The sequence below is a fragment of the Streptomyces sp. NPDC001890 genome, from assembly GCF_042891445.1.
Taxonomy (GTDB): Bacteria; Actinomycetota; Actinomycetes; order Streptomycetales; family Streptomycetaceae; genus Streptomyces.
Map to the genome: position 1 here is coordinate 1 of NZ_JBIATE010000037.1, position 56,833 is coordinate 56,833.

The 56,833-nt window shown below is 70.2% G+C and carries 46 protein-coding genes and 1 pseudogene; 18 read left to right on the forward strand and 29 right to left on the reverse strand.

All coding sequences use genetic code 11. The features are described 5' to 3' along the window. Nucleotides 1–281: 281 nt before the first annotated feature. From ACFYY1_RS39235 to thyX, 3 genes are all read right to left on the reverse strand, one after another. Complete coding sequence (locus ACFYY1_RS39235) at nucleotides 282–1,967, reverse strand: ribonuclease J (RefSeq protein ID WP_266729349.1); 1,686 nt, start codon at nucleotides 1,965–1,967, stop codon at nucleotides 282–284. A 129-nt stretch (nucleotides 1,968–2,096) separates the two neighbouring features. Beyond that, nucleotides 2,097–2,996 carry a 4-hydroxy-tetrahydrodipicolinate synthase gene (gene dapA, locus ACFYY1_RS39240; RefSeq protein WP_388594466.1) on the reverse strand — a complete coding sequence of 300 codons (900 nt, stop codon included), beginning with the start codon at nucleotides 2,994–2,996 and terminating at the stop codon, nucleotides 2,097–2,099. 152 nt (nucleotides 2,997–3,148) lie between these two features. Then, on the reverse strand, nucleotides 3,149–3,886 hold the full coding sequence (gene thyX, locus ACFYY1_RS39245; RefSeq protein ID WP_388594468.1) for an FAD-dependent thymidylate synthase: 738 nt from the start codon (nucleotides 3,884–3,886) through the stop codon (nucleotides 3,149–3,151). Between the two features lie 185 nt (nucleotides 3,887–4,071). Here thyX and ACFYY1_RS39250 point away from each other — a divergent pair, with 185 nt between their 5' ends. Both ACFYY1_RS39250 and ACFYY1_RS39255 read left to right on the forward strand, forming a co-directional pair. After that, the gene (locus ACFYY1_RS39250; RefSeq protein ID WP_388594471.1) at nucleotides 4,072–4,311 is read left to right on the forward strand and encodes a hypothetical protein; all 240 of its coding nucleotides are present in this window, start codon (nucleotides 4,072–4,074) and stop codon (nucleotides 4,309–4,311) included. A gap of 93 nt (nucleotides 4,312–4,404) precedes the next feature. After that, the gene (locus tag ACFYY1_RS39255) at nucleotides 4,405–4,956 is read left to right on the forward strand and encodes a hypothetical protein (RefSeq protein WP_388594472.1); all 552 of its coding nucleotides are present in this window, start codon (nucleotides 4,405–4,407) and stop codon (nucleotides 4,954–4,956) included. Between the two features lie 39 nt (nucleotides 4,957–4,995). Here ACFYY1_RS39255 and ACFYY1_RS39260 read toward each other — a convergent pair whose 3' ends face one another. From ACFYY1_RS39260 to eccD, 6 genes are all read right to left on the reverse strand, one after another. Further along, a complete protein-coding gene (locus ACFYY1_RS39260) occupies nucleotides 4,996–5,454 on the reverse strand; it encodes a hypothetical protein (RefSeq protein ID WP_388594475.1) in 459 nt (152 codons plus the stop codon). 12 nt (nucleotides 5,455–5,466) lie between these two features. Beyond that, nucleotides 5,467–6,219 carry a 4-hydroxy-tetrahydrodipicolinate reductase gene (gene dapB, locus ACFYY1_RS39265; protein WP_388594478.1) on the reverse strand — a complete coding sequence of 251 codons (753 nt, stop codon included), beginning with the start codon at nucleotides 6,217–6,219 and terminating at the stop codon, nucleotides 5,467–5,469. A 24-nt stretch (nucleotides 6,220–6,243) separates the two neighbouring features. After that, nucleotides 6,244–7,623, reverse strand: coding sequence for a pitrilysin family protein (locus ACFYY1_RS39270; RefSeq protein ID WP_351264879.1), 1,380 nt, complete (start codon nucleotides 7,621–7,623; stop codon nucleotides 6,244–6,246). Next, on the reverse strand, nucleotides 7,620–9,833 hold the full coding sequence (locus ACFYY1_RS39275; protein ID WP_329813688.1) for a polyribonucleotide nucleotidyltransferase: 2,214 nt from the start codon (nucleotides 9,831–9,833) through the stop codon (nucleotides 7,620–7,622). Before ACFYY1_RS39275 ends, ACFYY1_RS39270 begins: the two co-directional genes overlap by 4 nt. 336 nt (nucleotides 9,834–10,169) lie before the next feature. Next, entirely contained in the window at nucleotides 10,170–10,460 is a 291-nt protein-coding gene (gene rpsO / locus ACFYY1_RS39280) for a 30S ribosomal protein S15 (protein WP_014048684.1), read from the reverse strand. A 188-nt stretch (nucleotides 10,461–10,648) separates the two neighbouring features. Further along, nucleotides 10,649–12,151, reverse strand: coding sequence for a type VII secretion integral membrane protein EccD (eccD, locus tag ACFYY1_RS39285; RefSeq protein ID WP_388594481.1), 1,503 nt, complete (start codon nucleotides 12,149–12,151; stop codon nucleotides 10,649–10,651). Nucleotides 12,152–12,547: 396 nt separating this feature from the next. Here eccD and eccCa point away from each other — a divergent pair, with 396 nt between their 5' ends. From eccCa to ACFYY1_RS39305, 4 genes are all read left to right on the forward strand, one after another. Beyond that, on the forward strand, nucleotides 12,548–16,522 hold the full coding sequence (eccCa, locus tag ACFYY1_RS39290) for a type VII secretion protein EccCa (protein ID WP_388594484.1): 3,975 nt from the start codon (nucleotides 12,548–12,550) through the stop codon (nucleotides 16,520–16,522). A 407-nt stretch (nucleotides 16,523–16,929) separates the two neighbouring features. Continuing rightward, nucleotides 16,930–17,397, forward strand: coding sequence for a hypothetical protein (locus ACFYY1_RS39295; RefSeq protein ID WP_388594487.1), 468 nt, complete (start codon nucleotides 16,930–16,932; stop codon nucleotides 17,395–17,397). A 9-nt stretch (nucleotides 17,398–17,406) separates the two neighbouring features. Continuing rightward, complete coding sequence (locus ACFYY1_RS39300) at nucleotides 17,407–19,218, forward strand: alpha/beta hydrolase (RefSeq protein WP_388594490.1); 1,812 nt, start codon at nucleotides 17,407–17,409, stop codon at nucleotides 19,216–19,218. A gap of 156 nt (nucleotides 19,219–19,374) precedes the next feature. Continuing rightward, nucleotides 19,375–19,839 (forward strand): hypothetical protein, encoded by a 465-nt coding sequence (locus tag ACFYY1_RS39305; protein ID WP_388594491.1) that lies wholly within the window; start codon nucleotides 19,375–19,377, stop codon nucleotides 19,837–19,839. A gap of 131 nt (nucleotides 19,840–19,970) precedes the next feature. Here ACFYY1_RS39305 and ACFYY1_RS39310 read toward each other — a convergent pair whose 3' ends face one another. From ACFYY1_RS39310 to eccB, 7 genes are all read right to left on the reverse strand, one after another. Beyond that, nucleotides 19,971–20,273 (reverse strand): WXG100 family type VII secretion target, encoded by a 303-nt coding sequence (locus tag ACFYY1_RS39310; protein WP_388594494.1) that lies wholly within the window; start codon nucleotides 20,271–20,273, stop codon nucleotides 19,971–19,973. 64 nt (nucleotides 20,274–20,337) lie between these two features. Continuing rightward, complete coding sequence (locus tag ACFYY1_RS39315) at nucleotides 20,338–20,697, reverse strand: WXG100 family type VII secretion target (RefSeq protein ID WP_388594497.1); 360 nt, start codon at nucleotides 20,695–20,697, stop codon at nucleotides 20,338–20,340. A gap of 88 nt (nucleotides 20,698–20,785) precedes the next feature. Further along, on the reverse strand, nucleotides 20,786–22,045 hold the full coding sequence (locus ACFYY1_RS39320; RefSeq protein WP_388594500.1) for a S8 family serine peptidase: 1,260 nt from the start codon (nucleotides 22,043–22,045) through the stop codon (nucleotides 20,786–20,788). 25 nt (nucleotides 22,046–22,070) lie between these two features. Beyond that, complete coding sequence (locus ACFYY1_RS39325; protein ID WP_388594502.1) at nucleotides 22,071–23,768, reverse strand: hypothetical protein; 1,698 nt, start codon at nucleotides 23,766–23,768, stop codon at nucleotides 22,071–22,073. Beyond that, a complete protein-coding gene (locus ACFYY1_RS39330; protein WP_388594559.1) occupies nucleotides 23,768–24,211 on the reverse strand; it encodes a hypothetical protein in 444 nt (147 codons plus the stop codon). Before ACFYY1_RS39330 ends, ACFYY1_RS39325 begins: the two co-directional genes overlap by 1 nt. A gap of 125 nt (nucleotides 24,212–24,336) precedes the next feature. Further along, a complete protein-coding gene (gene mycP, locus ACFYY1_RS39335) occupies nucleotides 24,337–25,605 on the reverse strand; it encodes a type VII secretion-associated serine protease mycosin (RefSeq protein WP_388594505.1) in 1,269 nt (422 codons plus the stop codon). Between the two features lie 13 nt (nucleotides 25,606–25,618). Further along, complete coding sequence (gene eccB, locus ACFYY1_RS39340) at nucleotides 25,619–27,151, reverse strand: type VII secretion protein EccB (RefSeq protein ID WP_388594507.1); 1,533 nt, start codon at nucleotides 27,149–27,151, stop codon at nucleotides 25,619–25,621. A 183-nt stretch (nucleotides 27,152–27,334) separates the two neighbouring features. On the opposite strand from eccB, the gene eccE reads away from it, so the two are divergent. From eccE to ACFYY1_RS39385, 9 genes are all read left to right on the forward strand, one after another. After that, a complete protein-coding gene (gene eccE, locus ACFYY1_RS39345; RefSeq protein ID WP_388594509.1) occupies nucleotides 27,335–28,675 on the forward strand; it encodes a type VII secretion protein EccE in 1,341 nt (446 codons plus the stop codon). Continuing rightward, nucleotides 28,672–29,382: a hypothetical protein gene (locus ACFYY1_RS39350; RefSeq protein WP_388594511.1), complete on the forward strand. Its 711-nt coding sequence runs from the start codon at nucleotides 28,672–28,674 to the stop codon at nucleotides 29,380–29,382. Before eccE ends, ACFYY1_RS39350 begins: the two co-directional genes overlap by 4 nt. A gap of 145 nt (nucleotides 29,383–29,527) precedes the next feature. Then, the gene (locus ACFYY1_RS39355) at nucleotides 29,528–29,761 is read left to right on the forward strand and encodes a DUF397 domain-containing protein (protein WP_388594514.1); all 234 of its coding nucleotides are present in this window, start codon (nucleotides 29,528–29,530) and stop codon (nucleotides 29,759–29,761) included. A 326-nt stretch (nucleotides 29,762–30,087) separates the two neighbouring features. Beyond that, entirely contained in the window at nucleotides 30,088–32,811 is a 2,724-nt protein-coding gene (locus ACFYY1_RS39360; protein ID WP_388594516.1) for an SCO5717 family growth-regulating ATPase, read from the forward strand. A gap of 197 nt (nucleotides 32,812–33,008) precedes the next feature. After that, complete coding sequence (locus ACFYY1_RS39365; RefSeq protein WP_388594519.1) at nucleotides 33,009–34,892, forward strand: ABC transporter substrate-binding protein; 1,884 nt, start codon at nucleotides 33,009–33,011, stop codon at nucleotides 34,890–34,892. A gap of 97 nt (nucleotides 34,893–34,989) precedes the next feature. Then, nucleotides 34,990–36,072, forward strand: coding sequence for an ABC transporter permease (locus ACFYY1_RS39370; protein WP_388594521.1), 1,083 nt, complete (start codon nucleotides 34,990–34,992; stop codon nucleotides 36,070–36,072). Further along, on the forward strand, nucleotides 36,069–37,010 hold the full coding sequence (locus tag ACFYY1_RS39375) for an ABC transporter permease (protein WP_388594522.1): 942 nt from the start codon (nucleotides 36,069–36,071) through the stop codon (nucleotides 37,008–37,010). Before ACFYY1_RS39370 ends, ACFYY1_RS39375 begins: the two co-directional genes overlap by 4 nt. Next, nucleotides 37,007–38,035, forward strand: a complete 1,029-nt coding sequence (locus ACFYY1_RS39380; RefSeq protein WP_388594524.1) for an ABC transporter ATP-binding protein — start codon at nucleotides 37,007–37,009, stop codon at nucleotides 38,033–38,035. The genes ACFYY1_RS39375 and ACFYY1_RS39380 overlap by 4 nt, the downstream gene beginning before the upstream one ends. Beyond that, nucleotides 38,032–39,027, forward strand: a complete 996-nt coding sequence (locus ACFYY1_RS39385; RefSeq protein ID WP_388594527.1) for an ABC transporter ATP-binding protein — start codon at nucleotides 38,032–38,034, stop codon at nucleotides 39,025–39,027. The genes ACFYY1_RS39380 and ACFYY1_RS39385 overlap by 4 nt, the downstream gene beginning before the upstream one ends. 92 nt (nucleotides 39,028–39,119) lie before the next feature. On the opposite strand, the gene ACFYY1_RS39390 is transcribed toward ACFYY1_RS39385, so the two are convergent. The 9 genes from ACFYY1_RS39390 to rimP all read right to left on the reverse strand — a co-directional run bounded on the left by ACFYY1_RS39390 (nucleotide 39,120) and on the right by rimP (nucleotide 51,027). After that, nucleotides 39,120–40,073 carry a bifunctional riboflavin kinase/FAD synthetase gene (locus tag ACFYY1_RS39390; RefSeq protein ID WP_388594529.1) on the reverse strand — a complete coding sequence of 318 codons (954 nt, stop codon included), beginning with the start codon at nucleotides 40,071–40,073 and terminating at the stop codon, nucleotides 39,120–39,122. A 43-nt stretch (nucleotides 40,074–40,116) separates the two neighbouring features. Further along, the gene (locus ACFYY1_RS39395) at nucleotides 40,117–43,779 is read right to left on the reverse strand and encodes a trypsin-like peptidase domain-containing protein (protein ID WP_388594531.1); all 3,663 of its coding nucleotides are present in this window, start codon (nucleotides 43,777–43,779) and stop codon (nucleotides 40,117–40,119) included. Between the two features lie 199 nt (nucleotides 43,780–43,978). Further along, nucleotides 43,979–44,875 carry a tRNA pseudouridine(55) synthase TruB gene (gene truB / locus ACFYY1_RS39400; protein WP_388594533.1) on the reverse strand — a complete coding sequence of 299 codons (897 nt, stop codon included), beginning with the start codon at nucleotides 44,873–44,875 and terminating at the stop codon, nucleotides 43,979–43,981. Further along, nucleotides 44,872–45,324: a 30S ribosome-binding factor RbfA gene (rbfA, locus tag ACFYY1_RS39405; protein ID WP_124716079.1), complete on the reverse strand. Its 453-nt coding sequence runs from the start codon at nucleotides 45,322–45,324 to the stop codon at nucleotides 44,872–44,874. Before rbfA ends, truB begins: the two co-directional genes overlap by 4 nt. Nucleotides 45,325–45,349: 25 nt before the next feature. Beyond that, nucleotides 45,350–45,646 carry a DUF503 domain-containing protein gene (locus tag ACFYY1_RS39410; protein WP_072489324.1) on the reverse strand — a complete coding sequence of 99 codons (297 nt, stop codon included), beginning with the start codon at nucleotides 45,644–45,646 and terminating at the stop codon, nucleotides 45,350–45,352. Between the two features lie 168 nt (nucleotides 45,647–45,814). Continuing rightward, nucleotides 45,815–48,916, reverse strand: coding sequence for a translation initiation factor IF-2 (infB, locus tag ACFYY1_RS39415; protein WP_388594535.1), 3,102 nt, complete (start codon nucleotides 48,914–48,916; stop codon nucleotides 45,815–45,817). Between the two features lie 147 nt (nucleotides 48,917–49,063). Then, nucleotides 49,064–49,342: a YlxR family protein gene (locus ACFYY1_RS39420; RefSeq protein WP_358952211.1), complete on the reverse strand. Its 279-nt coding sequence runs from the start codon at nucleotides 49,340–49,342 to the stop codon at nucleotides 49,064–49,066. A gap of 144 nt (nucleotides 49,343–49,486) precedes the next feature. Next, a complete protein-coding gene (nusA, locus tag ACFYY1_RS39425) occupies nucleotides 49,487–50,527 on the reverse strand; it encodes a transcription termination factor NusA (RefSeq protein WP_388594537.1) in 1,041 nt (346 codons plus the stop codon). A 2-nt stretch (nucleotides 50,528–50,529) separates the two neighbouring features. After that, nucleotides 50,530–51,027: a ribosome maturation factor RimP gene (gene rimP, locus ACFYY1_RS39430; RefSeq protein ID WP_388594540.1), complete on the reverse strand. Its 498-nt coding sequence runs from the start codon at nucleotides 51,025–51,027 to the stop codon at nucleotides 50,530–50,532. Nucleotides 51,028–51,198: 171 nt separating this feature from the next. Here rimP and ACFYY1_RS39435 point away from each other — a divergent pair, with 171 nt between their 5' ends. Genes ACFYY1_RS39435 through ACFYY1_RS39445 form a run of 3 tightly spaced genes read left to right on the forward strand, consistent with a single transcriptional unit; the run spans nucleotide 51,199 to nucleotide 53,157 of the window. Beyond that, the gene (locus tag ACFYY1_RS39435) at nucleotides 51,199–51,726 is read left to right on the forward strand and encodes a hypothetical protein (RefSeq protein WP_388594543.1); all 528 of its coding nucleotides are present in this window, start codon (nucleotides 51,199–51,201) and stop codon (nucleotides 51,724–51,726) included. Beyond that, nucleotides 51,723–52,223 (forward strand): ferritin-like domain-containing protein, encoded by a 501-nt coding sequence (locus ACFYY1_RS39440; RefSeq protein ID WP_388594545.1) that lies wholly within the window; start codon nucleotides 51,723–51,725, stop codon nucleotides 52,221–52,223. The genes ACFYY1_RS39435 and ACFYY1_RS39440 overlap by 4 nt, the downstream gene beginning before the upstream one ends. 28 nt (nucleotides 52,224–52,251) lie before the next feature. Beyond that, nucleotides 52,252–53,157 carry an aminoglycoside phosphotransferase family protein gene (locus ACFYY1_RS39445; RefSeq protein WP_388594548.1) on the forward strand — a complete coding sequence of 302 codons (906 nt, stop codon included), beginning with the start codon at nucleotides 52,252–52,254 and terminating at the stop codon, nucleotides 53,155–53,157. Nucleotides 53,158–53,237: 80 nt separating this feature from the next. Here ACFYY1_RS39445 and ACFYY1_RS39450 read toward each other — a convergent pair whose 3' ends face one another. From ACFYY1_RS39450 to ACFYY1_RS39465, 4 genes and pseudogenes are all read right to left on the reverse strand, one after another. Then, nucleotides 53,238–54,938: a proline--tRNA ligase gene (locus ACFYY1_RS39450; RefSeq protein ID WP_388594550.1), complete on the reverse strand. Its 1,701-nt coding sequence runs from the start codon at nucleotides 54,936–54,938 to the stop codon at nucleotides 53,238–53,240. An 81-nt stretch (nucleotides 54,939–55,019) separates the two neighbouring features. Further along, nucleotides 55,020–55,589 carry a GNAT family N-acetyltransferase gene (locus tag ACFYY1_RS39455; protein WP_388594553.1) on the reverse strand — a complete coding sequence of 190 codons (570 nt, stop codon included), beginning with the start codon at nucleotides 55,587–55,589 and terminating at the stop codon, nucleotides 55,020–55,022. A gap of 57 nt (nucleotides 55,590–55,646) precedes the next feature. Next, entirely contained in the window at nucleotides 55,647–56,492 is an 846-nt protein-coding gene (locus ACFYY1_RS39460) for a GNAT family N-acetyltransferase (RefSeq protein WP_388594556.1), read from the reverse strand. 170 nt (nucleotides 56,493–56,662) lie between these two features. Further along, nucleotides 56,663–56,833, reverse strand: a pseudogene (locus tag ACFYY1_RS39465) (4-hydroxy-3-methylbut-2-en-1-yl diphosphate synthase); the annotation flags it as partial.

Consider the following 56,833-nt stretch of genomic DNA (forward strand, 5'->3'; position numbering starts at 1 on the left):
TCGCTTTCGCGTTTCCCTTTCCGGCGGTTCCAACCTTACCAGACTCTTTTTCGTTCCGTTTCCGGTCCGAATTTGAATTCCGGTGGCCTTTGGAGTGGCCTTGCCTTTCGGCGGATCCGACTTTATCAGAAGTTCTGAGTCGGAATTCCCGCCCCGTCCTGGGTGCTCAGCGCACACGAGTGTGCCCGGTGCTTCCCGGTCAGGCGGAGCCGTAAACGTACTGGAGCGGGGCGCCCCGATGCAAATCGGGGGCCCCGCTCCGGAGTTCGCGCCTGTCTGCGTCAGACCTCGACGACGACCGGAAGGATCATCGGGCGCCGGCGGTAGGTGTCGGAGACCCACTTGCCCACCGTGCGGCGGACGAGCTGCTGGACCTGGTGCGGCTCCAGCACGCCGTCCTGCGCGGACCTGTTGATCGCTTCCTCGATCTTCGGCACGACCGCGCTGAACGCCGAGTCGTCGATGCCTGAACCGCGGGCGTGGATGTCCGGTCCGCCCGTGATCTTGCCGGAGGAGCTGTCGACCACGATGAAGACGGAGATGATGCCCTCTTCGCCGAGGATCCGGCGGTCCTTGAGCGAGGTCTCGGTGACGTCGCCGACCGAGAGGCCGTCCACGTAGACGTAACCCGCCTGGACCTTGCCGACGATCTTGGCCCGGCCGTCGACGAGGTCGACGACGACGCCGTCCTCGGCGATGACGATGTGGTCCTTGGGTACTCCGGTGAGCGCGCCCAGTTCGGCGTTGGCCCTCAGGTGGCGCCATTCGCCGTGGACCGGCATCAGGTTCTTCGGCTTGCAGATGTTGTAGAAGTACAGCAGCTCGCCGGCCGAGGCGTGGCCCGAGACGTGGACCTTCGCGTTGCCCTTGTGGACGACGTTGGCGCCCCAGCGGGTCAGGCCGTTGATCACGCGGTAGACCGCGTTCTCGTTGCCCGGGATCAGGGACGACGCGAGAATCACCGTGTCGCCCGGGACGATCCGGATCTGGTGGTCGCGGTTGGCCATCCGGGACAGGGCCGCCATCGGCTCGCCCTGGGAGCCCGTGCAGACCAGCACGACCTCGTCGTCCGGCAGGTCGTCGAGGGTCTTGACGTCCACGATCAGGCCGGCGGGGACCCTCAGGTAGCCGAGGTCGCGGGCGATGCCCATGTTGCGGACCATCGAGCGGCCGACGAAGGCGACCCTGCGGCCGTACTCGTGTGCCGCGTCGAGGATCTGCTGGATGCGGTGGACGTGGCTGGCGAAGCTCGCCACGATGATGCGCTTCTGGGCGTTGGCGAAGACCGTGCGCAGGACGTTGGAGATGTCCCGCTCGGGCGGTACGAAGCCCGGGACCTCGGCGTTCGTCGAGTCGGAGAGGAGGAGGTCGATGCCCTCCTCGCTCAGCCGGGCGAAGGCGTGCAGGTCGGTGAGCCGGCCGTCCAGCGGGAGCTGGTCCATCTTGAAGTCGCCGGTCGCGACGGCCATGCCCGCGGGGGTGCGGATGGCGACCGCGAGGGCGTCCGGGATGGAGTGGTTGACCGCGATGAACTCGCAGTCGAACACGCCGATGCGCTCGCGCTGGCCCTCCGCCACTTCGAGGGTGTACGGACGGATGCGGTGCTCCTGGAGCTTCGCCTCGATCAGCGCGAGGGTCAGCTTGGAGCCGATGAGGGGGATGTCCGGCTTCAGGCGCAGCAGATACGGGACACCACCGATGTGGTCCTCGTGGCCGTGCGTGAGGACGATGCCCTCGATGTCGTCGAGACGGTCCCGGATCGTGGTGAAGTCCGGCAGGATCAGGTCGATCCCGGGCTGCTCCTCCTCGGGGAAGAGGACTCCGCAGTCGACGATGAGCAGGCGGCCGCCGTACTCGAAGACCGTCATGTTGCGGCCGATTTCGCCGAGGCCGCCGAGCGGAGTGACCCGGAGGCCGCCCTTCGGGAGCTTCGGCGGGGTGCCGAGTTCGGGATGCGGATGACTCAAAAGACTCTCCTTACCACGCACGCCACGTACCGCTTGGGCACGTGGCGCGCATGTCATTCGTGCACTTGCTGTTGTCTGTGTCTTCGCTCTTGCGAGTGTTCTTCGCGTATTCAGTTGTGAAGTCTGTGGTTACAGCTCTACCCCGCCGGCGGCGAGATCGATCTTGAGCTGGGCCGTTTCCTGCGCGGTGAGCTCCACCAGCGGGAGGCGCAGCGGGCCTGCGGGGAGGCCCTGGAGGGCCAGGGCGGCCTTGGTGGTGATCACGCCCTGGGTGCGGAACATGCCGGTGAAGACCGGCAGGAGCTTCTGGTGGATCTCCGTGGCCTTCTGGACGTCGCCGCCGACGTGGGCCTCGATGAGGGCGCGCAGGTCGGGGGTGACCACGTGGCCGACGACGGAGACGAATCCGACGGCGCCGACCGAGAGCAGCGGGAGGTTGAGCATGTCGTCGCCGGAGTACCAGGCGAGCCCGGAGCGGGCGATGGCCCAGCTCGCCCGGCCGAGGTCGCCCTTGGCGTCCTTGTTGGCGACGATGCGCGGGTGCTCGGCGAGCCGTACCAGCGTCTCCGTGTCGATCGGTACACCGCTGCGGCCGGGGATGTCGTAGAGCATCACCGGCAGGCCGGTGGCGTCGGCGATCGCCGTGAAGTGGCGGAAGAGGCCTTCCTGCGGCGGCTTGTTGTAGTACGGCGTCACGGCGAGGAGGCCGTGGGCGCCGGAGCGTTCGGCCGTACGGGCGAGCTCGATGCTGTGCCGGGTGTCATTGGTGCCGATGCCGGCGACGACGTGGGCCCGGTCTCCCACGGCTTCCAGTACCGCCCTGACGAGCTGGTCTTTCTCCGCGTCGCTGGTGGTCGGGGACTCGCCGGTGGTGCCGTTGACGACCAGGCCGTCGTTGCCTGCGTCCACCAGATGGACGGCGAGCCGCTGGGCACCGTCGAGGTCGAGTGCGCCGTCCGCCGTGAAGGGCGTGACCATAGCGGTGAGGACCCGCCCGAAGGGGGTCTGCGGAGTGGAGATCGGAGCCATGGGTAACACGCTACTCGCTGCTCAGGGCCCAATGCCCCCTCGGGGGGACAAGCGATAGGAGCCCGGCACTGCCTGCTCGGGGGTTCAAGCAGTGCCGGGTCCGTTTGATCAGCCTAGATGAACTTCACGAAACGCCGCAATACGGACACCGCTTACGGGGCTACGCGTCCGTTCTTGTTGAAGGCTGCATGGGTGAGCGGCATGAGGCGGGCCCAGTGCTCCTCCATCTGCTGGCCGACCATCTCGATCTCGCGCTGCGGGAAGGACGGCACCTTCGCCAGTTCGTGCTGGGTGCGCAGGCCGAGGAAGTGCATCAGCGAGCGGGCGTTGCACGTGGCGTACATCGAGGAGAAGAGACCGACGGGGAGGACGGAGCGGGCGACCTCTCGGGCCACTCCCGCGGCGAGCATCTCCTGGTACGCCTCGTACGCCTGGCGGTAGGAGTCCTCCATGACGCGGCCGGTGAGCTCCTGCTGGGCCTGGGTGCCCTCGACGAACTCGTACTTGCCGGGACGGCCCTGCTGGACGAGCTTGCGGGCGGCGTCCGGGACGTAGAAGACCGGCTCCAGCTCCCGGTAGCGGCCCGATTCCTCGTTGTACGACCAGCCGACGCGGTGACGCATGAACTCGCGGAACACGAAGATCGGGGCGCTGATGAAGAAGGTCATCGAGTTGTGCTCGAACGGGCTGCCGTGGCGGTCACGCATCAGGTAGTTGATGAGTCCCTTGGAGCGCTCGGGGTCCTTGGTGACCTCCTCCAGGGACTGCTCACCGGCCGTGGAGACACGGGCCGCGAACAGGACGTCGGAGTCGCCCGCGGCGTGTTTCACCAGCTCAACGGTGACATCGCTGCGGAAGCTGGGCTTTGCGGGCTCGGGGGTCTCGGTCACCGGCGGGGTCCTTCCAGTTGCGTCGCTCGGGCGGCGCCCACTCTACGGGCCACCACTGACAACCGGGCCGGAAGGGCCGTCCAGGGATTTCTTCGACGAATTCGGTGATTCGGGGCACCGATCGGCCCTGTCGAGCGTCTGACTCAATAGCAGCATCCGTAACAGAGTTCAAGGAGACCTTCCTCATGTTCCGCCGGCGTGAATCCGTCCCGTTCTCGTTCGTGGCCGAGAGCGACCGATTCCGCAGTAACGTCACTCCCCCGCCCCGGGAGCGCGCCTCCGTCTCCCAGCTGGCCAGCCGTTCGCTCGTCGGGCTGACCGTGGTCGCCGGTCTCGTCGGCGCGCTGGTCCTCGGCATGCCCGCGCTCAGCCCCGCCCAGAGCCCCGCGCACGCCGAGCAGACCGAGGCCGCCCACGGGCACTGACTCGTACGGCCCCCTGGGGTGGTCGCGTCGGCGACCACCTCGGTAGCCTCACCGGGCACAGCAATCGAGCGTGTTTGTGAGTGAGGATCAGTCGTGCCCCTGCCCTTCCTGACGGCCGACCGCGCGTTTGACGCCAGCGCCGAGGACATCGCGCTGCCGTTCGACGACCACGACAGCTGGCGGCGCCCGTACCGCCCCGGCCCCTGGCGGGTCGCGGCGGCGGCCTTCCTGCTGCTGCTCGCGTCCTTCGTGCTGCTCGCGGGAATGATCATCGCGTTCGCCGGGGCGGTGCCGGGCGCGGCCGTCTGTCTGGGACTCGCCCTCGCGATCATCGTCTGCGCGCTGCGCCTGCTGCGGGTCGGTGCCTGGGTCAGCCGGCACGGCGTACGCCGGGTGGGCTTCTTCACCAGCGTCACCGTGCCGTGGAACCGGGTCACCGCCATCCGTACGGTGCAGCAGCCGGTGAAGTGGCTCGGGTTCCCGCGCACGGTCCAGGGACAGGCGCTGATCCTCGTACGCCAGGGGGGCGAGCCGATTCCGCCGCTGCTCACCGACAACAACGCCGACTTCCTGACGCGGAGCGAGGCGTTCGACCGCGCCGCCGACACGGTGGAGGCGTGGGGGGACGAGTACCGGCAGGTCTGAGGCCCCCGGACAGCATGGCGGGACGCCCGCCCGGCCCCCTCAGGGGGTGCTGGGACGGGCGTCCTTCGTGTGCAGGGCGATGGCGCGCTGCATGGCCTTGCGCGCCCTCGGGGTGTCCCTGGCGTCCTGGTAGGCGACGGCGAGGCGGAACCAGCAGCGCCAGTCGTCCGGGGAGTCCTCGGTCTCCTCGCGTCGGCGGGCGAACACCGCGTCGGCCGAGTCGCGGTCGATCCGGCCGGACGGGGTACGGACCAGTTCGTCGACCGGCAGGCCGCCCTCCGCGTCGAGCTCCGCGGCCAGCGCGTTCGCCCGCGACACGAACTGGGTGTTCTTCCAGAGGAACCAGATGCCGATCACCGGCAGGATCAGCACCGCGACCCCGAAGGCGACCGTCAGCAGCGTGCCGTGCCGGATGAGCAGCACGCCACGGCTGCCGACCAGGGCGAAGTAGAAGACCAGGACGGCAGCGGTGACGAAGTAAGTGATCTTTGCGCGCATGGCAGGGCTCAGTCAGTTCAGGTCGAGGAAGTGTTCCAGGCCGAACGTGAGGCCGGGAGTGGTCACCACGCGGCGCACACCGAGCAGGATGCCCGGCATGAAGCTGCTGTGGTGCAGGGAGTCGTGGCGGATGGTGAGCGTCTCGCCCTCGCCGCCGAGCAGCACTTCCTGGTGCGCGAGGAGGCCGCGGAGCCGGATCGCATGGACGGGGACGCCGTCCACGTCCGCGCCGCGGGCGCCGTCCAGGGCCGTGGCGGTGGCGTCCGGCTGCGGGGCGCAGCCGGCCTTGCGGCGGGCGTCGGCGATCAGCTGGGCGGTGCGGGTGGCGGTGCCCGAAGGGGCGTCGACCTTGTTGGGGTGGTGCAGCTCGACGACCTCGACGGACTCGAAGTAGCGGGCGGCCTGCTCCGCGAACTTCATCGTGAGGACGGCGCCGATGGAGAAGTTCGGCGCGATGAGCACACCGGTCTCCGGGGAGTCGGCCAGCCAGGTGTTCAGCTGCGCGAGCCGTTCGTCGGTCCAGCCGGTCGTACCGACGACGGCGTGGATGCCGTGCCGGACGCAGAAGTCGAGGTTGTCCATCACCGACGCGGGGGTGGTGAGCTCGACGACGGCCTGGGCGCCGGATTCCGTGAGGGCCTCCAGCTTGTCGCCACGGCCCAGCGCGGCCACCAGCTCCATGTCGTCGGCGGCCTCGACGGCTCGTACCGCCTCGGATCCGATACGGCCCTTGGCGCCGAGAACGGCCACGCGCAGCTTGCTCATTGCTCTGGTTCCTTAACGGTGGGGTTAGGAGACCGCTTCTTCGAGGCGGTCGGCCTGCTTGTCCTTGAGCGGACCGATGACGGAGAGGGAGGGGCGGTGTCCGAGGACCTCGCCCGCGACCGCGCGCACGTCGTCGGGGGTGACCTGTGCCATCCGGGCCAGCATGTCGTCGACCGACATCTGGTCGCCCCAGCACAGTTCGCTCTTGCCGATGCGGTTCATCAGCGCGCCGGTGTCCTCCAGGCCGAGGACGGTGGAGCCGGAGAGCTGCCCGATGGCGCGGCCGATCTCCTCGTCGGTCAGTCCGTCGGACGCCACCCGGTCGAGTTCGTCCCGGCAGATCTTGAGGACGTCGTGGACCTGGCTGGGCCGGCAGCCCGCGTACACCCCGAAGAGGCCGCAGTCGGCGAAGCCCGAGGTGTACGAGTACACGCTGTAGGCGAGGCCGCGCTTCTCCCGTACCTCCTGGAAGAGGCGTGAGCTCATGCCGCCGCCGAGGGCCGCGTTGAGGACGCCCAGTGCCCAGCGGCGGTCGTCGGTGCGGGCCAGGCCGGGGACGCCGAGGACGACATGGGCCTGCTCGGTCTTGCGGTTCAGCAGCTCGACCCGGCCCGCGGTGCGCAGGGTGCGGGCGCCCTCGCGCGGCGCGACCGGGACGGCGTCGGTGCGGGACAGGGCGCCGGCCCGCTCGAACGCCTTGCGGACCTGGCGCACGACCGTGGCGTGGTCGATGTTGCCCGCGGCGGCGACGACCAGGTGCGTGGGGTCGTAGTGCTTCTTGTAGAAGCGGGCGATCCGGCCGCGGTCGAGCGCGTTGATGGTGTCGACGGTGCCGAGGACCGGGCGGCCGAGGGGGGTGTCGCCGAGCATGGTGTGCGCGAACAGGTCGTGCACGCAGTCGCCCGGGTCGTCCTCGGTCATCGCGATCTCTTCGAGGATGACGCCGCGCTCGGCGTCGACGTCCTCGGCGGTGATCAGCGAGCCGGTCAGCATGTCGCAGACGATGTCGATGGCCAGCGGCAGGTCGGTGTCGAGGACCCGCGCGTAGTAGCAGGTGTACTCCTTCGCCGTGAAGGCGTTCATCTCGCCGCCGACCGCGTCGATCGCGGCGGAGATGTCCAGGGCGCTGCGCTTGGCGGTGCCCTTGAAGAGGAGGTGTTCGAGGTAGTGCGTCGCGCCGTTCAGCGTGGGGGTCTCGTCGCGTGATCCGACGTTGGCCCAGATGCCGAAGGTGGCGGAGCGTACGGAGGGCAGGGTCTCGGTGACCACCCGAAGACCGCCGGGCAGGACGGTGCGGCGGACCGTACCGATGCCGTTGGTGCCCTTGAGAAGCGTTTGGGTACGGGCGACGGCCCGCGCCTTCGAGGAGGCGCGGGCCGTCGTCACGGAACTACGGGACGTCACTTGGCGGCGTCGTCCTTCTTCTCGTCCTCTTCACCCTCGATGACCGGGATCAGGGAGAGCTTGCCGCGGGAGTCGATCTCGGCGATCTCGACCTGGACCTTGGTGCCGACACCGAGCACGTCCTCGACGTTCTCCACGCGCTTGCCACCGGCGAGCTTGCGGATCTGCGAGATGTGCAGCAGGCCGTCCTTGCCGGGCATGAGGGAGACGAAGGCACCGAAGGTGGTGGTCTTGACGACCGTACCCAGGTAGCGCTCGCCGACCTCCGGCATGGTCGGGTTGGCGATCGAGTTGATCGTGGCGCGGGCGGCCTCGGCGGCCGGTCCGTCGGCGGCACCGATGTAGATGGTGCCGTCGTCCTCGATCGTGATGTCGGCGCCGGTGTCCTCCTGGATCTGGTTGATCATCTTGCCCTTGGGGCCGATGACCTCACCGATCTTGTCCACCGGGATCTTGACGGTGATGATCCGCGGGGCGTTCGGGGACATCTCGTCCGGGACGTCGATGGCCTCGTTCATCACGTCGAGGATGTGGAGGCGGGCGTCGCGGGCCTGCTTCAGCGCGGCGGCCAGGACCGAGGCGGGGATGCCGTCGAGCTTGGTGTCGAGCTGGAGCGCGGTGACGAACTGCTTCGTACCGGCGACCTTGAAGTCCATGTCACCGAAGGCGTCCTCCGCACCGAGGATGTCGGTGAGGGCGACGTAGTGGGTCTTGCCGTCGATCTCCTGGGAGATCAGACCCATGGCGATACCGGCGACGGCGGCCTTGAGGGGCACACCGGCGTTCAGCAGCGACATGGTGGAGGCGCAGACCGAGCCCATGGACGTCGAGCCGTTGGAGCCCAGCGCCTCGGAGACCTGACGGATCGCGTAGGGGAACTCCTCGCGCGTCGGCAGCACCGGCACGATGGCGCGCTCGGCGAGCGCTCCGTGGCCGATCTCGCGGCGCTTGGGCGAGCCCACGCGGCCGGTCTCACCGACGGAGTACGGCGGGAAGTTGTAGTTGTGCATGTAGCGCTTGCGGGTCACCGGGGAGAGGGTGTCCAGCTGCTGCTCCATGCGGAGCATGTTGAGGGTGGTGACGCCCAGGATCTGGGTCTCGCCACGCTCGAACAGGGCCGAGCCGTGCACCCGCGGGATGGCCTCGACCTCGGCGGCGAGCGTACGGATGTCCGTGACGCCGCGGCCGTCGATGCGGACCTTGTCCTTGATGACGCGCTCGCGGACCAGCTTCTTGGTCAGCGCGCGGTACGCGGCGGAGATCTCCTTCTCGCGGCCCTCGAAGGCCGGGAGGAGCTTCTCGGCGGCGATCTCCTTGACGCGGTCCAGCTCGGCCTCGCGGTCCTGCTTGCCGGCGATGGTGAGCGCCTGGGCCAGCTCGGACGTCACGGCGGCGGCGAGCGCCTCGAAGACGTCGTCCTGGTAGTCCAGGAAGACCGGGAAGTCGCCGGTGGGCTTGGCGGCCTTGGCGGCGAGGTCCGACTGGGCCTTGCAGAGGACCTTGATGAAGGGCTTCGCGGCTTCCAGACCGGCGGCGACGACCTCCTCGGTGGGGGCCTCGGCGCCGTCCTTGACGAGCTGGATGGTCTTCTCGGTGGCCTCGGCCTCGACCATCATGATCGCGACGTCGCCGTCCTCCAGGACGCGACCGGCGACGACCATGTCGAAGACGGCGTCCTCAAGCTCGGTGTGCGTTGGGAAGGCGACCCACTGGCCCTTGATCAGGGCGACACGGGTGCCGCCGACCGGGCCGGAGAAGGGCAGGCCGGCCAGCTGCGTGGAGCAGGAGGCGGCGTTGATCGCGACCACGTCGTACAGGTGGTCGGGGTTGAGCGCCATGATCGTCTCGACGATCTGGATCTCGTTGCGCAGGCCCTTCTTGAAGGAGGGCCGCAGCGGGCGGTCGATCAGGCGGCAGGTGAGGATCGCGTCCTCGGAGGGCCGGCCCTCACGACGGAAGAAGGAGCCGGGGATCTTGCCGGCGGCGTACTGCCGCTCCTCGACGTCCACCGTGAGGGGGAAGAAGTCGAGCTGGTCCTTGGGCTTCTTGGAAGCGGTGGTGGCCGACAGCACCATGGTGTCGTCGTCCAGGTACGCGACGGCGGAGCCGGCGGCCTGCTTGGCCAGGCGGCCCGTCTCGAAGCGGATGGTGCGGGTGCCGAAGGTTCCGTTGTCGATAACGGCCTCGGCGTAGTGGGTCTCGTTCTCCACTAGCGTTTTCTCCGATACATATCGTCTTCTCGCCCCCACGCCCGTGTGGCGGGGGACGGTAGCGGAGAAGCCCTCCATCGGCGGGCCGGTCTTCGATCGAAGCACCCGGGTCGATGAGTCCGGGGGCCACTACCGAGGACCGGCGGCGGGGAGGTCTGCTTCTCGCTCGTCTGTCGGTCGTTCTCCGACCAGGTTACTGAGATTCGGTTCTGCTTGGCATTTCCGGCCGTGCGGGGTGCATCGTCACGGCCGGTGGCTGCCCGCGTACGCACAATCGTACGTACAGCAAAGGGAGCGGCCCCCCTCAGTGGTGGGAACCGCTCCCTTCACGGCGAACTACTTGGCGCCGCCGGCCGCACCGCGGCGGATGCCGAGGCGGTCGACCAGGGCACGGAAGCGCTGGATGTCCTTCTTGGCCAGGTACTGAAGGAGGCGGCGACGCTGGCCGACCAGGATCAGCAGACCACGACGGGAGTGGTGGTCGTGCTTGTGCGTCTTGAGGTGCTCCGTCAGGTCCGAGATCCGGCGGGAGAGCATCGCGACCTGGACCTCGGGGGATCCGGTGTCACCCTCCTTCTGGGCGAACTCGGCCATGATCTGCTTCTTCGTAGCGGCGTCGAGCGGCACGCGTACTCCTCTTTGATGTTCGATGCGCCCACGAGTGCCCCTGGTCTTGATCGCAGGGGAGCTTCCATGACTCGGAGGCGAAGGTCCGATGAGCGCAGATCCCAGGATGATCCGGGAGCGCGTACACAAACGGCCGTCACACAGCGTACCAGTCCGGCGCAGCGGGTCGGCCGGGCGGGTGCGCCCGGTCAGCTGGTGAGCGCGCGGATCGACTGGTAGAGGTCGAAAACGGCGAGGCAGAGGGGGATCAGCGTCAGGAGCACGCACGCTTCGGCGATCTCCAGGAAGCGTCCCCAGAACGGGGTCACTCCCTTGCGCGGCACGATCAGCCCGATGGCGGTGATCAGAGCGGCGGCGCCCGCGACGGCCGCGGCGAGCCAGATCGTACGGATGTCGAGCGCCGTGCTGTCGCCCATGGCGGCGTCGCGCAGCATGGCGATCGGCGGGTTGAGGGACAGGCCGAGGCCCAGGAGCACGAGTGCGCCGAGCCCGGCCGCCAGCGCGCAGCCGACCTGGGCCGTGTAACGGAACAGGTGGGAACGCATCAGCATGGCGATCCCGGTGGCGAGCGCCAGCAGCTGGCCCCAGATGTTGTCCGAGAATCCCAGGACGGCGGCGGCTCCCACGGCCACCAGCGCGCATCCGCCGACCAGGCCGACGAGCAGTTCGTGGCCGCGCCGCGCCTGGGCGGCGATGCGGTCGGCGTCGACCGGGCCCTGCGGGGCCGGTTCGGACGTCCCGTAGTCACCGGCAGTGGTGCGGGGCGGCTCGAAGCCGATGGGCAGGCGGGCGAAACGGGTGGAGAGACCCGGCAGGAAGGCGAGCACGCCCACGGAGAGCGGCGCGCACATCGCCGCGGTCTCGGCGGGCTCCAGGCCGGCGATGATCGCGACGAAGGTCACCAGTACGCCGACGGCGGCGGCGAACACGAACGCGACGAAGATTCCGTCCCCGACAGGGGCGGCGATCATGAGAATCACCGCGACCACCAGCACGGCGGCGCAGGCGAGCAGGAACTGGAGCCTGCCGATGCCCTGCCCCTCGCTGAGCGACAGCAGCCCGGCGCCGGAGACCGCGGCGTTGGCGAGCGCGCCGATGCCCAGCGCCGTGGCCGATCCCCGGTCGTCGTAGACGCGGGCACGTACGCAGGCGAGCGCGAGGGAGAGTACGGCGACGATCGCGGCAAGGGCGCCCGGCAGCCCGTGCATGTCGTGCCGGGGGCCGGAGTTCCACAGCACGAAACCGAGCAGGACCAGCAACAGCGACCCCGCGAAGAGCCCGGCACCGCGCATGAGGCTGTCGCCCCAGAGGGTGCGGTCGCGGGCGACGGCGGTGGCGACCGCGTCGGAGACGTCGTCGAAGACCGCGGGGGGCAGCGACTCGGAGAAGGGGCGCAGGGACAGCAGTTCGCCGTCGAGGATGCGCTGACCGGCCAGGGTGCGCCCGCTGTCGAGGACGGTGCCGTCGCGACGTACCAGGTGATAGCCGACCGGTGCGCCCTGGGCGGGGCTCTGTCCCGACAGCCGGAGGATCTCCGGGTACAGGTCGGCGACGGGGATGTCCTCGGGCAGCGCCACGTCGACGCGGCTGTCGGGCGCGACGACCGTGACCCGGCAGAAGCCGGTTCCGTTGCCGGCCGGAACTCCGGGACCGGGCCGCCCTTGTCCGGTGGCCGCCGTTTGGGCCGTCATAGTCACCTGCTGCTCCCCCTCATCGTTCTCCTGAGACGAACCGGGGATCGCGGACCTCGCCGAGGCCGTACCGTGATCCCCTGCGGGCGCGGGACGACAGCCACGGCACCTCGCCGTGTTGCCGGAACACCCGAATACATCCGGTATCGGGCGTCCTTGCGCCTTTGCGATGCACCGCATCCGACGCCGCACACCGATCCGCCAGGGACCACGGGACAGCTCTCGCGCCCCGAACGGCCGTTTCCTCGCGGTAGTTAGCGAATGCTTACACGCGTTGCGACACCCTACCGCTCCCGGTGTCATTCCATACGCCAGTAGGATCCTCCCGCGGATGGAGCCCGTCGCCACGGGGGCGCCGATACGAACAGTTCTGTCCGGCAAGGGAATTGGTGAGCTGTGAGCCAGATTGTCGTCAAGCGCCCACCGCGGGCCCTGCCCTCCGAAGTGCCGGACGAGCAGGTGCAGTTGCAACCTCCGCCCGAGCTTCCTCGTGGTCAGCAGGAGGGGGTGATGATGCAGCTGCTGCCGATGCTCGGCATGGGTGGTTCCGTGGTCTTCTTCTTCATGACCCCGAACCCGATCATGCGGATCATGGGCATGATCATGATCGCCTCGACGGTCGCCATGGCCATCGCGATGATCGTCCGCTTCCGGCGGGGAACCCAGGGACAGCTCGCCGACATGCGGCGGGACTACCTGAAGTACCTGACGCAGACCAGACGTACCGTGCTGAAGACGGCCCGGAAACAGCGCGACGCGCAGTTCTATCTCCACCCGTCCCCGGACCAGTTGTGGGCGCTCGTCGCCGAGGGCAGCCGGGTCTGGGAGCGCCGCGTCGGTGACGCCGACTTCGCGCAGGTGCGCATCGGCCTGGGCACCCAGGAACTCGCCACGCCGCTCATCGCGCCCGACACCGCGCCGGTCGACGAGCTGGAGCCGCTGACCGCCGGGGCGATGCAGCAGTTCCTGACGACCCACAGCACGCTGGACGGCCTGCCCATGGCGGTCTCGCTGCGGGCCTTCTACCACCTGACGATCAGCGGCGAGGCGGAGTCCGTCCGTTCCACGGCCCGTGCGATGGTCGGCGCGCTCGCCTCGCTGCACTCCCCCGAGGACCTGGTCATCGCCGTTGCGACGGACCGGGACGCCGCCCCGCGCTGGGAATGGACGAAGTGGCTTCCGCACGTCCAGGCCCCGGACTTCACCGACGGTGCAGGCGTCCGTCGGCTGATCACCACGAGCACCGGGGAACTGGAGGAGATGCTCGCGTCCCGGCTGGAGGGCCGGCCGCGCTTCCAGCCCGACGGCCAGCCACTCATGGACCAGCCGCATGTCGTCGTCGTGCTCGACGGCCAGTCCGTGTCGCCGGTGTCCGCGCTCGCCGCGGCCGAGGGCCTCCAGGGCGTGACGGTCATCGAGGTCGTACCGGGCGAGGTCAACGGGGCGCGCGGCGGCCTGTCCGTCGTGGTCCGCCCCCAGCTGCTCCAGCTGGAGTCCGGGCACGGACTGGTCTACGAAGGCGTTCCCGACCTGCTCAGCCATGAGGCCGCCGAAGCGCTGGCCCGGCAGCTGGCGCCGCTCCATGTGGCCACGGGCGGGGACGACGACGAGCCGCTTCTCGCCAATCTCGAATTCACCGATCTGCTGAACCTCGGTGATGCCGCCTCGATCGACGTCAGCAGGACCTGGCGGGCCCGCTCCCAGGCGGAACGGCTGCGCGTCCCGATCGGGGTCGGCGAGGACGGCAGCCCCGTGATGCTGGACCTCAAGGAAGCGGCGCAGGAGGGAATGGGGCCGCACGGCCTGTGCGTCGGCGCCACCGGTTCCGGAAAGTCCGAGCTGCTGCGCACGCTCGTGCTCGGCCTCGCCGTCACCCACACCTCGGAGACGCTCAACTTCGTCCTCGCGGACTTCAAGGGCGGTGCCACCTTCGCCGGCATGGCGCAGATGCCCCACGTCGCAGCGGTGATCACCAACCTCGCGGACGATCTGACGCTGGTCGACCGCATGGGCGACTCCATCAGTGGTGAGCTCAACCGCCGTCAGGAGATGCTGCGCGACGCGGGCAACTACGCCAACATCCACGACTACGAGAAGGCGCGTGCCGCGGGCGCCCCGCTGCAGCCCATCCCCTCGCTCGTCCTGGTCATCGACGAGTTCAGCGAACTCCTCACCGCCAAGCCCGACTTCATCGAGATGTTCGTGCAGATCGGGCGCATCGGCCGTTCGCTGGGCGTCCATCTGCTGCTGGCCTCGCAGCGCCTGGAGGAGGGGCGGCTGCGCGGTCTGGAGACCTATCTGTCGTACCGGATCGGTCTGCGCACGTTCTCGGCAGGCGAGTCGCGGGCGGCGCTGGGTGTGCCGGACGCGTACCACCTGCCCAACGTCCCCGGCTCCGGGTACCTGAAGTACGGCACGGACGAGATGGTGCGCTTCAAGGCCGCGTACGTCTCCGGGGTGTACCGCTCGGGCGCCCAGCCGGCCGTGTCCTCCGGCCCCCTGCCGGTGGACCGCAGGCCGGTGGTGTTCACGGCGGCTCCGGTGCCGGTGCAGTACGTGCAGCCGAGCCCGCAGCCCGATGCCCTGGTGCCCGACGCGCGTACGCCGGAGGACGACGCCCTGGCGGACACGGTGCTCGATGTGATCGTGCGCCGGCTGGAGGGCCGCGGGGCCTCCGCCCACCAGGTGTGGCTCCCCCCGCTGGACAACCCGCCGTCGCTGGACGAACTGCTCCCGGGGCTCTCCCCGGTGGAGGGCCGTGGGCTGACCCAGCCCGGGTTCGAGGGCTCGGGGCGCCTCGTCGTACCGCTCGGCGTGGTCGACAAGCCGTACGAGCAGCGGCGCGACACGCTCTACCGGGACTTCTCCGGTGCGGCGGGTCACATGCAGATCATCGGCGGTCCGCAGTCCGGCAAGTCCACGCTGCTGCGCACCCTGATCGCGGGCTTCGCGCTCACCCACACGCCGCAGGAGGTCCAGTTCTACGGACTCGACTTCGGTGGCGGCGGCATGGCCTCCGTGTCCGGCCTGCCGCACGTCGGCGGGATCGCCTCCCGGCTCGACCCCGAGCGGGTGCGGCGTACGGTCTCCGAGGTGTACGGGATCATGGCCCGGCGCGAGGAGTACTTCCGCAGCGCCGGCATCGACTCCATCGCCACCTTCCGCAGGCTGCGGGCGCGCGGCGACATCTCGCCCACGGACCAGCCGTGGGGCGACGTCTTCCTCATCATCGACGGCTGGGGCAGCTTCCGTACGGACTACGAGGCACTGGAACCGGCGGCGTTGGACATCGCGGCGCGCGGTCTCGGGTACGGCATCCACCTGATCGTCACGGCGTCGCGTTCCATGGAGGTCCGGGCCACCCTCAAGGACCACCTGATGAACCGGCTCGAACTGCGGCTCGGCGACGTCATGGACTCCGAACTGGACCGCAAGGCCGCGGTCAACGTGCCCGCAGGGGTGCCGGGCCGTGGTCTCACCCCGGAGAAGCTGCACTTCATGGCGGCGGTACCGCGGATCGACGGCATCAACTCCGACAGCGACCTCTCCGAGGCGACGGCGGCCATGAACCAGGAGGTCGCCCGGCACTGGACCGCGGCGCCCGCCCCGGCGGTCCGGCTGCTGCCCCGCGAGCTCCCGGTGCACGAACTGCCCCCGGGCCACGCGCATCCGGAGCGGGGCGTCGCGTTCGGCATCGACGAGAACAACCTGGAGCCGGTCTTCCTCGACTTCGAGCGCGACCCGTTCTTCCTGGTGTTCGGCGAGAGCGAGTCCGGCAAGTCGAACCTGCTGCGGCTGCTCATCAAGCAGCTGAGCGAGAGGTACGACGGAAGCACCTGCAAGTTCTTCGTCATCGACAACCGCCGAGCACTCCTGGACGTCACCCCCACGACGCACCTGGCGGAGTACGTGCCCATGTCCAACAACATGGAGCACCACGTGGACGCGCTGTACGACCTGATGAAGCGTCGTACGCCGTCGCCCGACGTCACGGCGCAGGAACTGCGCGAACGCAGCTGGTGGAGCGGCCCGACGGTGTACGTGATCGTCGACGACTACGACCTGGTCTCCACGTCCAGCGGAAACCCGCTGGCCAAGCTCACGGAGATGCTGCCGTTCTCACGTGACGTCGGTGTCCGGTTCATCATCGCCCGCAGCACGGCGGGGGCCGGCCGGGCTCTGTACGAGTCGTTCATGCAGCGCATCATGGAGCTGGGCGCGCAGGGCCTGATGCTCTCGGGCGACCCCATCGAGGGCGACGTCCTCGGCAACGTACGACCGCGGCCGATGCCTCCGGGGCGCGGGGTCTTCGTCACCCGGCGGCGCGGGAATCCGCTGGTGCAGACGGGGCTCATGGACGGGTCGCGGTAGGGGCGCGGGCAGGGAACGCAGGCGGGGCACGGCGACGGTCGACACGACCGGCCGTGCCCCGTCTGCGTTCCCTGCCTTCTCGCTTTCGTGCCCGCTCGCTTTCCTGCCTGCTGCCTTTCTGCCGCCCTGCTGCCCTGCTTGCCCTGCGTCCCTGCCGCCGTGCCGACCTGCCGCCCTGCCGCTGGCGCCGGTTCGTGGCCGCCGGTGCGACTGTCACTCGAATGGGGGATATTTGGTGGATATTCGCGGAGTCCGGTAATCGGTGGAACACGGACAACCGGATTGAATTGCGTCAGGCGGCCACCATTTGAATTGATTCCCGGCCATTGATTTCGTTCCTCGGAACCAGAGACCATGGCGGACCGTCCCGGACTGCCCGGGAACGGAACAACGGGGAAGGTTCACCGATGGCGTGGGATGAGTGGGAGCACCTCAAATCCGATGCGGCGGCGCGTGGTTCCGCGCAGATGCAGCTGAATCAGTATCCGGCCGATCAAGGGGGCGGCGCTGCGCCGGGATCAGCCTCGGGCCCGGGCGATCTGAAATCGAACAAGAAGGCATGGGTAAAGGCCGGCGAGGACGTAAAAGGCCTGATGGGCGGCGTCGGCAAGGCGTTGACGAAGCTGAGCGAGGGACAGGCGGGGCTGGGTGAAACCGGCGGGTGCCGGAGTGCGGCGGCACAGAAGGATCTGTACGAATCCTGGCGAAAGTATGTCGGCGATGTGAGCAGTCGCTGCGACGGGTTAGGTGGGCTCTTAGAGGGTGCGGGGCACGATCTTTCGAAGTCCGACCAGACGGTCAGGGAAGAGCTGGACAAGTTGCAGCTCAAGTACCAGGACACCGAAGCCGTCGGCGGCCACACGAAAGAGAAGTGATTCGCGATCATGGATCTTGCGACACTGAAAGCCTTCAAGCCGTCGGAGTACGAGGGCGCCGCGGACGGCTATCGGGCGACCGGCGACATGGCCAGTGCGGCCAAGGACACGATCGACAACCAGATCTGCGCGGGGATCCGCAACCAACTAGAGGGCGAAGCGGCGAGCGCAGCCTCCCGAGAGCTTCGCGAACTGTCGAAGAACTTCCACTACGTGCAGACCGAATGCGGTCTGGTGAGCACCGCGCTCAATGGTTTCGCCTTCGACATGGCAGTGGCCAAGCAGAGGCTGGAGGCGGCGATCGAGGACGCCCGCGCGGGCCACTGCACAGTGAACGCGAACGGCTCGGTCACCTACCCGGCAGGCAAGAAGCCCGGCGACGAGAAGACCGCCGACGGCGGCACGGTGACCGGGAGCACCGGGGGCAGCCCGACGTCCGACGCCTTGGAGCGCCAGGCAGCGAACATCCACCCGAACCCGCACTACGGCAGGGCGATGGCCTGTGCCAACCGGATCGCCGACGCGCTGAAGGAAGCCACGGATGCCGACGAGAAGTGGGCGCCGAAGCTGCGTGCACTGAAGGCCGACGACGACCTGAGGGTCTCCAAGCGGGACTGGGCCGACGCGCAGTCGGACATGGGCGGAGTCCGCGAAGCGGGCAAGAGCTACCTCGACTCGCTGCCGGAGCCTCCGAAGGACGGCAGTCCGAAGGACAACGCATCGTGGTGGAACGGGCTCAGCCCGGAGGAGCGGGCAGCGTGGCTCTCCCTCCGCCCCGACACCGTGGGGGCGCTCGACGGGCTGCCTTCCGCGGTTCGGGACGAGGCGAATCGCGTCGTCCTCTCGGAGAAGCAGGGCGAGCTCCAGCTGGAACTGGATTCCATCCCGAAGCCGCCTGCCAACGAATGGACGTGGATCAAGGCCGGTCCGATTCCGTCCAGGGTGCACACCGACGAGTGGATGGCCTGGCACAACAAGTACGGCGACCGGTACGAGCAGCTCAACAAGTCCCTCAAGGGGATGCGGAGCATCCAGGACCGTTTCGACGCAACCGGTACCAAGGACCTGCCCGAGGCGTACCTGCTCGGATTCGACGCGGAAGGCAACGGCCGGGCGATCGTCGCCAACGGGAACCCGGACACAGCCGATCACCAGGCTGTATATGTGCCGGGTACAACGTCGAACTTGGGCGGCATCAGCGGTGACATCAACCGGATGGTCAACGTCTGGACTGTGGCCAACGACGCGGCCGATGGTGAGTCGGTGTCCACGATTACCTGGCTCGGGTACGACGCCCCGCAGAACATCGTCAAGGACTCGCCGTTCAGCCACTACGCGAACGACGGAGCACCGGCCTTCAACCAGTTCATGGACGGGCTCGACGCGTCGCACACCGGCGACTCGGACCCGCACCGAACCGCGATCGGCCACTCATACGGAACGACCCTGATCGGTTCCGCGGCCCGACAGGGTGACCTGAACGCGGACGACGTGATCCTCGCGGGCAGCCCTGGTGTTCAGGTGCCCAAGGCCGAGCAGCTGGACGTGCCATCGGGGCACGTCTGGAACCAGGAGGCCAATGGAGATCCCGTGCCCGACATCGGTCGCTACGGCCATGGCGGAACCGACTGGGACGGCCCCTGGACCATCCCAAGCGACGAACGCTTCGGCGCCAACCAGATGACCACGGACACCGAGGGCCACAGCGACTACTGGAAAGAGGGGACCGACAGCCTGTGGAACCAGGGCCAAGTCGTGGCGGGCAACAGTGACGCCGTGAAGTTGAAGCCACCGCCGAACTATTGGGCGCATGTGAAGTAGAGGTGCCGACGCCTGCGCGCACCGCCCCTCGAAGCCCCTGACGACACGACCGGCACACACCGGTCCGAAGCATCAAGGCCCCTCAACTTGAAGAGCAAACTGAGCGCCCCGGCGCTCCTCCTGCCCCTCGTCCTCGCGACCCTCACTGGATGCAGCATGGCTGACAGCAATAGTTCCGACGACATCCCGCTTTCGGGCACAAGCACCTCGCTCGCCGCCGCCGATAAGATGGAACAGGTTTCCAGTGGGCTCTACGACCTGATCGGCGTGAAGGGAAAGGCGTCTGACAGCCGTCCCGGAGTCACGGAATGCTCGGGCAGGGACCAGGAGAAGTACTTCCAGATCTTTCACCCCTGGAGCTTCTATCCGGCGTCTGCGAACGATCTTGACGAAGCAATGAAGCAACTCAGGACGGAGCTGCCCAAGCACGGCTGGAAAGTCGTCGGCTACGGGCCGGACACCAGCAAGGACCAGAACATCAACCTCACGGCCGACAATGACAAGAAGAAGTACAGCGTCAAAGTCGTCCAGATGGCCAAGAACGACCCGCCGAAGCTCAGCCTGATGGTCGTCTCCGGCTGCTATCAGGTGCCGGACGGTGAAAAGGTCCAGAGGTTCTGAACGTGCCATCGGCCGAGCTGATCAGGTCGGGTCGCAACCGGACTTGATCAGCTCGGCTCGGTTTGCACGAGACACAGCTCAGGGTGGGCACCTCCCGTGCGTGCCCACCCTGAGCTGTGATCTGCCGAGTTCTACTCGAAGTTGGCCCTCGCCCGCTTGTCGCCAGCGTGGTACGACGTACCGGCTTCGCGCACCTTGCGCGAGATCTCGCTCAGGGCGTTGTGAATCGCCGTGGCGTCGTTGTCCCAGCCCTTCTGAGCGGTGTCGTAGGCGCTCTTGGCCTCACCCACCCAGAGCTCGGACACATTGGCGATCATCCGCTTGATGGCCGCAAGGTCCTCCTGGAGCTGCTTGCTCTGCCGGTCGATGGCGCCGGCTGCGAGGTCCAGGCTCGCGTAAGTGACAACCATCGTGCCGTCGTTGTTGCCCGACATGCGGTCCTCCCGTGTTATCTAGGTTTGGTATGAAGGCCTCGTACGTGGAACGTGCGCGTCGAGGTCAGAAGTTGTTGAGGTTCGAGGTCCTGGCCTCAGCGCCGGCGTCACCCGAGTATCCGCCCACGACGTCGACGCCCTGGAGAGCCGCCTTGATCTCGTCCTCGGTGTTGCCCTTGATGGTGCGCGCTGCCTTGATGGCCTCCTGGAAGTTGAGCAGCCGATGGGCAATGCTGACCATCTTCCGGTTCACCTCTTCCTGCTTCGCGTTGAAGGCGCCGGCACCGATGCCCTTCCAGTGGCCTTCCAGGCTGTCGATCGTCCCCTGGAGCGTCTTCAGCTGGCCCTTCACTGAGTCGAATCGCGTGGAGAGCTCACCCTCCAGCTTGAGGAGTGCGGCATCTGAGAGCTTCTGATCAGCCATGATCTCGGCTTCCTTCCTGGTGCTCTTGTTCGGCCCGGCTTTGCTCGCCGGTGGGTACGGGTGAAGAACGTGGGTTCAGCAAGGTCGGTCAGGCGGTCCGGCGCTTACGGACGAGCACGAAGGCTCCGCCGCCGAGCACGATGACCGCGACCGCTCCGCCGATGATCAGGCCGAGCGGACTGCCGTCGTCCTTCTCCTTGCTGGAGCCTGCCACGACGGCGTCGTCAGCCGTTTCCTTCTTCGGAGGCTGTGACGAACCTGGTGCGGAGGCGGCAGGAGAGGCCGAGGAGCCGGACGTCTTTTCCTTGGTGAGGGGGCTGATGTCCGGGGCGCCGGGGTTTCCCTTGCCCTTGAGGATGTTGACGGCCGGACGGATGATGCCGTGTCCGAGGTAGTTGCTGAGAGTGCCCTTCTCCCAGTCGCCTCGTCCAGCCGTATCGAAGAGGACGTTGAGAACCTGGTTGGCCGTCCAGTCGGGGTGGGCGGACCAGATCAGGGCGGCGGCGGCTGACGTGATGGCAGTGGCTTGGCTGGTCCCGCCGTTAGAGTCGCAGTAGCCCTGAAACTTTGCATCGCACCACTTCGGAATCCCATCTCCCGGGGCGGCGATATCTACAGCGCCCCCATGCTGGGAATATGCGGAAGCCTTGCCGCTGCTGTCAGTTGCAGCAACGCCGACCACCTGCGGGTAAGCAGCCGGGAACTGCTCCTTGTTGCCTTCTTTGGCATTGTTTCCAACTGCCGCAAAGAACAGCTTCCCCTTGCTTTGCGCGTATTCAGCCGCTTCTTTCTCCCGCCGATCCGAAAAATCACTACTAGATGACATGCTGATGATTTGCGCATCACTGTCCGCTGCGGCGCGGATAGCGTCTCCAGTGTCATAGGCATTCACCGAACGCCCATTCTGAAATTCAGTATCAGTGATACGCATCGGGATAATCTTCGCGCCCGGGGCAAGCCCTTGCAGCCCCCCGCCTCTACCCGTTCCGGCGATCAACTCAGCCATGGTTGTGCCATGCCCGCGATAGTCGTCGTATTCATCACCGTCGGCCCCGGTAGCGTCAAACCCCTTCAGAACCTGCCCCTTCAGTGATGGCGTGGATGGGTTGACGCCAGAGTCGATGACAGCAATCTTGATGCCTTCGCCCGTGGTGACCTTCCACATCTCCTCCGCACGCATGGCGCTGAGGTACCACTGCTTCGATTGCACGTCCGCGGCTGCCGCAGAGGGGGTGACCCCCGCAAATCCTGCACTCCAAGCAGCAACCACAGCCATCGTGCCAAGCAGACGCCCTCGCAATCCGACAGACATACGGCGCTTCCGGGTCTGGCCCATTCCTGCTGTCATCCTGACTTCCGAACCTTCCCTGTACCTACTCGATCACCGGTGGTGCAGCTCCACGCCGTCCGGCCTCCCACGTCTCTCTGTCTTCCGTCAGGTAGTCAGGGCGCGGGGTATCGCCGTTCTGATCCTCGTTGTCGGAGTCCCGTCGCCCTGCGGGACCACGTACAAGGCCTGTGCCCCCAGTGGTGAAGCCTCTTGCACCCGAGCCGGATCCAGCAGCATTGCGAGGCGTGCCCACGACGCCCTTCGAGCTGGGAGTCCCCCGCCCGCCGGGTCGAGTCGCAGTGTTCGTTCCGCCCGCTCCGATCACTCCGCGCTGTCCGGTGCCGATAGCCGTTCCGCGCGGAACTCCGCGAGTCCCTCCGGACGAGTCCGTTCCCGGAACGGTGCGCTGTGGGGTCCCCCCTACGATGGCCCGGGCGCGCCCAGTACGCGGGCCAGGGGACTTGGAGGTGTTTGCAGGATTACCCATCATGGGCGGCCTGCCACCGGTCACGCTATTCCGACCAGCGGCGGGTGGCTGGCTCCCGCCTCCACCAGGGCGTCCAGGCGTGCCTGAGCCCGGGCCACCGCCAATGGGAGCCGGACGCCCAACCGGCGGGCCGGAGCGCCCAGTCATCGTAGGTCCGCTGCTCGTGGGGCCACTCTTTCCGGGCTGCGCAATTGTTCTGGGCAGCCCGGTAGGCGGCATGGAACGTCGCGAGCCACCGGCCACAGGGTTCACAAACTCATTCGCCATGGGCGGATTCGGGCCTGTACTCGGGCCCGTGGGATTTGAAGTCGGCGGCGCGGGGGGCGTATCGGGAAGGGTCACGGGGGCTGGCGGGGCCTTCACACTGTCGATCTCCGTCGAAGTGCTTGTGTCCGGCGCGGGTGCAGTTCCGAGTGCCTCGATTGCAGCTCTGTTGCCGGTGCCGTCTGGGGTGCCGGTATCAGCCGTGACAACGCGCTCCGAGTGGCCCTTCGGTGTGTTGCTGCCCAATGTCTCAGAGCTCGTGGACGATCCTCCGCGTCCATCGTTTTCCCTGAAACCATGCGGTTTCGGCATCGCAACATCAAGCTTCTTCTCGAACCGCGGCGGCGCCTGCGCCGCCAGCGTCTCCTCCGACACCGCGTAGTACGACGCCAGCCTGTTCGCCTGGTTGATGGCCTCCTGGCGGTCCTTCTCGACCTTCAGCGCCGCGGCGTACTCCGGGTTGCCCTCGACCCGCTTCGGGGCCTCGATCTTCTCGACGGGCTTCGGGTCCAGGCGGGTGTCGCGCGGCGGCAGGGACTTGCGCACCGAGGCGAGCCCTGTGCCGGCGACCGTGATCTGGATTCCGGCCGTCTCCGCGAAATCGCCCAGCTTCAGGGCGTGGGCGACCAGGCCCGTGCCCCAGTCGCGGAAGGCGGTTCCGGACTCGCCCTCCCAGTCGACGTCCTTGATGAAATCGCCCAGCTCGTTCGCGGCCTTGGCGATGGCTCTCCTTGCCGTCAGGAGTGCCTCACCCGCGTGTTCGAGATGCTCCGGGTTGGAGTGCTCGATCAGGTCGATCATCGCGTTGAGATCGAAGCCCTCGAACGAAGTCCGTCCCGAGGTGCCGCGCGAGCCCCCGAAGGGGAACAAGTCCATGACTTCCTGGACCTGCCGGTTGACATCGGTGGCGATCAACTGGTTCTGGACGCGCTGCTGGTCCTGCGCCTGCTGTTCCTTGGGGGTCAGTTCCGGCTTCTTGTCGTCGCTCATCAGCTGTCCCCCAAGTCGTCATAGGCAGAGCCGGTCTTACCGTCGGAGCGCGGCTGCTCGGGCTTCTCCCCGTGCGCCTTCTCCTGCTCCTTGTCCAGGCGCGCCTGGATCTCGTAGAAGCGGCGCCGCACATCGTCGTCCACGTTGTCGAAGCCGACGGCCGCCGCGTGCACGCCCAGGTTCAAGTACTCGATCTGGTCGCCGAGCGACCTGGAGAGCGAGACGAGTGCCTCGTGGACGCGGTTGTACTGCGTGTACAGCCCGTCCGCCTCCGCGAAGCACGCGTTCTGGCCGCTCAGGGCGGCGCGTGACACCGTCTGCTCCGCAATCTTCGACTTGCCGGCCGCCGAGCCCTCAAGCTCGGCGAGCAGCGTGTTGACACGCCCTCTGAACTTCTCCAGCGCGCCAACACCGCGCCGGAGGTCGCCTGGACCGGCCACGATCCTGCCCTCCCCGTTTCCCCGTTTGCTCGGACTTCCGCGCGTTGCTATCGCATCCGCGTGAACCTGTCCGACCTCATTCCACAAACCCTAGTCACTGGCTACGACAGGGCCAACCTTCTTATCCATCACGTAACTTCGGCAGAGCGATTCCCGGTCGGCCTGCGCGTGGACCTCCGTCGGGCATCGCGCACGGCCACGGCGACGCCCGCAATCGCGGCGACCAGCACCGCCCCGCCCACCACCACGTAGGTCGCCAGGCGTGCGTTGCGTTCGTCCGCCGTTTCGCCCAGGTGGAGTTGGGCCGGTGTCGGTGCTTCGCCCTTGCTCACGCCTTCGTGCGCCACCGGGTGCTCGATGGGCTTGTCGTCCTCCGTCAGGGCGCGCACCGGGTCGACGACGCCCCAGCCCACCAGGTGGTCGTGGCCCGCTACCGAGCGTTCCGCCGTCTGCTGGATCTGGGCGACGATCTGTTCCTGCGTCCAGTCCTGGTGCTTGGCCTTGATGAGAGCGGCGACCCCCGCGACGTACGGGGCCGAGAAGCTGGTGCCGTTGTCGGCGCAGTGTCCGCCGCCGGGGACCGTCGAGACCATGTCCACGCCGGGGGCGGCCACGCCGACGAAGTCGCCGGACTGGGAGAAGGCCGCCCGCTCGTTGTTGCGGTCCGACGCGGCCACGGCCAGGACACCCGGGTACGAGGCCGGGTAGGTCTTCTTGACGTTGCCGCCGAGCCCGTCGTTGCCGGCGGAGGCGACGATCACGATCTCCTTGGCCAGGGCGGCGTCCACCGCCTGTTTCAGGGCGCTCGCGGGCTCCACGGCGTTGGCCGTGTCCTGGGAGATGTTGATCACGTCCGCGTGGGCGACGTCAGCTGCGTAGCGGATGGCGCCGGCCAGCGTTTCGGCTGTTCCGTGGCCCTCGGCGTCGTTCTGCTGGAGCGGGATGATCGTGGCGTCCGGGGCCAGGCCGGTGAAGCCGGTGCCCTTCACCTCGCGCGCGGCGATGATCCCGGCGACCTTGGTGCCGTGACCGACGGTGTCGGTGGTGCCGTTCTCCTTGCCGCGCTCGATCTTGTTGCCGTTCTCGTCCTTGATGTTCTTGTCCAGGAAATTGCGGCCGATCCTGGTGTCCACGGCCCCCTTGAGCTGGGGGTTCTTGATGTCCACGCCCGTGTCGATGACGGCCACGCGAACGCCCTTGCCGGTGGACTGCTTCCACAGTTCGTCCATCAGGACGCGCTGCAACGACCAGGGGCGGCCCGCGTACTTCTTCGAGGGGAAGGTGCACTGGGTGGAGTCCTCCGCCGCCGCGGGCAGTACCGGCAGCGTGACGAAGAAGACGGCGGTGGCGGCCGCGAGGGTCAGCGGACGCCGGTACGGAGAGGAGTGCGTCGTCATGTGGACACGCCCCTCAGGAGCCCTGCGGCTGGCGGGCCGCGCCGGTCGACAGGCGTGGTCCCGTGGGCAGGAACGAGGACCAGGCGGCCGGGACGGGAGCGGGCACGACGTCCTTGTATCCGAGCCGGTTCTGCGCCTGTTGCGCCTCCTGCTGCCGCTGCGCCCGCTCCTCCTTCGTTCCCGATTCACCGATGCCGGAGTCGCCCTGCTCGCCGTCGCCGTTGGACTGCATGGCGTAGCGCAGACCGGTGTCGGTGACCAGGAAGAGGGGGCCGGAGTCGGCGCTCGACCCCTTGAACTGCCGGAAGAGCTGGCCTGATCCGGGGGTGACGTAGGCGCTGCTGGAACCAGTGGGAAGCGTTGCCGGGAAGCCGGTGCCCGCCCAGGTGCTGAGTGTGGTGGCACCGTTCTTCGTGTCCACGCCGCGCAGGACATTGCACACGGTGTTGCGGCTGCCGGCCGCGGCGCTCGCGGAGTTGACGGGCTTCGGCTCGCTCTTGGGCCAGTCCATGTTCTGCCCGAACGCCTCGCCGGGCACGAACGCCGCCGCGCTGACCGGCCGCGCGTGGCCGTCCTGGCCGAGCCTGACCAGGTCCCGGCTGTTGAGCAGGAGCTTCGCGACGAAGTCCGATACAGGGGCGACCCGGCCGCGCAGAACCACGTACTGCTGGGTCCTGGTGCCGGACGTCGCCGAGAGGACCATGCCCACCTGGTTCATCTCGGCCGGCAGCTCCCCCTTGATACCTGCGGCGGTGCCGGGGGCATCGGGGAGGGTCGGGAAGTCGACCGCGTCCCCGGTGTGCAGAGTGGCCAGCCACGCGGCGGAGACCCGCTGGGGAGTGCGGCGGTCATCGAGCAGGGCGCGCAACAGCAGTTCGTCCTTCTTCACCTTGTACGCCTTGCCCGTGGCGTCCACGATGTAGCGGGTCCTGTCCGGTCCCGGTCCCTCGACGTACATCAGCTCACCGCCGTGCAGCCGGTCCGCGCCCTCGGTCTTCTTCTGGTCGCGCTCCGCGAGGACGAACGCCGCCTTCTGGATGGCCCTGCCGCCCTCGCCGGGCCGCTCGCAGACGGCCCATCGCTTCTTCGAGCCGGCTTCGTCCTTGTCCGGCAGCCGGTCGGGGGCGTACGGGATGCCGAGCGTGGCGCCGTGCGGGATCTTGCCGTCGTCGAGGACCGATTCGTCGACGTTGATGACCGTGCCCTTGTCCGGGTCGAGCAGGAGCTTGGCTGAGGCCATGTTCAGCACCGGATGGAGCTGCGTCTTGCCGTCGGTCTTCAACACCACGTACCGCGTGGTGGATTTGCTGGCGATGATGACGTTCTCGTACGGGGTGTCCCACTTCTGGGGTGCCACGGGTTTGAACATCCCCCAGGCTCCGAACGCCGCGATGACGACGACGCCGACGATCGTGCCGGGCACCACCGCGCGCAGGGGGCGCGGCGCGCCCTCCTCCGAACCGCTCGGGTTGGGTTGCAGGAACTGTGCGATCAACCTCCGCTTCGCGAAGGTGTAGGCGTTGAGTTCGTCCCGCCGTGATGCCATCTGTCCGCTGCCCCTTTTCCCCAGTGAGTGACCAGGTTCCCATACGCACCGTGGGCCTCTGTCGCCGACTGGGTTCACAGGCACGCCTGTTGGTACTCGGCCGTTACTGCTCAGGTAGGGTGATCGCCCGGTCAACACCCGTGAAAAAACTGTACATACGGACACATAGGGGGCAACGCGGCGATGGGTGCAGCGACGCGTGAACGCACGGGGCGATCGACGCATCGAGCGTCCGGAAGTTCCCGACGGCAACGAGGCAATGAGCCCACCGTCGCACCACCCGCCCCGTCGGCGAGCGCACCCGCGGCGACGACCCTGCGCTCGATCTCGCGGACCGGCCGCCCGGCCACCGTGCTGCGGCAGTTGGTGCTCTTCGAGGCGGCCCTGGCGTTCGCCGCGGTGGGCTTCGCGCTCGGCGGCCCCTGGCTGGTGCCCGGGGTCTCGGTCGCCTGCCTGCTGGTACTGCTCGCGGTGGTACGTCGCCGGGGCCGGGCCGTACAGGACTGGCTGTCGACGGCGCTCGCGCTCCGCGACCGCCGGCGAGCGGCCGTGGCGTCCGACGCGGATGCGGAGCCGCAGCTGGCGCCGGTGGCGGAGAGCGTGCCGGGCTTCGCCCCGTACATCTACGTCGACCGGGACCGCCGCACAGTGGGCATGGTCGGCGACGGTACGTTCCTGACGGCTGTCGTACGGGTCGAGGCCAGCGGTGAATCGCTGCGCCAGGCGCGCGGTGCGCGGGCGCTCCCGCTGTCCCTGCTGGGCGACGCCCTCTCGGTGGACGACATCGTGCTGGAGTCCGCGCAGCTCGTGCAGCAGGTACGCCCCGCTCCGGCCCAGCACCTGCCGCAGCAGTCGGCGGCGCGGCTCTCCTACGCCCCGCTCCAGGAGCAGATCGGGGCGCCCGCGCTGCGGATGACCTGGGTGGCCGTGAAGCTGGATCCGGAACTGTGCCGGGAGGCGGTTGAGGCGCGCGGGGGCGGTATCGGCGGGGCTCAGCGTTGTCTGGTCCGGGTCGCGGACCATGTGGCGAGCCGGATCACCGGGGCGGGATTCCGGGCCGTGGTGCTGGACCAGGAGGAGCTGAACTCCGCCGTGGCCACGTCCGCTTGTGCAAATCCCATTCTCTCGGCCCGCGCCGGACGCCCGGATGCCGCGGCGCAGCGGCGGACGACGGAGACGACGAGGGTCTGGCGGTGCGACGACCGTTGGCACACCGCCTACGCGGTGGACCGCTGGCCCGAGCTGGGCCGGGGGGCGACCCCGCTTCCCCGCCTCGTCTCGCTGCTGACCTCGGTCCCCGCGTATGCGACGACCTTCAGCCTGACGGTGCGAAGCGGTGCGCGCCAGGGCGAGGTCTCGGTGTCCGGCCATGTGCGGATCACGGGCGGGTCCGATACGGAACTGGTCGGAGTACGAAGGACATTGGAGCAAGCCGCACGGCACGCCAAGGTCGGTCTGGTGCGGCTGGACCGCGAGCAGTTGCCGGGTGTGCTGGCGACGCTCCCGCTGGGAGGCGCACAGTGACGAATCGCACCGAGCCGAGGCGGGGACTGCGCGGTCCGCGCCACGCGGGGCACACGCTGGCCGCGGAGCACCTGGGCGCGCTGCCATTGCCGGTCGGGGACGACGGCGTGATCATCGGCACCGATGCCGAGGGGCACCCGCAGCTGATCGGGTTCCACCGCCCGGCACCGTATGACGTCCTGCTGATCGGCGGCCTATGGACGGCGCAGGTGCTGGCGCTGCGTGCGGCGGCCACCGGGGCGCGGGTGGCCGTCGAGACCGGGCGCACCCAGGCGTGGACGACCCTGGCGCAGGCCGCGGGTGCCGGTCTCGAATGCGTCTCCCTGCATGACGTGGGCCGGGTTCCGCCGACCGGAGCGACCGTGGGCAGCCCGGTGGTGGTGGTGCGGGACTGCGGGATGCGCCCGCCCCGTGGCCGGGTGGTGTCCTCGCCCTGGCAGTCGGTGCTGACGCTGCTGCCCTATCTGAGCCCGGTGGCGCCCCGGTTGATGCGGTCGTCGACGCTCGTGGGTGTCCAGCGGGTCTCGCCCGCGGAGGCGGACCAGATCGGCCGGATCCTGGGGCTCGCCCGCGCCGAGAGCGAGGCACTGCCCACCCTGGCGGACGGTGTCACGCTCTGGGTGGCGGGCGGCGAACGCCATTGGGTGATGACGACTCCGACGGACATAGAGACCGGGCTGCTCGGCACCGCTCGCCGGATGGACTGACCGGACGGGCTGACCGGGAACTGGCCGGGAACTGGCCGGACGGGGACTGACCGGATGGGCTGAACTCTTCCGTTCGCGACCCTGGACCTGCCGCTTCCGGAAGGATGGCGGGGGAACGACACCGCTCGATCGAAGGGACGCCGGCATGGGCACCCAGCAGGAAAAGGAAGAGCTCTACGCTCTCGACATCTCGGATGTGAAGTGGCTGAGCGCACCGGGGACCGAGGACGTCGAGGAACGGGTCGAGATCGCGCATCTGCCGGGCGGTGCGGTCGCCATGCGCTCGTCGTTGGACCCGGAGACCGTGCTGCGGTACACGGAGGCCGAGTGGCGTGCCTTCGTACTGGGCGCACGGGACGGTGAGTTCGACCTCACGTAGGCACGGGCCGGGTGAAGGGGTGGCTGCCCGGTGACGGCGACCACCCTTCACCTCCTCCGGATATGTCGCGAATCAACGGCTTCGGTCCGTGTGTTCCGCCGCGTTCGGTCTCCCGGGGCGAGTACGTGATGCACGGGACAGTTCTTGCGGTGCCGTACGCCCTGCCGGAGCGGGCCCCGTGACGATTAGGGTGGGTCCGGGCGCGGCAGAGGAACCTGCGGGCAGGCAATGCGTGTCCCAGGGGGAGAGCCGGGCGGTCGGACAGACGGAAACGGTCGCCCCCACCCACCACGGCACAAGGGTGCTCGACCACACCAGGAGGCAAAGTGAACGGCGATCGGGACGAGATCCGCGGGGGCTGGAACAAGCCCGTCGACGAGTCGTCCGACGCGGAGCCCGCAGAGATGACGGGTGAGTTCACCATCGACTACACCCCTCCCGCCTGGTACACGCAGAACGCGCCGGGGGACTCGTCGGGGGGCGCCGGTACGCATCTGGCGCCGCCTCCGCCGCCGAGCGGAACGCCGCTGTCCGTGCCCCCGCCGTCTCCCGGGGGCGGTTTCGACTCCGACTGGACGCCGGCGCCGCCCGCACCCATTCCCGCACCGCCCGCGCCCGCGCCGGCCGCACCCATGCCGGCGCCGGTTCCCGTCCAGTCATCGGCGGGTGACGCCGCGCCTGTTCCCACGGGCGGGACGGGGGATTCCGGCGTCGTGTCGGACCCGTTCGGGGGCGGGGACGTGGAGAGCGGCTCGACGATGCGGTTCTCGCCGGCCGCGCTGAAGCGGCAGATCGCGGAGATCGAGGGGCGCTCGGCGGACGAGGCCGGGGACGGGGACGACACCGGGAGCGGCTCGGGGCCGGACTCGGACGCCGGCTCGGGCCCCGCGGAGACCGGTGCCGGTGACGGTGCCGGTGCCGGTGACGGCGGTACGGGTACGGGTGAAGCGCCCGGTTCCGGCTCTGCCTCCGCCTTCGCGCAGTCTTCGGACGCGTCCGCCGAGGAGCCCGACGATGCTGCCGCTCCGGACCTCGGCGCGGACTCGGCCGATGCCCCGGCGGACGGGCCGCAGGACTCCGCTGCCGCCCCTGCCCTCACCGACGCCGCCGTCGCGGACGCGGCCCCCCAGGACGTACCGCCCGCCGACGCGCCGCAGGGTGTCGTCGCCCCCGTCGCGCCGAGCCCCTGGACCCCGGCGCCGCCGCAGGGCGCCCTGCCGCCGCTGCCGCCCGCCTTCCAGCCCGCCGCGTCGCAGCCCGCCGCACCCCAGCCGGCCCAGCAGTGGCCCGCTCCGGGCCCGACCGGCCAGGCACCCGGCGGCTACGGATTCCCGCAGACCGGGGCGGCCCAGCCGCCGCAGGCACCCCAGCCGCCCCAGGGCGGTTACGGATTCCCGCAGCAGCCCGCTCCCCCGGCTCAGCAGACCCCGCCCCAGGGCGGCGGCTACGGATTCCCGCAGGCGTCACAGCAGCCTCAGGCACCGCACCAGCCTCAGGCGCCCCAGGGAGCCCAGCCGGCGCAGGGTGCTCAGTGGCCCGCGCAGCCGGGCACACCCCTGCCGCCGCAGGTCCCGCAGGGAAGTCAGGTCCCGCAGGGAAACCAGGCCCCGCAGCCGCCGGCCCCGGCCACGCCCCACTTGCCCGCGCAGATCACCCCTCAGCAGCAGGCCCAGCACCAGCAGGGTCAGCAGCCTCAGCAGGGTCAGCACCCCCAGCAGGGACAGGCCGTCGACCCCCGCACCGGGGCCGCCTGGCCGACCCCGGTCACCCATGACCAGCGCGAGCGTTCCGTGCCCGGCGCCCCGCTCGGCTACACGGCCGCCGTGGAGCTCTCCTCCGACCGGCTGGTCCGGGGCAAGCAGAAGGCGAAGAGCAGCCGCACTCCGTCCGGCGCCTCCCGCTTCAAGCTGGGCGGCAAGAAGGAGGAGGCCGAGCGGCAGCGCAAGCTGGAGCTGATCCGTACGCCCGTGCTGTCCTGCTACCGGATCGCGGTCATCAGCCTCAAGGGCGGCGTCGGCAAGACCACGACGACCACCGCCCTCGGCTCGACCCTGGCCACCGAGCGGCAGGACAAGATCCTCGCCATCGACGCCAACCCGGACGCGGGCACGCTCGGCCGCCGGGTGCGCCGCGAGACCGGTGCCACCATCCGTGACCTGGTCCAGGCGATCCCGTACCTCAACTCGTACATGGACATCCGCCGGTTCACCTCGCAGGCGCCCTCCGGACTGGAGATCATCGCCAACGACGTGGACCCGGCGGTCTCCACGACGTTCAACGACGAGGACTACCGGCGCGCGATCGACGTGCTGGGCAAGCAGTACCCGATCATCCTCACCGACTCGGGCACCGGCCTGCTCTACAGCGCGATGCGCGGGGTGCTGGACCTCGCCGACCAGCTGATCATCATCTCGACGCCGTCGGTCGACGGCGCGTCCAGCGCGTCCACCACGCTGGACTGGCTCTCCGCGCACGGGTACGCGGAGCTCGTGCAGCGCTCCATCACCGTCATCTCCGGGGTCCGCGAGACCGGCAAGATGATCAAGGTCGATGACATCGTGCAGCACTTCGAGACGCGCTGCCGCGGCGTGGTCGTCGTACCGTTCGACGAGCACCTGTCGGCCGGCGCCGAGGTCGACCTCGACATGATGCGGCCCAAGACCCGCGAGGCGTACTTCAATCTCTCCGCGATGGTCGCCGAGGACTTCGCCCGTGCCCAGCAGCAGCAGGGGCTCTGGACCGCGAACGGCTCCACCCCGCCGCCGCAGTACGCCCCGCCGATGCCCGGCCAGCAGCAGTACGCCCCGCAGCAGCCACAGCAACCGCAGGCGTACCCGCAGCAGCAACAGCAGGCGTACCCCCAGCAGCAACAGCAGCCGTACGGCGGTCAGCAGCCTCCGCAGCCGTACCCGCCGCAGCCCGGCCCCGCCGGACCGCAGCAGAACGGCTGGCAGCAGGGGCAGCCCGGCCAGCCGGTTCCGCCGGAACTGCAGGGTCCGGTACCGCCCGCCGGATGGCCGCAGCAGCCGCCGCCAGCGCCTCAACAGTAAGGCATCAGAGGTCTAAACCAATGAGGGCCCGCACCGTCTCCACAGTGCGGGCCCTCCTTGCATTCCCGCAGACCACACGCGGTTTCGATGACCGTTGACGCAGCTCGACCCCCGCTGATAAACCTTCGCTTCACCAGCTGGCGAACCACAGATCAACCCGCCTTCTCCGTGCGAGTCATGACGCGAGGTCCCTGACCATGGTCGAAAGAGTTCCACCACGCTCCGCCCAGCCACGCTCACGTCTGCGTGTTCTCCTGGCCTCCGGTGCCGCCGCCCTGGCGCTGGCCGCCGGTTCCATCGTCCCGGGTGTGCCGCTCGGTGCCGCGCCGCAGCAGGCGCAGGCCGCCGACAGCGGAAAGTCGACCGGGAAGTCGACACTGACCGTCGCCGTCGCACAGAGCGTCGACTCGCTGAGTCCCTTCCTCGCTCAGCGGCTCATGAGCACCAGCATCTCCCGGCTCATGTACGACTTCCTCACCAACTACGACCCCAAGGACAACCACGCGATCCCGGGCCTCGCCACCAAGTGGGAGCCGTCCGCGGACAAGCTGACCTGGACGTACACCATCCGGTCCGACTCCAAGTGGTCGGACGGGCAGCAGGCCACCGCCGAGGACGCGGCCTGGACGTTCAACAAGATCATGACCGACGAGGCCGCCGCGCAGGCCAACGGCAACTTCGTCGCGAACTTCAAGAAGGTGACGGCTCCCAGCCCCACGCAGCTGGTCATCGAGCTCAAGGAGCCGCAGGCCACCATGGCGGCACTCGATGTGCCGATCGTGCCGAAGCACGTCTGGGAGAAGGTCGGTGACTTCGCCAAGTTCAACAACGACAAGGCGTTCCCGATCGTCGGCAACGGGCCGTTCGTCCTGACCGACTACAAGGTCGACCAGTACGTGAAGCTCAAGGCCAACAAGGACTTCTGGCGCGGCAAGCCGAAGTTCGACGAGCTGGTCTTCAAGACGTACAAGGACCAGGACGCCGCGGTCGCCGCGCTGCGCAAGGGCGAGGTCTCCTTCGTCGCCGGCTCCCCCGCGCTGACGCCCGCTCAGGCCGCGTCCCTCAAGGGCGAGAAGAACGTCAAGGTCAACGAGGGTCCGGGCCGCCGCTTCTTCGCACTGGCCACCAACCCGGGCGCGCAGACCAAGGACGGCAAGAAGTTCGGCAACGGCAACAAGGCCCTTCTCGACCAGAAGGTGCGCCAGGCCCTCTTCCTGTCCATCGACCGCAAGACCATCATCGACAAGGTCTTCCAGGGCCACGCCGTCGAGGGCCAGGGCTACATCCCGCCGCGCTTCTCCGCGTACCACTGGCAGCCGACCGCCGAGCAGAGCCTGGCGTACGACCCGGCCAAGGCGGCCGAGCTGCTCGACGAGGCGGGTTACAAGCTCAAGGGCGACCAGCGGGTCGGCAAGGACGGCAAGCCGCTCGACCTGCGCATCCTGTGCCACGCCACGGACCCGAACGACAAGGCGATCGGCAAGTACCTCAAGGAGTGGTGGGGCAAGCTCGGCATCGGCCTGAAGGTCGAGTGCTTCGACGACGCCTCGGTGCCCTGGTACGCCGGTGAGTACGACCTCGCCTTCGACGGCTGGTCCGTGAACCCGGACCCCGACTTCGTCCTCGGCATCCACACCTGCGCCGCGCTGCCGGTCAAGGCGAAGGACAGCGCCGCCACCGACAACTTCATCTGCGACAAGAAGTACGACGAGCTCTACAAGAAGCAGCTCGCCGAGTACGACCCGGCCAAGCGGGCCGGCATCGTCAACGAGATGCAGTCGTGGCTGTACGACTCCGGGTACATGAGCGTCATCGCGTACCCGAACGCGGTCGAGGCGTACCGCACCGACCAGATCAAGTCGATCACGACCATGCCCGAGGCGGCCGGCAACATCTACGGCCAGGACGGTTACTGGAGCTGGTGGTCGGCGGCTCCCGCTTCCGGCGGCGGTTCGGACAGCTCCGGCGGGTCGAGCTCCACCGGCGTCGTCATCGGCATCATCGTGGTGGTCGTGGTGCTCGCCGGTGGCGGGCTGTTCATCGCGAGGCGCCGCCGCAACACGGCTGACGACCGCGAGTAATCACCCGGACGGGTCGAGGGTCGGGAGGGGTCGGCCGGGGAACATTCACCTCGCCGGCCGGCCCTTCCACGTGCAGCACGAGTAACGAGAGTTCCCCATGACAGCTGACAGCACTCCGGCGCTCGTGCAGATCGCGGACGCGGACACCGACGGCCCGGCTCCGGCCGGCCCGTCGGCCGCCCGCGGTCCACGGGCGCGCAACACCAAGGCCTATCTCCAATACGTGGCGGCCAAGATCGCGGGAGCAGCGGTCTCGCTGTTCGCGGTCCTGGTCACCAGCTTCTTCCTCTTCCGGCTCATTCCCAGCGACCCGGTGAAGCAGATGACGGGCGGCCGACCCGTGTCCGCGGAGCAACTCCAGTCGCTGCGGCGCCAGTTCGGCCTCGACCAGCCGATGTGGCAGCAGTTCACGAGCTACGTCGGCGACGCCCTCACGGGCGACTTCGGCACCTCGTTCCAGTTCCACGCGCCGGTCATCGACAAGATCACCGAGGCGCTCCCGGCGACGCTGCTACTGACCGGCACGTCGTACGTCCTGTACACCGCGGTCGGGATCTGGCTCGGCACCCGCACCGCCTGGCGCAACGGCTCCAGGAGCGACCGGTTCAACACCGCGTTCGCGCTGACGCTCTACTCGGTGCCGTCGTTCTGGCTGGGCCTGCTCCTGATCATCGTCTTCTCGGTGGGCATCGGCCCGATCCCGGGGATGTTCCCGACCGGTGGCCTGGAGTCGGGCAACGAGACCGGCTTCGCCTACGTCCTGGACGTGGCGCACCACCTGGTCCTGCCGGTGGTCACACTGGTCGCCGTCGGATACGCGCAGACGCTCCTGGTGATGCGCTCCTCGCTGCTCGACGAGATGGGCAGCGACTATCTGACGACGGCCCGCGCGAAGGGGCTGCGGGACGACGTCGTGCGCCGCAAGCACGCCGTGCCGAACGCGATGCTGCCGACCTTCACCCTGATGTTCGTGAACCTCGGGCATGTGGTCGCCGGACAGATCCTGGTCGAGACGGTGTTCTCCTGGCCGGGCCTCGGCGGCCTCTTCTACCAGGCGCTCAGCGTGCCCGATCTCCCGCTGGTGCAAGGGCTGTTCTTCGTCTTCGCCACCGCGGTGATCCTGGCGAACACCCTTGCCGATGTGCTCTATCCGCTGCTCGATCCCCGGGTGGGCCGATGACGACCGAATCCATGCCCACGCCCACGCCCACGAAGGCGGAGCCCGCGCAGAATCCGCGCGCCCTGGCCCGCGCGCGCAAGCGCCGGTCCGCCGCCCGCTTCTGGCGGGAGTACCGCGGCCACCGCAGCGGACTGTGGGGTCTGGGCGCGCTCGTCCTGATCGCGCTCGTCGCCGTGTTCGCGCCGCAGCTCGTCGGTGCCGACTCGCAGAGCGTCACCGACGCCCCCGGTGGTGCCCTGGAGTCGCCGAGCGGTGAATTCCCGCTCGGCACCGACCAGTTCGGGCGCAGCGTGCTGGCGCTACTGGTGTGGGGCACCAGGGTCTCGCTGACGGTCGGCCTGCTCGCGGCGTTCCTGTGCGTCGCCATCGGTACGGTCGTGGGCATCGTCGCGGGCCACTTCCACGGCTGGTACGCGACGGTCCTGATGCGGATCACCGACTGGTTCCTGGTGATGCCGACCCTGGTCCTCGCGATCGCGCTCGCCACGGTGATGGACCGCTCGATGTGGACGGTCATCATCGCGATCGGGGTCACGACCTGGCCGACCACGGCCCGGCTGGTCCGGGCCCAGACGCTCGCGGTGGAGTCCCGCCCGTACATCGAGCGCGCCCGCGCGCTGGGCGGCGGCCACGGGCACATCATGGTCCGGCACGTGCTGCCGAACGTGATGCCGCTGGTGCTGGCCCAGACCACGCTGGTGATCTCCAGCGCGATCCTCACCGAGGCCACCCTGGCCTTCCTCGGTCTCAGCGACCCGACCACCACCTCCTGGGGCGGCATGCTCCAGGACGCCCGTGAGGCGGGCGCGGTCAGCGCGGGCGACTGGTGGTACCTGGCACCGCCCGGCATCGCCATCGCCCTGGTGGCCCTGGCGTTCACGCTGTGCGGCCGCGCCATCGAGTCCGTCCTCAATCCCAAGCTGGGGGTGGCCCGTTGAGCACGACGAGCATCCAGAAGGCACCACTTCTCGACGTACGGGACCTCACGGTGACGTACGCCGGCGGGGCGCAGGCCGTCCGTGGTGTGAACCTCCGCGTCGACGCCGGGCAGAAGCTCGGCATCGCCGGTGAGTCGGGCTGCGGGAAGTCGACGCTGGCGCTCGCGCTGCTGCGGCTGCTGCCCGCCGGCACGAAGGTGTCCGGCCGGATCCTGCTGAACGGCGAGGACGTCCTCGCCATGAAGTGGGGCCAGGTCCGGGCGGTGCGCTGGGCGGGGGCGTCGATCGTCTTCCAGGGCGCGATGCACTCGCTCAACGCGGTGCACCGCATCGGGGACCAGATCGCAGAACCGATCCTGCTGCACAAGAAGGCGACGCAGGCCGCGGCGGCGAAGCGGGCGGGCGAGCTGCTGGAGCAGGTGGGGCTGCCCGCCGCCCGTGCCTCCGCCTATCCGCACGAGCTCTCCGGCGGTCAGCGCCAGCGCGTGATGATCGCGATGGCGCTGGCCTGCGACCCGGGGCTGATCATCGCGGACGAGCCGACCACGGCCCTCGACGTGATGATCCAGGCCCAGATCCTGCGGCTGATCGAGCAACTGGTGTCCGAGCAGGACCTCGGACTGATCATGATCAGCCATGACCTCGCGGTGCTCTCGGACACCTGCGACCGGCTCGCGGTGATGTACGCGGGCCGGGTCGTCGAGGAGGGCCCGGCGTCCGAGGTCTACGAGAACGCGCATCACCCGTACGGCAAGGCCCTGTCCGGCGCGTTCCCGCGCATCGGCGACCCGGCCTCCCGGTTCGCGCCCCGCGGGCTGCCCGGCGATCCGCCGGACCCCTCGGCGCTGCCTGGTGGCTGCACCTTCCATCCGCGCTGCCCGGCGGCCCTGGAGTCCTGCACGACCGAGGACCAGGAGCTGCGGGACGCGGGGCCGGGGCGGCGGGCCGCCTGCGTGCTGGTGGAGCCGGCGACGGCCGCGGCCCAGGCCCTGCCGGGCGCCGAGGAAGCAAGGAGCACACCATGACACCCACCCCTCCCCTGCTCAGCGCCCAGGGGTTGCACGTCACCTTCCCCGGCCGGCGCGGGGCCGCCCCGGCGCGTGCCGTGGACAGCGTCGATCTGGACATCCGGCCCGGCGAGATCGTCGCGCTGGTCGGCGAGTCGGGCTGCGGCAAGACGACGCTGGCCCGTTCGCTGCTGGGCCTGGTCCCGCCGACGTCCGGGCAGGTCACCTTCGACGGCAAGCCGCTCGACTACGCGAGCCGGGCGCTGAAGACGTACCGCAAGCGGGTCCAGCTGGTGCTCCAGGACCCCAGCGGTTCGCTCAACCCGAGGCACACGGTGTACGACGCCGTCGCCGAGGGGCTGCGGATCCACGGGTACGCCGGGGACGAGCGGGAGGCGGTGGCCGGGGCGTTGTCCCGGGCCGGGCTGCGTCCGCCGGAACGATTCTTCCTGCGGTATCCGCACGAGCTGTCCGGCGGTCAGCGCCAGCGGGTCGTGATCGCGGGCGCGCTGGTGCTGGAGCCGGAGCTGATCGTGGCCGACGAGCCGGTGGCCTCGCTGGACGCCTCGGTGCGCGGCGAGATCCTGGCGTTGCTGCTGCGGCTGCGGGACGAGCTGGGCCTGTCCGCGCTGGTGGTCACGCACGACCTCGGGCTGGCGTGGAACATCGCGGACCGGGTCGCGGTGATGTATCTGGGGCGGATTGTGGAGACGGGCAAGGTGGAAGAGATCCTGACGGCTCCTCAGCACCCTTACACCCAGGCGCTGTTGTCGGTGCTGCCGGAGTCCGGGGCGGAGCCGGTGATCCTGACCGGTGAGGCGCCGGACCCGTCCAGGGTGCCGTCCGGCTGCCGGTTCCACGCCCGCTGCCAGGTGCTGGCCTCGGGCGAGGCGGAACGGGCGGGCGTCGCGGACGCCTGCCGCACGAAGGACCTGCCGGTGCTCGCGGGTGGCGAGGAGACCCAGGTGGCGTGCCACTGGGCAGCCGCCGCCGCGAAGGCACGGGCGTAGGGTCCTTCGTCCGGATCAGGGCCACGGCGCGGGGCCGGGACCATCGTCTTCCCGACGGTCCCGGCCCCGCGTCCTCCCGTGCGGGAAGAGGTTCAGCCGCGCTCGTACGCGGCGATCAGCTCGCTGCACCGCTTCACATCGGCGGCCATCGCGACGAGCAGCTCGTCGATCGAGTCGAACTTCAGCATCCCGCGCACGTACGCGAGGAAGTCCACCGAGACATGGAGCCCGTACAGATCGAGGCCGACGCGGTCGATCGCGTACGCCTCCACCGTCCGCTCCGTGGCGTCGAACTGCGGGTTCGTGCCGACCGAGATCGCGGCGGGCATCGCCTCGCCGTTCACGTTCAGCCAGCCCGCGTAGACGCCGTCGGCGGGGATCGCGGTGTGCGGCAGGGTCTCCACGTTGGCCGTGGGGAAGCCGAGCTCACGGCCGCGCTGCGCGCCACGGACCACGATGCCCTCGACGCGGTGCGGACGGCCCAGGATCTCGGCGGCGCCGCCGACGTCTCCCTCGGCCACCAGCCGCCGGGTGAGGGTGGAGGAGAACGGCTCGCCACCGCCCGCCTCGCCGCGCACCCGCAGGTCGATGACCTCGACGCGGTAGTCGTAGGTCTCGCCGAACTCGGTGAGCAGCTGTACGTTGCCGGCCGCCCGGTGGCCGAAGCGGAAGTTCGGCCCCTCGATGACCAGCTGCGCGTGCAGCTTGTCGACGAGCACCTTCACGATGAAGTCGGCCGGTGCCAGCTTCGAGAACTCGGCGGTGAACGGCAGGATCAGCACCGCGTCCACCCCCAGCTCCGCCATCAGCTCGGCGCGCCGGTGGTGCGGGGCGAGCAGCGGCGGGTGGCTGCCGGGCCGTACGACCTCGCTGGGGTGCGGGTCGAAGGTCACCACGACCGACGGCACGCCCAGCTCGCGGGCGCGCTCCACGGCCCGGCCGATGATCAGCTGGTGTCCGCGGTGCACCCCGTCATAGGAGCCGATGGTGACGACGCTGCGTCCCCAGTCCTGGGGGATGTCCTCCAAGCCACGCCAGCGCTGCACTCTGACCGCTCCTCGCCCGAACCTGTGTACGTGGGTTTGTCTCTTACGCAGGTCTAAGACTGCCATGCTCACGCCGCGCGGCCCGCATCGGCATCGTCTTCGGGCTCTCCAGCTCCTCCATCGTCCGCCGTGCGCCGGGGCCGACGAGCTCCGCCCATTCCTGTGGGGCCTCGGCCAGCCATCCGGTGACCAGTGCGGCGAATCCGGGCACGTCACGGGCGAGCTCGACCAGTCGGCGGTCGAAGCGGGCCGCGCCCTCGGGGGTCCGGGCCAGCAGGGTCGCGGTGCGGTGGACCAGGGCGCGGGTACGGGCGGGGGCGCGGGTCCCGGAGCCGGTCGCGGCGGCCCGCAGCAGCGCGTCGAGCACGGCCGGATCCCGGTGGGCGTCCTGCTCGAAGTCCAGCAGGATCTCCAGCAGCTGTTCCCGCAGCGGGGCGGAGGCGGTGCTCCCCGGCGCGGCGAGCACCCCGGCGAGCGCGCCGCGTACCGGTGGCGGCACGGGACGGTCCCGCAGCAGCCCGGTCACCAGGGGCAGCAGCAGGGCGCGGGCGGCAGGGCCGCGCTCCAGCCTCCGGTCGAGGTACGAGGCCGCGTGCACGGTGTCGTCCGGGTGGCTGTCGATGTAGGCGCGCACCAGTCCGGCGGCGTGCAGGGCGAGCGCGGGGGCGTCGATCCCGGCCAGCGCGCACAGCGTCTCGCCCGCCCCGTCGTCGGGCCGGGTGAGCCGTTGTCGGTATGCGGCGAGCACCGGCTCGGGGTGGGAGGGCAGGGCGACGGCGAGCGCCTCGGCGGACGGCGCGGGCCCGCCCGCGACGAAGGCCCGGAGCGCCTGCGGAAGGTGACGGTCCCTGGTCCCCGGGTCCTGTACGAGGAGGGTGAGCGCGGCCCCGTGCAGGGCGGCGTCCGCGGGGCGGGCCAGCAGGGCCAGGGCCGATCCGCGCAGCAGCCCACGGTCGAAGTCGCGGGTGGCGTGGGCGGCGGTGACCAGCGCGTAGGAAGCGGCGGCGGTGCGGTGGGCGTCCCGGTCCTCGTCGTGGGCCCAGCGGTGAACGGCCCGGCACAGCGCGGCGGGCTCGTCCTCGGCCAGCGTGGCGAGCAGCTCCTCGGCCCTGGGGTGGGGGGTCGAGACGAGCGCGTCGGTCAAATCGTCGACGGCCAGGTCCCGGCGTGCGTAGAGGAGCGCCTGGGCCGCCGCCGCCACGGTCGGCCGCAGCGTGTCCCCGTCCCCGGCGGGCAGCGGCCGCTCGTCGGTGAACCAGTCGCAGAGCAGTGGCTGCACGGTGCGCGGCCGGTCGACGAGCCGCCGCGCCACGGCGTCCAGGAACCGCTCGCCGCTGTCGCCGGGGGACGTGCCGCAGGCGCGGTCGTCCTCGGCGCGGGGTTCGCCGGGGGGCGGGCCGTCGGCGGGGACCAGCCGCCGGAACAGGTCGATCCGGTCCTTCTCGGAGAGCCTGAGCCGCTGCCAGAACCAGGGCCCGAACGCGGCGTACGTCCCCGGCCCCGCCGGCCCGCCCGCGGCTGCCCGGCGTACCACCCGGCCGGTCAGGAGCCGCAGCACGCCGAGATGCGGACGGGCGTCGGGCACCCGGAGCAGGGTCTCGGCAAGCAGCCGGACCGCCCACCAGCGGGCGTCGTGCCCCGGTGCGCCGCCCGCCCCGTCGCGGCCGGTGGCGGTGTCCGCCGGGCCGGACAGCCGGTCCAGCGCCGCGATGAGATCGGCCAGCTGGTGGGAGAGCGCGGCGGGCCCCCGGCGGCGTCCCAGGAGCAGCAGGGCCTGGATCACCGGGCCGATGCGGTGGCGGGGTACGGGCAGGGTGCGCGGCCCGGTCGCCGGCTGCCTGGGCCGCGGGACCCGGGGTTCACCGGCCGCCGCCCCCGGCGGCCCGTTCCGCTCCTCCCGCGCGTGCCACCGGTGGACCAGCGCGTACAGCGCCGCGTCCACGTCCAGGTGGGCGCCCTGTACCCAGTCCCCCAGCTCCTCGTGGGCGAAGCGGTACCCGGCGCCCGCCGGGACGAGCAGGCCCTCGGTGAGGACGGCGGACGCCCAGCCCGTGCGCCACGGGAAGACCTCCTCGAAGGCTTCCCGGCCCAGCTCCCCCTGCCCGGGGCCCAGACAGCGCCGCGCCGCCTCATGGACCTGCCCCGCCACCCGAGCGGCCAGCCTGCGGACCGCGCCGCCCCCCGGCGCCCGGCCGGACGCGGCCGCGATCCGGACCGCGATGCGCAGACACATCAGGTCCAGGTGGGCGGCGAAGACCTCTTCGGTGTCGGGCTGCCCGGCCACGTCCCCGGGCAGTGCGGCCCGCACCTCCGCGAGCAGGCGCAGGGTGAGCGGGTGCCGGTCGTGGCCGGGGGCGAGCGCTCCGGGCGGGAGGGCGTACCGCTCGGCGGCCCGTTGCGCCTGGACCGGGGTGAGGTCGCCGAGGCGGACCGCCAGGGGCAGCCGGCCGGCCGGCCTGGCGGGGCGGTGGAGCGCGCCGGGCGGGCAGAGCGCACCGGCGCGCTCCCAGTACTCGGGCCCGCAGGCGACCACCAGCCGGACCCCGTTGCCCCGCAGCCAGGCGACGGTGGCGGCGGTCCACCGGGCCGACTCGTGGGCCAGGGCGGGGGGCATCTCCTCGGGGCCGTCCAGCAGGACGAGCAGCGGGCTCCCGGACTCCTCGGCCAGCCGGGCCACCCGCTCGGGGGTGGCGGCCGACATGTCGCCCCCGGCTCCGGCGGCGGTGACGATCCGGCCGGCCCGGCGCAGCGTACGGGCGACGGCGTCGGCGACCGAGGTGTCGCCGGCCAGCAGATCGGCGCCGCGCAGCCAGAGGGTGGGTGCGGGCACCGGGCCGCGCGCCCGGCGTGCGGTGAGCGCGGCGAGTTCGGTGGTGCGGCCGGTGCCCGGTGCTCCGACGAGGGCGAGGACGGCGGCGGGGCCGTCCGGCGGGGACGAGGACCGGTCCGGGGCCGCGAAGGCGGCGAACTCCGCGATGACGTCCGGGCGTTCGACGGGATCGGGGGAGGCGTCCGGTCCGGTCGCCGAGCCGAGCGAGGTCGCGGTGAGGTGCAGGGCGCCCGCGAGGTTCAGGTCGCGTCCGTACCCGGGCACGCTGGTCGCGTTGCGCCGCAGCAGCGCGTCGAGCGGACCTTCGGTGCCCATTGGGCTCAGCGGCACGGCGAACCCCGCGCCCGTGTGCCCGGCGCGCAGCGTGCTGCCCAGCACGGCGATGACCGCGCCGCTCTCCGGGTCGACGACCGGCCCGCCCACGGCCGTCCCGCCGAGCCGCAGCGCGTCCCTGCCGTCCGTGCCGAGCGCCAGCTCCAGCGCCGCACCGATCCGGTGGCAGCGGCCGTTCGCGGTGTACGTCACGGGGGCGGTGCCGAGCACCCGGGCCTCGCGCCAGCCGTGCGCGGCGATCGTCACGTACGTACCGGCGTCGATCCGGTCCCGCAGGGCGATCGGGACGGGCTCCACGCCCAGTTCGGCGGGGCCCCCGGTGTGCAGCAGGGCGAGGTCCAGCGCGGGCAGTGCGGTGATGTCGTCGGCCTCGACGGTGCGGCTGCGGCCGCCCGCGCCGTGCAGCACGAACCGGGTGCCGCCGTCGACCGCTTCATGGCTGGTCACCACCGTGCCCCGGTCGTCCGCGACGAACCCGGTCCCTCGCGGCCGACCGGCCGAATCGCAGATACGTACCAGCGCTGCCCGGTCCCCGCTTGCCATGGTCCGAACGTTAGGTCCGATGATCAGCGCCTGGGCCACTCGGAGTAAAAGCGCCCCCGAATGCACCCCTGATTCACTCCGAGCGCCTGCCCGTAGGGGTGAATTAATGGCGTCCGGAGGACAGAACATGGTGGGGGATCGTGGAGCGGGTGCCGGGAATGCCCCGCCCGCTCCACGACGGGGTCCCGCGAACAGGCTCTCAGGCGAAGACGGCGAGGCTCCTGGCCTTGCCCTTCTGCTCCTCCACGAGGACCAGGAAGCGCCCGTCGGGTCCGAAGACCCCGACCGGTCCCGGCGGGAAGGACGGCATGTCCAGCCGTACGCCGTTCAGCAGCAGCTTGGCGCGCTTCTCGTCCACGTCCCAGCGGGGGAACGCCGAGGCGGCGGCCTCGGCCACCGGCATCACGGTCAGCTCCTCCTGGTGCTGGTCGAGCGTCCGCGCCGCGTCCAGGCCGTAGGGCCCGACCCGGGTGCGCCGCAGCGCGGTCAGATGCCCGCCGACGCCGAGCCCGGCGCCCAGGTCCCGGGCGATCGCGCGGATGTACGTACCCGAGGAGCAGACCACCGAGACGACCAGGTCGACGACCGGCGTGCCGTCCTCGGCGGTCTCCGGGCGTACGTCGTAGACGTTGAAGGACGAGATCGTCACCGGCCGGGCCGGGATCTCGAACTCCTCGCCGCCACGCACCCGCGCGTAGGACCGCTTGCCGTCGATCTTGATGGCGCTGACCTTGGACGGCACCTGCATGATCGGTCCGGTCAGGGCCGCGACCCCGGCGTCGATGCCCTCACGGGTCACCCCGGAGGCGTCGGTGGACGAGGTGATCTCGCCCTCCGCGTCGTCCGTGATGGTGTTCTGGCCGAGCCGGATCGTGCCCAGGTACTCCTTCTCGGTCAGTGCGAGATGGCCCAGCAGCTTGGTGGCCTTCTCGACGCCGAGCACGAGAACACCCGTCGCCATCGGGTCCAGGGTGCCGGCGTGGCCGACCCGGCGGGTCCGTGCGATGCCGCGCATCTTGGCGACGACGTCGTGCGAAGTGAAGCCGGACGGCTTGTCGACGATGACAAGGCCGTCCGGCGTTTTCTGCGGTGTCATTCGGAGGCGGTGTCCTCGTCGTTCTCGTCATCCGCCTTGCGGTACGGGTCGGCACCGCCGGCGTACGTGGCGCCCGAGGACGCCTCGCGGACCCGGGCGTCCGAGGCGCGCGCCCGGTCGAGCAGGTCCTCGATCGCCTTGGCGTTGCCCGGCAGGGCGTCCGCCACGAAGGCCAGCGTGGGGGTGAACTTCGTCCCCGCCGCCGCTCCGACCGCCGAGCGCAGGATGCCCTTGGCGCTCTCCAGGCCGGCCGCGGCGCTCGCCCGCTCCTCGTCGTCGCCGTAGACCGTGTAGAAGACCGTGGCCTCCCGCAGGTCACCGGTGACCCGGGTGTCCGTGATCGTCACGTGCGTACCCAGACGCGGGTCCTTGATACCGCGCTGCAGTTTCTCGGCGACCACCTCCTGGATGAGGTCCGCCAGCTTTTTCGCCCGCGCGTTGTCGGCCACTGGTCCGTCTCCTTCTTCGCCTTGCTCAATCGTCTTCGTCGCTGTGCAGCCGCCGCCGTACGGACAGCAACTCCACTTCCGGCCGTGCGGCCACCAGTCGCTCGCACCGGTCCAGAACATCTGTGAGGTGTCCGGTGTCCCCGGAGACCACGGCAAGGCCGATCTCGGCCCTGCGATGGAGATCCTGACCGCCCACCTCCGCCGCGCTCACCGCGTATTTCCGCTGGAGCTCGGCGACGATCGGGCGGACGACGGAGCGCTTCTCCTTCAACGACCGTACGTCGCCGAGAAGCAGATCGAAGGACAGTGTCCCCACATACATGTATGTCCGGATGTCCCGCCGGTTCGGGTTCGCGCCCTGCCAGTGCTTGGCAGGGACACCAGAACCGTACACGCAACGGCCGGGGCCGATCGACGGAAATACGACCCGTCGACCGGCCCCGACTGTTGAGGAGAGATCCGGGGGGTGTCCCCCGGAGTTCCCCGTGGATCAGCCTCGCGGCTTCTCGCGCATCTCGTACGTCGCGATGACGTCGTCGATCTTGATGTCGTTGAAGTTTCCGAGGTTGATACCGCCCTCGAAGCCTTCGCGGATCTCGGTGACGTCGTCCTTGAAGCGGCGCAGACCGGAGATGTTGAGGTTCTCCGCGATGACCTTGCCATCGCGCAGCAGGCGCGCCTTGGTGTTGCGCTTGACCTCGCCGGAGCGGACCAGCACACCGGCGATGTTGCCCAGCTTGGACGAGCGGAAGATCTCGCGGATCTCCGCCGTACCGAGCTCGACCTCTTCGTACTCCGGCTTGAGCATGCCCTTGAGGGCCGCCTCGATCTCCTCGATGGCCTGGTAGATCACCGAGTAGTAGCGGACGTCGACGCCCTCGCGCTCCGCCATCTGCTGGGCACGCCCGGCAGCGCGGACGTTGAAGCCGATGACGATGGCGTCGGAGCCGGTCGCCAGGTCGATGTCCGACTCGGTGACCGCACCCACACCGCGGTGCAGGACCCGGATGTCGACCTCGTCGCCGACGTCGAGCTGGAGCAGCGAGGACTCGAGAGCCTCCACCGAACCGGACGCGTCGCCCTTGATGATGAGGTTGAGCTCCTGGACCAGACCGGCCTTGAGCGCCTCGTCCAGGTTCTCCAGGGAGAACCGGACACCCTTGCGGGCGAAGTTGGCGTTGCGCTCACGGGCGGCACGCTTCTCGGCGATCTGACGGGCCGTACGGTCCTCGTCGACCACCAGGAAGTTGTCGCCGGCACCCGGGACGTTGGTGAGACCGAGCACGAGGACGGGGGTCGACGGACCCGCTTCCTCGACGTTGTTGCCGTTGTCGTCGAGCATCGCCCGGACACGGCCGTACGCGTCGCCGACCACCATCGTGTCGCCGATGCGCAGCGTTCCGCGCTGGACGAGGACCGTCGAGACGGCACCGCGGCCGCGGTCGAGGTGGGACTCGATCGCAATACCCTGCGCGTCCTGCTCCGGGTTGGCCCGCAGGTCGAGCGAGGCGTCCGCGGTCAGGACCACGGCCTCCAGCAGCTGGTCGATGTGCAGACCCTGCTTGGCGGAGATGTCGACGAACATCGTGTCGCCGCCGTACTCCTCGGCCACCAGACCGAACTCGGTGAGCTGACCGCGCACCTTGGTCGGGTCGGCGCCCTCGACGTCGATCTTGTTGACCGCGACCACGATCGGCACGTCGGCCGCCTTGGCGTGGTTCAGCGCCTCGATCGTCTGGGGCATCACACCGTCGTTCGCCGCCACCACGAGGATCGCGATGTCGGTGGACTTCGCACCACGGGCACGCATGGCGGTGAACGCCTCGTGACCCGGGGTGTCGATGAAGGTGATCTTCCGGTCCTCGCCGTTGACCTCGGAGGAGACCTGGTACGCACCGATGTGCTGCGTGATGCCACCGGCCTCGCCCGCGACGACGTTCGTCTTGCGGATCGCGTCCAGCAGTCGGGTCTTTCCGTGGTCGACGTGACCCATGACGGTGACGACCGGCGGACGCGGGATGAGGGCCTCTTCGCCGCCCTCGTCCTCGCCGAACTCGATGTCGAAGGACTCGAGCAGCTCGCGGTCCTCCTCCTCGGGGCTGACGATCTCCAGGACGTAGTTCATCTCGTCCGCGAGCAGCCGGAGGGTGTCGTCGGAGACGGACTGCGTCGCCGTGACCATCTCGCCGAGGTTCATCATCACGGCGACGAGCGACGCCGGGTTGGCGTTGATCTTCTCCGCGAAGTCGGTGAGGGAGGCACCGCGCGACAGACGGACGGACTGTCCGTTGCCGCGAGGCAGCATGACGCCGCCCACCGACGGGGCCTGCATGGCCTCGTACTCCTGGCGCCTCTGCCGCTTCGACTTGCGACCACGACGCGCGGGACCGCCGGGACGACCGAACGCGCCCTGCGTGCCACCACGGCCACCGGGGCCGCCGGGACGTCCACCGAAGCCGGGACGACCGCCGAAGCCGCCGCCACCGCCGGGACGACCCGCACCGCCACCGCCGCCACCGGGACGGCCGGCGAAACCGCCGCCACCGCCACCGGGACCGGCCGGACGGCCCGCGAAGCCACCGCCGCCGGGACGGCCCGCGCCGCCACCGCCGGGACGACCGCCGCCACCGGGACCACGGCCACCGCCGGGGCCACCACCGGGACGCGGGCCGGCAGCGGGACGCTGCGGCATCATGCCCGGGTTCGGACGGTTACCACCGGGGGCACCGCCCGGACGGGGAGCCTGCGGACGGGGCATGCCGCCCGGGGTCGGACGGGCGCCGCCCTGACCCTGGGGACGGGGAGCGCCACCGGGGCCGCCCTGCGGACGCGGGGCGCCCGGACGGTCCTGGCCGCCACCGGGACGCGGGGCGCCGCCGGGACGGGGCGCCTGCGGACGGGCCATGCCCGTCGAGCCACCGGAGGTGAAGGGGTTGTTGCCCGGACGGGGACCGGCCGGACGCGCGCCGGGGCGCGGTGCGCCCTGGCCCGCGGGACGTGCGGGGCGGTCGCCGCCGCGCTCGCCGCCACGGCCGCCGTCACGCTGGCCACCGTCACGCTGACCGCCGGCCGGGGCCGGGCGGGCATGGCCACCGGCAGGACGGGGCCCGGGGGTGGCACCCGCGGGACGCGGGGCCTGCTGCGGGGCAGCGGGCTGCGCCGCAGCCGGGGCCGAGAACTCGGCGGCGGGCACCGGGGTGACCGGAGCGGGCTTGGGCGCGGGCTTCGGGCCCGGACGCGGGCCGGCAGCCGGCGCGGAAGGCGCTGCGGGGGTGCTGCTCACCGGGGCGGCGGGGGCCGGCTTGGGGGCCGGGGCGCCGGGCTTCGGGGCAGCGGGACGTGCCGCAGCGGCCGGGGAGGGCGCTGCGGGCTTCGCGGGCGTCGCCTTACGGGGCGCGCCAGGCTTCGCAGCGGACTTGCCGGCGTTGCCGCCGGGCCCCTGCAGTGCGTCAGTCAACTTGCGTACAACCGGCGCCTCGATCGTCGAGGACGCCGAACGGACGAATTCACCGAGTTCTTGGAGCTTGGCCATGACGACCTTGCTCTCGACGCCGAACTCCTTGGCGAGTTCGTATACCCGGACCTTAGCCACTTCGCTCCTTTTAGGTCCGGGTTACCGCCGGACCGTCGCTACTTCATGGGCGTACTCATCGCGTACTCATCGAGTGCTCATCGCAATCTCGACCTACTTCCAACTCGCGAGGTACCTGACCGCACGGGGACCCGTGCCGTTCATTTCTTACGGTGTCACCCGCTCGACGAACCGCTGCACTGCGGCGGGGTCGAACGGCCCCTTGGCCTTGAAGGCCCGGGGGAAGGCCCGGCGGCGAACCGCCAGGTCCAGACAGACGGAGGCGGGGTGTACATATGCACCCCGGCCGGGCAGCGTACCGCGAGGATCGGGGACACAGATGTCCTCGTCCGCGACGATGCGCAGCAGCTCGCTCTTGGCCGCCCGCTCCCGGCATCCCACACAGGTTCGCTCAGGGCAAGCGCGGGCGTGCGTCCGGCCAGACACGGCTAAGTCTACCTCCCCACACCGACCTCACCCCTTTGGGGCAAAAATCGAACGGATGTTGTCGTGATCTCAGCGGCATGCCGCTGAGAAATATTCCCGGTGGTCCACGCGGGCCACCGGATCAGCGCCCCGCAGGGCACCGGATCAGCGGCGTTCGGACCGCTCCCGGGCCCGCTCCGCGCGCTCCCGGTCGGCGACGTCGCGCTCGGCGTCGGTCTCGGTGTCCGGGCGGATGTCGATGCGCCAGCCGGTGAGACGGGCGGCCAGGCGGGCATTCTGCCCCTCCTTGCCGATCGCCAGCGACAGCTGGTAGTCCGGCACGGTGACCCGGGCGGACCGGGCGCCGAGGTCGACGACCTCGACCTCGCTCACCCGTGCGGGCGACAGCGCGTTGGCCACCATCTCGGCCGGGTCGTCCGACCAGTCCACGATGTCGATCTTCTCGCCGTGCAGCTCGGCCATGACGTTGCGCACCCGGCCGCCCATGGGGCCGATGCAGGCGCCCTTGGCGTTCAGCCCGGAACGGGTCGAACGGACCGCGATCTTGGTGCGGTGACCGGCCTCGCGGGCGATCGCGCAGATCTCGACGGAACCGTCGGCGATCTCCGGCACCTCCAGCGCGAAGAGCTTCTTCACGAGGTTGGGGTGGGTCCGCGACAGCGTCACGGAGGGACCGCGCACGCCCTTGGCGACCCGTACGACGTACGTACGCAGCCGCAGGCCGTGGGTGTACTCCTCGCCCGGCACCTGCTCCTGCACCGGCAGGATCGCTTCCAGCTTGCCGATGTCGACCAGGACGTTCTTCGGGTCCTTGCCCTGCTGGACGACGCCGATGACGATGTCGCCCTCGTGGCCCGCGTACTCACCGAACGTCTTGTCGTCCTCGGCGTCGCGCAGCCGCTGCAGGATGACCTGCTTGGCGGTGGTCGCGGCGATCCGGCCGAAGCCGGACGGGGTGTCGTCGAACTCCTTCGGCTCCTGGCCCTCTTCCAGGTCGGCCGGGTCCTCCTTCGCCCACACCGTCACATGGCCGCGCTCGTCGAGCTTCACGCGCGCGCGGCGGTAGCTCCCGTCGGTACGGTGGTAGGCGATGAGGAGGGCCGACTCGATCGCCTCGACGAGCACGTCGAAGGGGATCTCCTTGTCCTGTGCCAAGCCCTTCAAGAGCTTCACATCGATGTCCACGGCTACGCCTCCTCTTCCTTCTTGTCCTTGCGGCTGAATTCGATCTCCACGCGCGCCTTGGCGATCTCGTCGAAGGCGACCCGGCGGGACGTGGGCTTGCGGCCCTTGACGCCCGGCACTTCGAGGTCGAGGCCGTTCTCGTCCACGGCGAGGATGCGGGCCACCAGCTCGCCGCCCTCGTGCAGGTGGAGCTTGGCCAGGCGGCCCGTGGCACGCACGTAGTGGCGGTGCTCCGTCAGCGGGCGCTCGGCACCGGGGGAACTGACTTCGAGGTTGTACTCGCCGTCACCCATCGCGTCGGTCTCGTCGAGCTTCTCGGAGATCGCGCGGCTCAGCTCGGCGCAGGCGTCCAGCTCGACGCCCTCGTCGGAGTCCACGACGATCCGCAGCACGCGGCGGCGGCCGACCCGGGACACCTCGATCTCTTCGAGATCCAGCTGTTCGGCGCTGACGAGCGGTTCGAGCAGCCCGCGCAGCCTCTCGCTCTGGGTGGTGCTCATCCGGGTGACTCCTCGGCCGCGTGTGCTGTTGTGGGGATCGTCGCGTGTCAGGTCAAAGGGTATCCGGTCCCGAGGGGTGTTGCCGTCCGCCGGCCTCGTGGCCGCGGGTACGCTCGCCTGCGGTGATCACTTCAGGACAGATCCAGTCAAGTCAGGGCCGGAGGAGAACAGGTGCGGCGCACGGGGACGACGCGCAGGGGTGTGTTCACCGCGACGGGAGCCATCGCCCTCGGGGCGGTGCTGGCCGGCTGCGGTGACGGCGCCGGGCGCGGGAAGGACTCCGCCCGGTCCGGGGCGGCGACCGAGGCCGAGCAGGCCTCCGCGGCACGGGCGGAGAAGCGGATCCGTACGACGGCCGCACGGACCAGCCTGGAGCTGCTCGGCGGGTACGAGCACGTGATCAGGGCCCATCCGGCGACCGCCGCCGGGCTCGCGCCGCTGCGGGACGCCGTGCGCGCCCACGCGAAGGCGCTGACCCCCGACGGCGCGCAGGCGCTCGGCTTCACGCGCTCGCGCGCGACCGGCGCCAAGGCCGCCGTCACGGAACTGGCCGCGGCCCAACGCCGCGCCGCGGACGCGCACCTGGCGGCCCTCATGGAGGCCCCGCCGGAGCTGGCCCGGCTGCTGGCGTCGATCGCGGCGGCGGGCGCGGCCCACGCCTATCTGCTGACCGAACTGGCCAAGGAGACCTCGTCATGAGCGCCGGGACACGGAAGGCCGCGCAGGCGGCCCTGGCCGCCGAGCACGCGGCGGTGTACGGGTACGGGGTGGTCGGCGGCCGGGTCGCCGAGGGCCGCCGGGCCGAGGCGGTGGCGGCCCACCACGCGCACCGGGCCCGGCGCGACGCGCTGGTGCGGACCGTGCGCGGACTGGGCGGTGAGCCGGTGGCGGCACAGGCCGCGTACGCTCTGCCGTTCGCCGTGCCGGACCCGGCCGCGGCGGTGCGGCTGGCGGCCGTGCTGGAGGACCGGGTCGCGGGCGTGTACTCCGACCTCGTCCGGGCCGCCGAGGGGCCGCTCAGGCGGGAGGCGGCCGACGCGATGCGGGAGGCCGCGGTGCGGTCGGTCCGCTGGCGGGGCAGCGGCGTAGCCTTTCCCGGGCTCGCCGAACGGGCCTCCGAAGGCACCGGCGCGAAGACCGGGACGGCCGCGAGGACCGGGGCCGGTGGGACGAACGGGTCCGACGCGACGCACTGAAGCAGCTCTGAAAGGGAACAAGGCACGTATGGGTTTCGAACCGCCGCAGCGTCTGGTGCGGGCGCTGGGCGAGTCGTACGGGGACGAAGGCGCCGCCGACTGGCTCGCGCGGCTTCCCGCACTGACCGAGGAAGCGCTGTCCGCCACCGGGCAGAACACGAGCGTGGAGCGGGTCGCCGCCCCCGGGGGCCGCAGCAGCCTGGTCCTGCTGGTGACCTGTGCCGACGGCACCCCGGCCGCGCTGAAGATCGCGCCGCCCGGGGCCGCACCCGAGCTGGAGCGGGCCGCGCTGGCCCACTGGAACGGCTGGGGCGCGGTGCGGCTCATCGCGGCCGCCCCCGGCGCACTGCTGCTGGAGCGGCTGCACCCCGAGGTGTCGCTGCGCTCGCTGCCGGAGGCGAAGGCACTGCTGGAGGCGGCCGGGACGGTGCGCAGGCTGTGGGTGGAGCCGCCGGCCGGACACGGTTTCGAGACGGTCGCCGAACGGACCGGGGGCCGGATCGAACCGATGCGGGCGAGCGCGGCGGCCGACCCGGGCCTGGAGCCACTGGTCTCCGCGGCCCTCGCGGCGCGCGAGGCACTGGTCGCCCACTCCCCCGAACTCCTGCTGCTGCACGGCAACTTCCGGCAGAGCAAGGTGCTGGCCGGTGAGCGGGTGCCGTGGCTGACGGTCGGCCCCGAGCCGCTGGTCGGTGAGCGTGCCTACGATCTGGCGCGCCTGGTACGCGACCGCGTCGAGGATCTGATCGCCTCCCCCGGCGGCGCGGTGACGGCCCGCCGCCGGATCAAGAAGCTCGCCGATTCGCTGGACGTGGACCGGGAGCGGCTGCACGGCTGGACGCTGTTCCGCGCGGTGGAGTCGGGGACCCGGGCGCTGGCGGCCGGCCGCCGCCAGGAGGGCGAGCTGACGCTGGAGTTCGCGAGCTGGCTGTGAGCCGGCGAAAGCCGCAGGCCCCCGCGCGGTGCGCGGGGGCCTGCGGCTTTCGCGGGATCGGCTCCCGGCGGTGAGCGGGATCAGCTGTCGGCGGTGAGGCGGGCGATCGCCTCGTCGACGGTGAGCTCCTCGCGCTCGCCGGTGCGGCGGTCCTTCAGCTCCAGGACGCCCTCGGCCGAGCGGCGGCCGGCGACCAGGATCTTCGGGACGCCGATGAGCTCGGAGTCGGTGAACTTGACACCGGGCGAGATGCCCGCGCGGTCGTCGACCAGGACGCGCAGCCCGGCGGCGTTCAGCTTCTCCGAGACGTCGAGCGCCAGCTCGGTCTGGAGCGCCTTGCCCGCCGCGACGACGTGGACGTCGGCCGGGGCGATCTCGCGGGGCCAGCACAGGCCCTTGTCGTCGGCGGTCTGCTCGGCGAGGGCGGCCACCGCGCGGGAGACGCCGATGCCGTACGAGCCCATGGTGACGCGGACGGGCTTGCCCTGCTGGCCGAGGACGTCGAGGGAGAAGATGTCGGCGTACTTGCGACCGAGCTGGAAGATGTGGCCGATCTCGATGGCACGGTCCACCCGGAGGCCGGCGCCGCAGTTGGGGCAGGGGTCGCCCGCCTCGACGACGACGACGTCGAGGTAGTCGTCGACCTCGAAGTCGCGGCCCGCGACGACGTTCTTCGCGTGGGTGCCGGGCTTGTTCGCCCCGGTGATCCAGGCGGTGCCGGCGGCGATGCGCGGGTCGGCGATGAAGCGGACCTTCTCCAGTCCCTGCGGGCCGACGTAGCCGCGTACCAGGTCGGGGCGGTCCTCGAAGTCCTCGGCGGTGACCAGTTCGACGACGGCGGGCGCCAGGTGCTCGCCGAGCTTGCCGAGGTCGACCTCGCGGTCGCCGGGCACGCCCACGGCCACGATCTCGCCGTCGACCTTGACCAGCAGGTTCTTCAGGGTCGCGGAGGCCTCGACGCCCAGGTGCGCGGCGAGCGACTCGATGGTCGGGGTGTCGGGGGTGTCCAGCTCCTCGACGGGACCGTGCGCCGAGCCGTCCGCGGCGACCGCCTTGAAGGTCACGGCCTCGGTGTTGGCGGCGTAGTCGCAGTCGGGGCAGTCGACGAAGGTGTCCTCGCCGGCCGGGGCGGGCGCGAGGAACTCCTCGGAGGCGGAGCCGCCCATGGCGCCGGAGACGGCGGAGACGATCCGGTGGTCGAGGCCGAGGCGCTCGAAGATCCGGATGTAGGCGGCGCGGTGCAGCTGGTACGCCTCGGCGAGACCCTCGTCGGTGGTGTCGAAGGAGTACGAGTCCTTCATCTGGAACTCACGGCCGCGCAGCACACCGGCGCGGGGACGGGCCTCGTCGCGGTACTTGGTCTGGATCTGGTACAGGATCACGGGCAGGTCCTTGTAGGACGAGCACATGTCCTTGACGACCTGGGTGAAGATCTCCTCGTGGGTGGGGCCGAGGAGGTAGTCGGCGCCCTTGCGGTCCTTGAGCCGGAACAGCAGGTCGCCGTACTCGTCGTACCGGCCGCTCGCCTCGTACGACTCCTTGGGCAGCAGCGCGGGCAGCAGCACCTCCTGGCCGCCGATGGCGTCCATCTCCTCGCGCACGACGCGGGTGATGTTCTCCAGCACCTTCTTGCCGAGCGGCAGCCAGGTCCAGATTCCGGCCGCGGTGCGACGCACGTACCCGGCCCGGACGAGCAGCTTGTGGTTGAGCGTCTCGGCGTCGGCCGGGTCGTCGCGCAGTGTCTTGATCATCAATCGGGACATGCGCTGGACCTGGGCCATGATGAACTCCTGCTCGGAAAGGGTGATGAGCAGGAGGTTAACCGGGCGGTGCGGGTGGGCGGAAATCCATTGCGCGCGGTCTCAGCCCTTGCGACGCAGCGGGAGCGGGGCTCCCATCACGGCGTACGGCTTGGGAGCGCTGGGGAAGAGCACCTGCCGGGCCAGGTCCTGGTAGCCGAGACTGCGATACAGACCACGTGCCGGGCTCTCGGTGTCGATGGCCGAGAGGATGGACCGGGGCTCGTCGACGGAGTCGGTGATGGTGGTGATCAGCGTGCGCCCGATGCCGTGGTTCTGGAACTCCGGCAGGACGTGGAGTTCGGTGATGACGAACGAGTCGTCGAGCCAGTGCGCGCAGCCGGTGGCGCGGAGGTAGGGCTCGACGACGGTGGACCACCACTGGCCGCGCTCGTTCGGCATCCCGTAGACGAAGCCGACGAGCCGTCCGCCGGGGGTGGTGGCGCCGAGGGCGCGGGCGTGCGGGTGGTCGAGGTGTCTGAGGACGATGTGGCGCCGTACCTCGACCTCTTCGGGCCCCAGGCCGAAGGCGACGGCCTGCACGGCGAGCGCCTCGTCCACGCGCGCGGCGAGATCGACGGGCCCGATCCGGACGCTGGGAGTGCGGGGGCCGCCCCCGGAAACTGCTGCCATGCGCCGACCCTACTGGCCTCGATGGGCAACGGGGTACGGCTGGGTGGCCGCCGGCCGTCAGAACAGCACGCTCATGAACGCGCCGGTCTCCTGGAAGCCGACCCGGGCGTAGGCCCGGCGCGCGGGGGTGTTGTAGTCGTTCACGTAGAGGCTGACGACGGGGGCGACGTCGGCGAGCGCGTAGCGCAGGACCGCGGCCATGCCGGTCTCGGAGAGTCCTCGGCCGCGGTGTTCGGGGGCGACCCAGACACCCTGGATCTGGCAGGCCTGCGGGGTCGCGGCGCCGATCTCCGCCTTGAAGACGACCTTGCCGTCGTCGATCCGGGCGAAGGAGCGGCCGGCTCCGATGAGTTCGGCGACGCGGGCCTGGTAGAGGAGTCCGCCGTCGCCCGCGAGCGGGGAGATGCCGACCTCCTCGGTGAACATCGCCACGCAGGCCGGCATCAGGACGTCCATCTCGTCCTTGCGGATCCGGCGGACCAGCGGGTCGGGGGTCACGTCGGCGGACGGCCGCTCGGTGACCATCAGGGGCTGGTTCGCCCGGACCTCGCGGGCGGGACCCCAGCCGGGTTCGAGGAGCCGCCACAGCTGGGCGGTGGGCTCGGCGGGGCCGACGATCGAGGAGCAGCGGCGGCCGGCCCGGCGGGCCCGGTCGGCGAAGGCCCGCACGGCCTCGGGGGTGGCGCAGATGGGGACGAGGTTGGCGCCCGAGTAACAGAGCGAGCGGAGCCGTCCGTCGGCGTACCAGCCCCACATCTCGCCGCCGAGGCGCCAGGGATCGAGACCTGCGATCTGGACCCGGGACGTCACGAAGGCGTTGGCGACGGGCTCGCTCTCCAGGACGGCGAGAGCGGCTGTGAGGTCGCTGGGTTCGAGGACCCGGGTGGTGGTCTGCGTCAACACGAGGGGGCCTCACCATACGGTCTGCTGATTTCCGCACTGTAACCGACGCGGCTCATCCGTGCCGCCCGGGCCTGTGAACAGGGGTTGTGGGAGGCCGTGAGGTCGCTCACGGCAGCGCCCCGCCGGACGGGGTCCGTCCGGCGGGGCGCTGTGGTTTGCGAGGCAGCGGGTCAGCTGACGGAGACCTCGGGCTCGCCGGAGGCGATGCCGTCCTTCTCCATCTGCTCGGCGATCTTGAGGGCCTCCTCGATGAGCGTCTCGACGATCTTCGACTCGGGCACCGTCTTGATGACCTCGCCCTTCACGAAGATCTGCCCCTTGCCGTTGCCGGACGCGACACC

Coding starts and splice junctions, on each gene's coding strand:
- dapA (WP_388594466.1), bottom strand. CDS start 2,996: ATGGCTCCGATCTCCACTCCGCAGACCCCCTTCGGGCGGGTCCTCACC.
- ACFYY1_RS39250 (WP_388594471.1), top strand. CDS start 4,072: ATGTTCCGCCGGCGTGAATCCGTCCCGTTCTCGTTCGTGGCCGAGAGC.
- ACFYY1_RS39260 (WP_388594475.1), bottom strand. CDS start 5,454: ATGCGCGCAAAGATCACTTACTTCGTCACCGCTGCCGTCCTGGTCTTC.
- dapB (WP_388594478.1), bottom strand. CDS start 6,219: ATGAGCAAGCTGCGCGTGGCCGTTCTCGGCGCCAAGGGCCGTATCGGA.
- eccD (WP_388594481.1), bottom strand. CDS start 12,151: ATGACGGCCCAAACGGCGGCCACCGGACAAGGGCGGCCCGGTCCCGGA.
- ACFYY1_RS39295 (WP_388594487.1), top strand. CDS start 16,930: ATGGCGTGGGATGAGTGGGAGCACCTCAAATCCGATGCGGCGGCGCGT.
- ACFYY1_RS39300 (WP_388594490.1), top strand. CDS start 17,407: ATGGATCTTGCGACACTGAAAGCCTTCAAGCCGTCGGAGTACGAGGGC.
- ACFYY1_RS39305 (WP_388594491.1), top strand. CDS start 19,375: ATGGCTGACAGCAATAGTTCCGACGACATCCCGCTTTCGGGCACAAGC.
- ACFYY1_RS39310 (WP_388594494.1), bottom strand. CDS start 20,273: ATGTCGGGCAACAACGACGGCACGATGGTTGTCACTTACGCGAGCCTG.
- ACFYY1_RS39315 (WP_388594497.1), bottom strand. CDS start 20,697: ATGGCTGATCAGAAGCTCTCAGATGCCGCACTCCTCAAGCTGGAGGGT.
- ACFYY1_RS39320 (WP_388594500.1), bottom strand. CDS start 22,045: ATGACAGCAGGAATGGGCCAGACCCGGAAGCGCCGTATGTCTGTCGGA.
- ACFYY1_RS39325 (WP_388594502.1), bottom strand. CDS start 23,768: ATGAGCGACGACAAGAAGCCGGAACTGACCCCCAAGGAACAGCAGGCG.
- mycP (WP_388594505.1), bottom strand. CDS start 25,605: ATGACGACGCACTCCTCTCCGTACCGGCGTCCGCTGACCCTCGCGGCC.
- eccB (WP_388594507.1), bottom strand. CDS start 27,151: ATGGCATCACGGCGGGACGAACTCAACGCCTACACCTTCGCGAAGCGG.
- eccE (WP_388594509.1), top strand. CDS start 27,335: ATGGGTGCAGCGACGCGTGAACGCACGGGGCGATCGACGCATCGAGCG.
- ACFYY1_RS39355 (WP_388594514.1), top strand. CDS start 29,528: ATGGGCACCCAGCAGGAAAAGGAAGAGCTCTACGCTCTCGACATCTCG.
- ACFYY1_RS39365 (WP_388594519.1), top strand. CDS start 33,009: ATGGTCGAAAGAGTTCCACCACGCTCCGCCCAGCCACGCTCACGTCTG.
- ACFYY1_RS39370 (WP_388594521.1), top strand. CDS start 34,990: ATGACAGCTGACAGCACTCCGGCGCTCGTGCAGATCGCGGACGCGGAC.
- ACFYY1_RS39375 (WP_388594522.1), top strand. CDS start 36,069: ATGACGACCGAATCCATGCCCACGCCCACGCCCACGAAGGCGGAGCCC.
- ACFYY1_RS39385 (WP_388594527.1), top strand. CDS start 38,032: ATGACACCCACCCCTCCCCTGCTCAGCGCCCAGGGGTTGCACGTCACC.
- ACFYY1_RS39395 (WP_388594531.1), bottom strand. CDS start 43,779: ATGGCAAGCGGGGACCGGGCAGCGCTGGTACGTATCTGCGATTCGGCC.
- truB (WP_388594533.1), bottom strand. CDS start 44,875: ATGACACCGCAGAAAACGCCGGACGGCCTTGTCATCGTCGACAAGCCG.
- ACFYY1_RS39410 (WP_072489324.1), bottom strand. CDS start 45,646: ATGTATGTGGGGACACTGTCCTTCGATCTGCTTCTCGGCGACGTACGG.
- rimP (WP_388594540.1), bottom strand. CDS start 51,027: ATGAGCACCACCCAGAGCGAGAGGCTGCGCGGGCTGCTCGAACCGCTC.
- ACFYY1_RS39440 (WP_388594545.1), top strand. CDS start 51,723: ATGAGCGCCGGGACACGGAAGGCCGCGCAGGCGGCCCTGGCCGCCGAG.
- ACFYY1_RS39445 (WP_388594548.1), top strand. CDS start 52,252: ATGGGTTTCGAACCGCCGCAGCGTCTGGTGCGGGCGCTGGGCGAGTCG.
- ACFYY1_RS39450 (WP_388594550.1), bottom strand. CDS start 54,938: ATGGCCCAGGTCCAGCGCATGTCCCGATTGATGATCAAGACACTGCGC.
- ACFYY1_RS39455 (WP_388594553.1), bottom strand. CDS start 55,589: ATGGCAGCAGTTTCCGGGGGCGGCCCCCGCACTCCCAGCGTCCGGATC.